Source organism: Ensifer sp. (genome assembly GCF_035999185.1).
Lineage (GTDB): Bacteria > Pseudomonadota > Alphaproteobacteria > Rhizobiales > Rhizobiaceae > Ensifer.
Genome location: NZ_DASYHB010000122.1, coordinates 1 through 57,569 on the forward strand (window position 1 = coordinate 1; position 57,569 = coordinate 57,569).

45 protein-coding genes and 1 riboswitch are annotated in these 57,569 nt (G+C 62.8%); of the genes, 27 read left to right on the top strand and 18 right to left on the bottom strand.

Translation table 11 applies throughout. The features are described from left to right. Positions 1–7: 7 nt before the first annotated feature. A riboswitch (TPP riboswitch) is annotated at positions 8–137 on the bottom strand. A 445-nt stretch (positions 138–582) separates the two neighbouring features. Next, the gene (locus VGO04_RS15720; protein WP_327496896.1) at positions 583–1,572 is read left to right on the top strand and encodes a sodium-dependent bicarbonate transport family permease; all 990 of its coding nucleotides are present in this window, start codon (positions 583–585) and stop codon (positions 1,570–1,572) included. A gap of 30 nt (positions 1,573–1,602) precedes the next feature. Here the strand turns inward: VGO04_RS15720 and VGO04_RS15725 are convergent, their stop codons facing one another. Further along, positions 1,603–2,514 (bottom strand): hydrogen peroxide-inducible genes activator, encoded by a 912-nt coding sequence (locus VGO04_RS15725; RefSeq protein ID WP_327496897.1) that lies wholly within the window; start codon positions 2,512–2,514, stop codon positions 1,603–1,605. Positions 2,515–2,610: 96 nt separating this feature from the next. Between VGO04_RS15725 and VGO04_RS15730 the strand changes: the two genes are divergently transcribed. After that, complete coding sequence (locus VGO04_RS15730; RefSeq protein ID WP_327496898.1) at positions 2,611–2,790, top strand: DUF465 domain-containing protein; 180 nt, start codon at positions 2,611–2,613, stop codon at positions 2,788–2,790. Between the two features lie 51 nt (positions 2,791–2,841). Here the strand turns inward: VGO04_RS15730 and VGO04_RS15735 are convergent, their stop codons facing one another. After that, positions 2,842–4,206 (bottom strand): sigma-54 dependent transcriptional regulator, encoded by a 1,365-nt coding sequence (locus tag VGO04_RS15735; protein ID WP_327496899.1) that lies wholly within the window; start codon positions 4,204–4,206, stop codon positions 2,842–2,844. A gap of 3 nt (positions 4,207–4,209) precedes the next feature. Continuing rightward, positions 4,210–6,078: a sensor histidine kinase gene (locus tag VGO04_RS15740; RefSeq protein WP_414650548.1), complete on the bottom strand. Its 1,869-nt coding sequence runs from the start codon at positions 6,076–6,078 to the stop codon at positions 4,210–4,212. Positions 6,079–6,306: 228 nt separating this feature from the next. Between VGO04_RS15740 and VGO04_RS15745 the strand changes: the two genes are divergently transcribed. Next, a complete protein-coding gene (locus VGO04_RS15745; protein WP_327496900.1) occupies positions 6,307–7,632 on the top strand; it encodes a dicarboxylate/amino acid:cation symporter in 1,326 nt (441 codons plus the stop codon). Between the two features lie 80 nt (positions 7,633–7,712). Here VGO04_RS15745 and VGO04_RS15750 read toward each other — a convergent pair whose 3' ends face one another. Then, positions 7,713–8,432 (bottom strand): YafY family protein, encoded by a 720-nt coding sequence (locus VGO04_RS15750; protein WP_327496901.1) that lies wholly within the window; start codon positions 8,430–8,432, stop codon positions 7,713–7,715. Between the two features lie 95 nt (positions 8,433–8,527). On the opposite strand from VGO04_RS15750, the gene VGO04_RS15755 reads away from it, so the two are divergent. Then, positions 8,528–9,139 (top strand): glutathione S-transferase family protein, encoded by a 612-nt coding sequence (locus VGO04_RS15755; protein ID WP_327496902.1) that lies wholly within the window; start codon positions 8,528–8,530, stop codon positions 9,137–9,139. A 67-nt stretch (positions 9,140–9,206) separates the two neighbouring features. Here VGO04_RS15755 and VGO04_RS15760 read toward each other — a convergent pair whose 3' ends face one another. From VGO04_RS15760 to VGO04_RS15795, 8 genes are all read right to left on the bottom strand, one after another. Then, positions 9,207–9,707, bottom strand: a complete 501-nt coding sequence (locus VGO04_RS15760) for a hypothetical protein (RefSeq protein WP_327496903.1) — start codon at positions 9,705–9,707, stop codon at positions 9,207–9,209. Positions 9,708–9,838: 131 nt separating this feature from the next. Beyond that, entirely contained in the window at positions 9,839–10,762 is a 924-nt protein-coding gene (locus VGO04_RS15765; protein WP_327496904.1) for a response regulator transcription factor, read from the bottom strand. Continuing rightward, entirely contained in the window at positions 10,755–14,141 is a 3,387-nt protein-coding gene (locus tag VGO04_RS15770; RefSeq protein ID WP_327496905.1) for a hybrid sensor histidine kinase/response regulator, read from the bottom strand. Before VGO04_RS15770 ends, VGO04_RS15765 begins: the two co-directional genes overlap by 8 nt. A 176-nt stretch (positions 14,142–14,317) precedes the next feature. Further along, on the bottom strand, positions 14,318–15,730 hold the full coding sequence (locus VGO04_RS15775) for a CehA/McbA family metallohydrolase (RefSeq protein WP_327496906.1): 1,413 nt from the start codon (positions 15,728–15,730) through the stop codon (positions 14,318–14,320). Positions 15,731–15,737: 7 nt separating this feature from the next. After that, positions 15,738–16,841 (bottom strand): ABC transporter ATP-binding protein, encoded by a 1,104-nt coding sequence (locus tag VGO04_RS15780; protein WP_327496907.1) that lies wholly within the window; start codon positions 16,839–16,841, stop codon positions 15,738–15,740. Positions 16,842–16,854: 13 nt separating this feature from the next. Beyond that, positions 16,855–17,685: a carbohydrate ABC transporter permease gene (locus tag VGO04_RS15785; protein WP_327496908.1), complete on the bottom strand. Its 831-nt coding sequence runs from the start codon at positions 17,683–17,685 to the stop codon at positions 16,855–16,857. Beyond that, positions 17,685–18,593, bottom strand: a complete 909-nt coding sequence (locus tag VGO04_RS15790; RefSeq protein WP_327496909.1) for a sugar ABC transporter permease — start codon at positions 18,591–18,593, stop codon at positions 17,685–17,687. The genes VGO04_RS15785 and VGO04_RS15790 overlap by 1 nt, the downstream gene beginning before the upstream one ends. A 119-nt stretch (positions 18,594–18,712) precedes the next feature. After that, positions 18,713–20,074: an extracellular solute-binding protein gene (locus VGO04_RS15795; RefSeq protein WP_327496910.1), complete on the bottom strand. Its 1,362-nt coding sequence runs from the start codon at positions 20,072–20,074 to the stop codon at positions 18,713–18,715. A 231-nt stretch (positions 20,075–20,305) separates the two neighbouring features. On the opposite strand from VGO04_RS15795, the gene VGO04_RS15800 reads away from it, so the two are divergent. After that, positions 20,306–21,346 (top strand): LacI family DNA-binding transcriptional regulator, encoded by a 1,041-nt coding sequence (locus VGO04_RS15800; RefSeq protein ID WP_327496911.1) that lies wholly within the window; start codon positions 20,306–20,308, stop codon positions 21,344–21,346. 11 nt (positions 21,347–21,357) lie between these two features. Beyond that, entirely contained in the window at positions 21,358–23,292 is a 1,935-nt protein-coding gene (locus VGO04_RS15805; RefSeq protein ID WP_327496912.1) for a DUF5054 domain-containing protein, read from the top strand. Between the two features lie 66 nt (positions 23,293–23,358). Here VGO04_RS15805 and VGO04_RS15810 read toward each other — a convergent pair whose 3' ends face one another. Beyond that, positions 23,359–24,684, bottom strand: a complete 1,326-nt coding sequence (locus VGO04_RS15810) for an adenylate/guanylate cyclase domain-containing protein (RefSeq protein WP_327496913.1) — start codon at positions 24,682–24,684, stop codon at positions 23,359–23,361. 246 nt (positions 24,685–24,930) lie between these two features. Then, positions 24,931–26,205, bottom strand: a complete 1,275-nt coding sequence (locus VGO04_RS15815; protein WP_327496914.1) for an MFS transporter — start codon at positions 26,203–26,205, stop codon at positions 24,931–24,933. A 100-nt stretch (positions 26,206–26,305) separates the two neighbouring features. Between VGO04_RS15815 and VGO04_RS15820 the strand changes: the two genes are divergently transcribed. The 7 genes from VGO04_RS15820 to VGO04_RS15850 all read left to right on the top strand — a co-directional run bounded on the left by VGO04_RS15820 (position 26,306) and on the right by VGO04_RS15850 (position 33,509). Continuing rightward, positions 26,306–26,755 carry a helix-turn-helix domain-containing protein gene (locus VGO04_RS15820; RefSeq protein WP_327496915.1) on the top strand — a complete coding sequence of 150 codons (450 nt, stop codon included), beginning with the start codon at positions 26,306–26,308 and terminating at the stop codon, positions 26,753–26,755. Between the two features lie 234 nt (positions 26,756–26,989). Beyond that, a complete protein-coding gene (gene urtA, locus VGO04_RS15825) occupies positions 26,990–28,282 on the top strand; it encodes an urea ABC transporter substrate-binding protein (RefSeq protein ID WP_327496916.1) in 1,293 nt (430 codons plus the stop codon). A gap of 184 nt (positions 28,283–28,466) precedes the next feature. Continuing rightward, positions 28,467–30,083 (top strand): urea ABC transporter permease subunit UrtB, encoded by a 1,617-nt coding sequence (urtB, locus tag VGO04_RS15830; RefSeq protein WP_327496917.1) that lies wholly within the window; start codon positions 28,467–28,469, stop codon positions 30,081–30,083. Then, the gene (urtC, locus tag VGO04_RS15835; RefSeq protein WP_327496918.1) at positions 30,080–31,243 is read left to right on the top strand and encodes an urea ABC transporter permease subunit UrtC; all 1,164 of its coding nucleotides are present in this window, start codon (positions 30,080–30,082) and stop codon (positions 31,241–31,243) included. The genes urtB and urtC overlap by 4 nt, the downstream gene beginning before the upstream one ends. Before the next feature lie 5 nt (positions 31,244–31,248). Next, complete coding sequence (gene urtD / locus VGO04_RS15840) at positions 31,249–32,013, top strand: urea ABC transporter ATP-binding protein UrtD (protein WP_327496919.1); 765 nt, start codon at positions 31,249–31,251, stop codon at positions 32,011–32,013. A gap of 35 nt (positions 32,014–32,048) precedes the next feature. Beyond that, positions 32,049–32,744: an urea ABC transporter ATP-binding subunit UrtE gene (urtE, locus tag VGO04_RS15845; RefSeq protein ID WP_327496920.1), complete on the top strand. Its 696-nt coding sequence runs from the start codon at positions 32,049–32,051 to the stop codon at positions 32,742–32,744. Positions 32,745–33,050: 306 nt separating this feature from the next. After that, a complete protein-coding gene (locus VGO04_RS15850; RefSeq protein WP_327496921.1) occupies positions 33,051–33,509 on the top strand; it encodes an Rrf2 family transcriptional regulator in 459 nt (152 codons plus the stop codon). Between the two features lie 59 nt (positions 33,510–33,568). On the opposite strand, the gene VGO04_RS15855 is transcribed toward VGO04_RS15850, so the two are convergent. Further along, positions 33,569–34,285: an SDR family NAD(P)-dependent oxidoreductase gene (locus tag VGO04_RS15855; protein WP_327496922.1), complete on the bottom strand. Its 717-nt coding sequence runs from the start codon at positions 34,283–34,285 to the stop codon at positions 33,569–33,571. Positions 34,286–34,335: 50 nt separating this feature from the next. Between VGO04_RS15855 and VGO04_RS15860 the strand changes: the two genes are divergently transcribed. The 3 genes from VGO04_RS15860 (at position 34,336) to VGO04_RS15870 (ending at position 36,999) form a co-directional block, all read left to right on the top strand. Then, a complete protein-coding gene (locus VGO04_RS15860) occupies positions 34,336–34,962 on the top strand; it encodes a Crp/Fnr family transcriptional regulator (RefSeq protein ID WP_327496923.1) in 627 nt (208 codons plus the stop codon). 57 nt (positions 34,963–35,019) lie between these two features. Beyond that, the gene (locus VGO04_RS15865; RefSeq protein WP_327496924.1) at positions 35,020–35,589 is read left to right on the top strand and encodes a class I SAM-dependent methyltransferase; all 570 of its coding nucleotides are present in this window, start codon (positions 35,020–35,022) and stop codon (positions 35,587–35,589) included. 183 nt (positions 35,590–35,772) lie between these two features. Then, the gene (locus VGO04_RS15870) at positions 35,773–36,999 is read left to right on the top strand and encodes an acyl-CoA dehydrogenase family protein (protein WP_327496925.1); all 1,227 of its coding nucleotides are present in this window, start codon (positions 35,773–35,775) and stop codon (positions 36,997–36,999) included. A 185-nt stretch (positions 37,000–37,184) separates the two neighbouring features. Here VGO04_RS15870 and VGO04_RS15875 read toward each other — a convergent pair whose 3' ends face one another. Both VGO04_RS15875 and VGO04_RS15880 read right to left on the bottom strand, forming a co-directional pair. Next, complete coding sequence (locus VGO04_RS15875; RefSeq protein WP_327496926.1) at positions 37,185–38,582, bottom strand: LLM class flavin-dependent oxidoreductase; 1,398 nt, start codon at positions 38,580–38,582, stop codon at positions 37,185–37,187. Between the two features lie 79 nt (positions 38,583–38,661). Then, a complete protein-coding gene (locus VGO04_RS15880; protein ID WP_327496927.1) occupies positions 38,662–39,879 on the bottom strand; it encodes an SfnB family sulfur acquisition oxidoreductase in 1,218 nt (405 codons plus the stop codon). Positions 39,880–40,540: 661 nt separating this feature from the next. Here VGO04_RS15880 and VGO04_RS15885 point away from each other — a divergent pair. Both VGO04_RS15885 and VGO04_RS15890 read left to right on the top strand, forming a co-directional pair. Next, positions 40,541–40,927 (top strand): hypothetical protein, encoded by a 387-nt coding sequence (locus tag VGO04_RS15885; RefSeq protein ID WP_327496928.1) that lies wholly within the window; start codon positions 40,541–40,543, stop codon positions 40,925–40,927. Between the two features lie 229 nt (positions 40,928–41,156). Next, on the top strand, positions 41,157–42,059 hold the full coding sequence (locus VGO04_RS15890; RefSeq protein ID WP_327496929.1) for a LysR family transcriptional regulator: 903 nt from the start codon (positions 41,157–41,159) through the stop codon (positions 42,057–42,059). 60 nt (positions 42,060–42,119) lie between these two features. On the opposite strand, the gene VGO04_RS15895 is transcribed toward VGO04_RS15890, so the two are convergent. Beyond that, on the bottom strand, positions 42,120–43,472 hold the full coding sequence (locus tag VGO04_RS15895; protein WP_327496930.1) for a cytochrome P450: 1,353 nt from the start codon (positions 43,470–43,472) through the stop codon (positions 42,120–42,122). A 216-nt stretch (positions 43,473–43,688) separates the two neighbouring features. Here VGO04_RS15895 and VGO04_RS15900 point away from each other — a divergent pair, with 216 nt between their 5' ends. From VGO04_RS15900 to repB, 9 genes are all read left to right on the top strand, one after another. After that, on the top strand, positions 43,689–47,057 hold the full coding sequence (locus VGO04_RS15900; RefSeq protein ID WP_327496931.1) for an AAA family ATPase: 3,369 nt from the start codon (positions 43,689–43,691) through the stop codon (positions 47,055–47,057). 176 nt (positions 47,058–47,233) lie between these two features. Continuing rightward, positions 47,234–48,178, top strand: a complete 945-nt coding sequence (locus tag VGO04_RS15905) for an ABC transporter permease (RefSeq protein WP_327496932.1) — start codon at positions 47,234–47,236, stop codon at positions 48,176–48,178. Further along, positions 48,175–48,993 carry an ABC transporter permease gene (locus tag VGO04_RS15910; RefSeq protein ID WP_327496933.1) on the top strand — a complete coding sequence of 273 codons (819 nt, stop codon included), beginning with the start codon at positions 48,175–48,177 and terminating at the stop codon, positions 48,991–48,993. Before VGO04_RS15905 ends, VGO04_RS15910 begins: the two co-directional genes overlap by 4 nt. Beyond that, entirely contained in the window at positions 48,990–50,618 is a 1,629-nt protein-coding gene (locus VGO04_RS15915; RefSeq protein ID WP_327496934.1) for an ABC transporter ATP-binding protein, read from the top strand. Before VGO04_RS15910 ends, VGO04_RS15915 begins: the two co-directional genes overlap by 4 nt. A gap of 4 nt (positions 50,619–50,622) precedes the next feature. After that, on the top strand, positions 50,623–51,477 hold the full coding sequence (locus VGO04_RS15920; RefSeq protein ID WP_414650550.1) for a serine hydrolase: 855 nt from the start codon (positions 50,623–50,625) through the stop codon (positions 51,475–51,477). Between the two features lie 37 nt (positions 51,478–51,514). Continuing rightward, positions 51,515–53,059 (top strand): ABC transporter substrate-binding protein, encoded by a 1,545-nt coding sequence (locus tag VGO04_RS15925; protein ID WP_327496936.1) that lies wholly within the window; start codon positions 51,515–51,517, stop codon positions 53,057–53,059. A gap of 110 nt (positions 53,060–53,169) precedes the next feature. After that, complete coding sequence (locus tag VGO04_RS15930; protein ID WP_414650549.1) at positions 53,170–54,609, top strand: M20 family metallopeptidase; 1,440 nt, start codon at positions 53,170–53,172, stop codon at positions 54,607–54,609. 253 nt (positions 54,610–54,862) lie between these two features. After that, positions 54,863–56,116, top strand: a complete 1,254-nt coding sequence (gene repA / locus VGO04_RS15935; RefSeq protein ID WP_327496940.1) for a plasmid partitioning protein RepA — start codon at positions 54,863–54,865, stop codon at positions 56,114–56,116. 5 nt (positions 56,117–56,121) lie between these two features. Next, positions 56,122–57,189, top strand: coding sequence for a plasmid partitioning protein RepB (gene repB, locus VGO04_RS15940; protein WP_327496938.1), 1,068 nt, complete (start codon positions 56,122–56,124; stop codon positions 57,187–57,189). The last annotated feature ends 380 nt before the right edge of the window (positions 57,190–57,569 follow it).

Genomic DNA, 57,569 nt, shown 5'->3' on the forward strand with positions numbered 1-57,569 from the left:
AGTCCTGGCTTCGATATCTGCACCGTCCCTACGCCAGTATGAACTGGATCAGGTTCAACGGGTCACTGCGCTACAGCCGGCAAGCCGACCATCCAGCAGTATCTCAGCCCCTTGACGGGACCCCCCTGGTGAATGCCTCAAAGATAGCCATTGATCGGTCCGCGTCGTCAAGCGCGAATTCGCCTGCCGAGCAAGATACAATTTTGACGTGTGAGATCTCGTTCATGGAAGGGCCAGCGGTCCGAACCGTTGGTTTTGAAGGTCGGCAATCAGGATGCCGCCGCAATCGTATTTCCCACGCGTTCGGAACCACCGTTGGCCGTCCCATGCGGGCGTGCCCGCGATTGGTGTCGGCGCGCCTGGTTCAATAGCTTCTGTCTATTGCGTTCATAGTGACTATGAATTTGCCCTATGCCTGGCGGTCTGACAAATACTCGTCCCAAGGGACGGAAGCAAACACGTCCCGCGGGATCCCCGCAGACAAACGACCAGAAGGCGCCGTACCTTCGCAACGCTTGAAGCGGTACGACTGAGGTCGTGCCGCTTCTCTCTTTTTGAGAGTTCCAATCAGGCGGCCTACCCATGAACCTGTATTTATCCATCGTCGAGCAGAACCTGCTCTCGGCGCCCGTCCTCTTCTTTTGCCTTGGTTTCAGTGCTTCTGTTCTGGGCGCATCGATCGCCTTGCCGAGCGGCGTTTCGAAAATGATAGCGATCTACCTGATGCTGGCGATCGGTTTCAAAGGAGGGGCTGCAGTCGGCATGGATGCGCTCTCGACCGAGGTGCTCCTGTGTCTGCTGGTCGGTGTGGCCTTATCCGGGGTGATGCCGTTCGCCGCTTTCCGTTTTCTCGGTCTCGTTTCGCCGCTGCCGGCAATGGACCGCGCAGCGATCGCCGCGCATTACGGGTCGATCTCGATTGTCACCTTCACGGCCGCCACCGACGCCCTGGTGCGATTGGGTCTCGAATTCAGTGCCACCATGGCTGCGGTCGCAGCCGCGATGGAGGCGCCCGCGATCATCAGTGCCGTCTATCTGCTGCAGAAGTTCGGAAGCCGCACCGTATCCAACGCCAGGTTGAGAAACCAGTCTGTCATGCGGGAAGTCTTCTTCAACGTGACGATCGTCGTGCTGCTCGGCGCTTTCGCCATCGGCGCGGTGACCGGCAAGGACGGCCTCTCCGATGTGTCCGGGTTCCTGGTTGATCCCTTCAGAGGTGTGCTTTGCCTTTTTCTTCTCGACCTCGGCGCTGTGGCAGGGCAGGGGCTACGCACCGGTTGGCGCTCGCTCCGCTGGCCGCTCGTGCTGTTTGCCGCCTGGATGCCGGCGCTGTCGGCGACACTCGCCTTTCTGTCAGCATTCGCGTTCGGCCTGTCGCACGGCAATGCAGCATTGTTGATGACGCTTGCCGCCAGCGCTTCCTATATCGCAGCGCCGGCTGCGATGCGCATGGCGGCGCCGGAGGCCAGACCCGAAATCTACCTGACCATGGCGCTCGGGGTGACGTTCCCGCTCAATTTGCTGGTTGGCGTGCCGCTTTACATCTCTCTCGCCAGTTTTCTCGCGCTCTAGCCCTGACGACAAGATTGATGGTTCTGCCGATCAGGCAATTCCCTTTTCGCGGGCGACGGCGTCGGCTTCACGCGCTAGGATCTCGTAATGGCGCTGTCGCCCGCTGTTTTCCCGCCAGTAGAAGCCGACTTCACGTCTAGCGGCCCAGTCTTCGATCTCAATCAACTTGACATCGTCGTCCTTGCGGAACTCTGCACGGGCGTAAAGCTCCGGGAACAGCGAACAGCCCATGCCGATCGAGACCATTTGCCTGATGGAGTCGAGACTTGTGCCTTCATAGTCGTCGATCACGTGCGCATCGGCTGCGACCGCGAGATGCCGCACATTTTCAAGCAGCCGGTGGCCGCTTCCAAGCGCCAGAAGCGTCTCCCCCTTCAGCGCACTGGTCTTGAGCGAGCGATGTGACGCCAGTCGATGTTCGGCAGGTACGCCGAGAAAGATCTTCTCATGACCGATCCGCCGGAACCGCAGGCCCGGTCGTTCCGGGGCAGGGCCCAGGCCGCAATCAACCGATCCTTCCGCGACGGCTGCTTCGATCCATGCCGGTCGATCCTCGCGTATGTAGATCTTCAGTGCCGGGAACTTCCGATGAATGCCCGGTAGAAATCCTGGAAGAAAATAGGGCCCAAACGTCGGGGCCGTCGCCATTCGCACCAGGCCGCCAAGGCTTTGCGTGTCCCTCAAGGCGCCTTCGACAAGGTCATCGACCGTCGCTAGAGCCATGCGAGCGCTGCGCGCGACATCCTGGCCCGCCGGCGTGGTGACGACACTCGTCGAGGTGCGTTCAAACAGCGTTATTCCAAGGGATTTCTCAACATGCCCAATCTGCACGGACAGGGTTGGCTGCGAAACATGGCAGCGCTTGGCGGCCTTGCCAAAATGCCGGAGTTCGTCGAGGGCCGCTATGTATTCAAGCTGGCGCAGGGTCGGTCGGTAAGTCATGGCCTATAGATAGAAACTATCGCGCGGATTTCAACAATGAATTGGAGCTATCAATTGATCTCGCCCATTGTCGCAACAGCAAAAAGGGCTTTGGCAATGGACCAGTTTCTGAAATCTCTCCGCAACCGCAAAGCGATTGTCGACGCGCGCATCGACGAAGAACAGGCTCGGGCAGCACCGGATCGATTTCGTCTGCACGCGCTGAAGAAACTCAGGCTGCAGTTTCGGGAGCAGATCGCATTCGTCGAGCGCACGAACCGGCTGTCCCCGACCTAGGGCGCCTATTAAGTCCCGCCAACGGTTGGTCCGTAGCTCGCATGCGAAATCCTAGCGGTCGGACTTGTCCTGGGTTCCCCGTTCGGCGTAATCGGCGCGGTTGATGCCGTGGCGTTGGAGCTTGTCGTAGAAAGTCTTGCGGGGAATGCCGAGGGCCTCGATGGTTGCCTTGACGTCGCCGCGTTGCGCCCTCAGCACCTCCTTGAGGATCTCCGCCTCGTAGCGCTCAAGCCGCTCCGGAAGCGCGGTGCCGACCTGCTCAACTGGCGTTTCGCGCTGCCCGAGCGAGCCCTCGACGCCGAGCGCGACCCTTTCGGCAAAGTGCGAAAGCTCGCGCACGTTGCCGGGCCAGGCATGGGTCATCAGATGCCTTTGGACCGCCGGCGAAACGGCGGGCGCGTCGCGCTTGAAGCGTTCAGCCGCACGCGTCAGGAAGTGCGAGAAAAGCAGCGGGATATCGTCGCGACGCTCACGCAGCGGCGGGATCGACAAGGTGACGACGTTCAATCGGAAGTAGAGGTCTTCGCGAAAATCGCCGCGCGCAGCCGGGTCGCCAAGGTCGATTTTGGCGGCGGCAATGACGCGGATGTCGACGGGGCGCACCTGGTTGGTGCCGAGCGGCGTGATCTCGCGGGCTTCGAGAACGCGCAGCATCTTTACCTGGGTTGCCAGTGGCATCGCTTCGATCTCGTCAAGGAACAGCGTGCCGCCGCTTGCGTGCTCGATCCGCCCGATGCGCTTCTTCAGCGCGCCGGTGAAGGCGCCCGGCTCATGGCCGAAGAGCTCGCTTTCGATCACCGTTTCCGGCAGCGCCCCGCAGTTGAGCGCGACGAAATTGCCGTTTCGGCGCCGGCTCCAGTTGTGGAGCAGGGTCGCGACGACTTCCTTGCCGCTGCCGGTCTCCCCGGCGACGAGCACATCGACGTCGGTGTCGGCGATGTGCCTGATCGTCTGGCGCAGGCGTTCCATGACAGACGTCTGGCCGATCAGCGGCAGGCTGTCGCCGGCCGTCTCGGCAGCCCGCGTCAGCGCGCGGTTTTCCATGACGAGCCGGCGCTTTTCCAGCGCGCGGTGCACGCTCTGCACCAGCCGGTCGGAGGCAAAGGGCTTGGGAATAAAGTCATAGACGCCGTCCTTCAGTGCTGTCACCGCCATCGGGATGTCGCCATGGCCGGTGACGAGAATGACCGGAAGGTCGGCATCGAAGGCGGCGATATGGCGAAAGAGCGCCAGCCCGTCGATGCCGGGCATGCGGATGTCGCTGACGACGATGCCGGCGAAACTGGCGTCGAGCGTCTGAAGGGCGTCGGCGGCGCTCGCATGCGCGGTGACGCTCAGGCCGGCAAGCTCAAGCGTCTGCTTCATTGCCTTGCGCAGGTCATTGTCGTCGTCGATGAGGTAAACGGAAGGCTGCATTGCTCAGGCTCTTTTCAGGTGAACCGTGAAGACGGTGCCCTTGTTGCTGGTTTCAACCGCGATCTCACCGCCATAATCGGCGACGATTTCCTTGGAGATTGCCAGGCCGAGGCCAAGTCCATCGTCCTTGGAGGTGTTGAATGGGGTGAAGAGGTCCTCGGCGATCTCGGCCGAGATACCTGGGCCGTTGTCGGCGACGACGAGAGAAACCCTGTCGCCGGGACCGTCCTTGCAGCTGACGCGGATCTCGGCGTCGGTGCGCTCCCCCAGTGCTTCGAGCGCGTTCTGCAGGAGGTTGATCAGCACCTGTTCGAGACGGATGCGACTGCCATAAACGCTGAGGCCGTTTTCCGGCAGATCGATCACGATCGCGTCCATGCGGCCGGCAAAGCGGCTGCGCAGCAGCATCAGGGCGCCCTCGATCACGTCGCGCATCGGTGTCGGTTCGGCAACGAACCGGCCTTTGCGCGCGAAGCTGCGCAGCTCGTCGGTGATGGTGCCGACCCTGTCGGTGAGTTCGGCGATGCTGACGAGGTTCTCAACTGCCGTTTCCTTCTGACCGCGGTCGAGGAAGGTGCGGGCATTGTCGGCATAGGCGCGGATGGTCGCGACCGGCTGGTTGATCTCGTGGGCGACGCCGGCCGCCACCTGGCCAAGGATCGCCAGCCGGTTTGCCTGGACCAGTTCCTGCTGCACGCTCTGCAGTTTCTCGCCGGTGCGCCGGTGGTCGGCGATTTCCATTTCCAGGTGGTCGCGCGCAAGGCTCAGGTCCTGGGTGCGTTCCGTTACCCGCCTCTCCAGTTCGTCGCGGGCGGCGCGGTCTCTGGCTGAAGCGAGTGCCAACGTCTGGCGCCGGCGCAGGAGAAAGGCGGCAAGGGCCAGCAGCGGCGCAATGGCGGCGAGGGCGATGAGGCGGGCCTCGCGGCTCGCTGCCGAAATCGCGCCATCGAGTGGCGCCAGTTGCTCCAGTCGCCAGCTTGTTGTTGGCACCATGGTTTCGACCCGAAGGAACCGTCGCTCGCTGTCGCCCGGAAGTAGCGCCCGCAGCTCGCTCGACCCATCTGTGGTCGGCTCGATGTCGCGGAAAGGCAGCGGCAGCAGCGAGGCGTCGCCAAACTGCAGGCTGTCGCGGATGGCGGCGACACGATCACGCGGGATCACCCGTGTCGTCATGAAGCGCCAGGACGGGAAGCTGGTGATGAGCACGATGCCACGTCGATCGGTGACGTAGACCGGCTTGCCGGAGGTCAGCCATTCGGCCTCGACGTCGTCGAATTCGAGCTTGGCGACGACGACGCCGATCGGCCCGTCGGGTCCCTGAACGCGCCGCGAAATATAGAGGCCCGGCCGCTTGCTGACCGTGCCCATGGCGAAATGCTCGGCCTTGCCGTCGCGCATCGCCATGCGGAAATATTCGCGGAAAGCATAGTCGTTACCAACGAAGCTCGTCGGTTCGCGCCAGTTGCTGGCGGCAACGGCAACGCCATCCGTGCCGATCACATAGATGACCGCGGCGTCCGTATTGGCCGCGAGTGCTTGCAGCTTCTCGTTCAGCCGCTGCAGCGCCGAGCCGTCACGCGTCGAAAGCGCTCCCTTCACCTCGACATCGTCGGCAAGCACCAACGGTGTCGCGCGCTGGCGCTCGAGCACGGCGCGCAACAGGGACGCCTTCAGATTGGTGTCGATCCGGCTCTGGGCACCGACCGTTTCAAGCGCCTGGTTGCGGCCGTATTCGCCCGCGGCCAGGAGCCCGGCGGCGAGGAGCGCAAGTGCGATGCCGGCAAAAATCAGCCAGGCGCGACGCATCGGCCGGTCGAGATCAGGCGTATGGAGCAAGGTGTTCGAAGCTTCGGGCATGGCGAAATTGTGCATTTTTCCGCCCGAAGTTCCAGAAGGGTTGTGCGGAAAACCGCTCAACTCTTCGTGCGCTCCCACCCGTTGATGTAAGAAATGCCTATTGTTTCAATAGTTTGCGGCAGGTCTCTGCAAACTGGCACGGCCATTGCAAATGACATCCTCATGACAGCCCGTGCTGTCGCGCATCGGAAATTGACCCGGGAGGCCCGGCATGACGCCGGACTGGGTTTAGTGGAGGATATCATGATCATCGACCAATCCGCGGAACCGCGCGGCAAGACACCTTTCTATCGTCATCTCTATGTCCAGGTTCTGGCGGCAATTGCAGCCGGCATCCTGCTCGGCCATTTCTATCCGGAGATCGGCACGCAGCTGAAGCCGCTCGGAGACGCCTTCATTCGTCTCGTCAAGATGATCATCGCGCCGGTCATCTTCCTGACGGTCGCGACCGGCATTGCCGGCATGACGGACCTTGCCAAGGTCGGCCGCGTCGCCGGCAAGGCGATGCTTTACTTCCTGACCTTCTCGACGCTCGCGCTCGTCATCGGCCTCATCGTCGCCAATGTCGTGCAGCCGGGCGCCGGCATGCACATCGATCCGGCCTCTCTCGACGTCAAGGCGGTGACAACCTATGCCGAAAAGGCGCATGAGCAGACGATCACCGGCTTCCTGATGAACATCATCCCGACGACGCTGGTCGGTGCGTTTGCCGATGGCGATATCCTGCAGGTGCTGTTCATTTCGGTTCTCTTCGGTCTGGCGCTCGCCATGGTCGGCAAGAAGGCCGAGCCGGTCGTCGATTTCCTGCATGCACTGACGCTGCCGGTGTTCAAGCTCGTCGGCATCCTGATGAAGGCTGCTCCGATCGGCGCCTTCGGCGCCATGGCATTCACCATCGGCAAATACGGCGTCGGCTCGATCGCCAACCTCGCCATGCTGATCGGCACCTTCTACATCACCTCGTTCCTGTTCGTGTTCATCGTTCTCGGCGCGGTCGCCCGCTACAACGGCTTCTCGATCGTCGCGCTCATCCGCTACATCAAGGAAGAACTGCTGCTGGTGCTTGGTACCTCGTCCTCGGAAGCAGCCCTTCCGGGCCTGATGAGCAAGATGGAAAAGGCCGGCTGCAAGCGCTCGGTCGTCGGTCTCGTCATTCCGACCGGCTATTCCTTCAATCTCGACGGCACCAACATCTACATGACGCTGGCGGCTCTCTTTATTGCCCAGGCCATGGACATTCCGCTGTCGCTCGGCGACCAGGTGCTGTTGCTGCTCGTCGCCATGCTGAGCTCGAAGGGTGCTGCCGGCATCACCGGCGCCGGCTTCATCACGCTCGCCGCAACGCTCTCGGTCGTGCCTGCCGTGCCGGTTGCTGGCATGGCGCTGATCCTCGGCATCGACCGGTTCATGTCGGAATGCCGTGCGCTGACCAACTTCGTCGGCAATGCGGTCGCAACCATCGTCGTTGCCAAATGGGAAGGCGAGCTGGACGAGGCGCAGATGGCGGCCGTTCTTGGCGGTCGCACGCCGGAAGCCCTGCCGCAGCCGGCTCTGCAGCCGGCCGAATAAGCTTGCCTCCCAAGGCATGACCGCGTTCGCGCGGTCCGACGCGGCTCGTGGAAACACGGGCCGCGTCGTCGTTTCGGGGTTCATTTTCCCGACATCTTCATCCGTCGCGCCTCGGGCGCCCCGCCGTTGAGGTAGTCGACGAATTCCCGCAGCATCGGCACCCGCCGGGGCCGGAAGCTCTCCTCCGTCATGCTGATGTCGACGATGCGATCGACGCGGAACTTGCGGTAGCCCTCCCGGAGGCAGCACCAGGCAAGCAGCACCAGCACCCGCTCCAGGTAGACGATGGCGAGCGGCAGCACCTGCCGGTCGGTGCGCTCGCCTGCGCCATCCACATAACCGATGACGACGGCGCGTTCCTGCCAGGAGGCTTCGCGCAGCAATGAGACGTCGATGGGCGGCGGCTCCCGGCGGTCGAAGCGATAGACCTGCGACACAGCATGAAGCGCCTGCCGTTGCAACCGATCGGGCAGTGTCGCCGTTATCTTGGAAAGGACTGCGCTTGCCGCCGCCGCAAGGTCCGGCTCGCCCATGTGATGAACTTCGGCAAGGCCGAGCACGAGCGCCTCGATTTCGAGCCGCGTGAAGGTCTGCGGCGGTAGCGCGATGTCTTCGGTAAGCCGGTAGCCGAAGCCGCGCTCGCCATCGATGACGGCGCCGGCGGCGCGCAGGCTGTCGATGTCGCGATAGAGCGAACGCAAGGATACACCGGTCTCCTCGGCAAGGCGGGCGGCCGTTACCGGGGAGGGAAGAGTGCGGAGCGCCTGGAGCAGGCGGAAGAGACGAGCGCTACGAGCCATGACCTAAAGATTAGCCGAAGCCTACTGACGAAAACTGGCAGTTGGCCGACTGTATAAGATCCCCATCTGCAAACGCAACCCGAGGACTTGAGACCATGCTGACACTCTTTCACGCCCCCCGCTCGCGCTCGTCGCGCATCATCACGCTGCTTCGCGAACTTGACGCCATGGACAAGGTGGAGATCGAGATTGTCGACATCACCCGCGGCGACGGAAGCGGTCGCAAGGATCCGAGGAACCCCCACCCGGAAGGCAAGGTGCCGCTGCTCGTGCATGACGGTGTCGTGCTCTGGGAGAGCATCGCGATCATTCAATATCTGACGGATCTTTTCCCGGAGAAGAAGCTTGCTCCGCTTGGCGGTGATCCGCAGCGTGGTCGCTATCTGAGCTGGCTTGCCTGGTATGCCGGCGTGGTCGAGCCGGTGCTGATCGCGCAAGCCGCCGGCGTTTCGCACCCCTATTTCGACGCCACCTTCCGCGGTCCGGCGGAAATGGCCGAGCGTCTGGAAAATGCGTTGAAGGACAGTCCTTATCTGATGGGCGATCGCTATTCGGCCGCCGACCTCCTGCTGCATTCGCCCTTTGCCTGGTATCCGGCTGCAACACCCGACAGCGCCGTCATCAAGGCCTGGGTCGAGCGTTGCGGTGCGCGCCCGTCGCTGCAATGGACGGCCGATTTCGACGCCCGGGCGGCTGCCATCGCCTGACGCGGCAGCGCAAAGAAGGGCGCACCGAGCGCCGCCTCGTCCCGCACCACTCGGTCCGTCGTCTTGGCTATTTGCGTCTGAGGTTGATCTCGCTGGTGACGATCCGCTTGCCTGAAGCCGGATCGACGTCGACCGTTGTCAGCTGCATCCCGTTGGCGCCGACCTTGCGCAAGGTGAGGTCGGCGCTGCGGTCGCCGTTCACTTCCTTTGCCCAGCGAATGGTGAGGTTGATGGCGTCGCCGCGTCGGCGTCCGTTCAGGCCCGCGCGGCCGCCGCGTGGACCGAGATAGGAGCCGCTATAGGTCGAGCCGGTATAGCGCAGCTTCGCATCGATGGAGCGCGAGATCAAAAGCATGCCGCGGCAGACACCCTCCATCGACAGCGCGGCGCCGCTCGCCTCGGAGCTGAAATTGCAGGAGATGTTGACCGGCGACATGTAGGTGCGGATGCGCACCGTTCCGGTGCCCGTCCAGTTGCCGCCAAGTGTTTTCAGGAATGCGCCTTCGTCCGCCCGCGAACCGTTCGCAGGCGCCAAGGCAAATGCGGCCAGCACCAACCATCGCCACATGCCGTGTGTCTCCCGTCCTTGAGCGGATGCTACAACACCCCGTCTTCCCATGCGAGCGTCAACGCAGCATGCATGATCGAAGTTCCATGCTTGGCAACAGCCAAAGGCAGGGACGGCCAGGGCATGCCAGCCTAAAGGCCGTGCAGTACCTGTGTTGCCTTGACGGCGGCGGATGCCCGGTTTTCGACGCCGAGTTTCACGTAGATCTGTTCCAGATGCTTCGTCACGGTCCGGGCGCTGAGACCCAGGATCTCGCCGATATCGCGGTTTGCCTTGCCCTTGGCGATCCAGAGCAGCACCTCAGATTCCCGTTGGGTGAGCGTGAAATGCTGCCTCAGCATCTCGTCGTCGGTCAGCCGGTTTTCGGCCGTCAGCCGGAAGAGATATTCGTTGGGGCCGATGGCGCCGAGGAACGATATCTGCAGGTTCGATTGGCCCGGCTGATCGAGCGTGAAGCTGCTCTCGCGCGATGTGGCCACCTGGTGGCGGGTCTCCATCCAGGTCGCGATGCGTTTGGTCACCGTGGTCAGCCCGTCGTCGCGGCCGGTCGCGGCGTTGACGAGGCGGGTTGCCTGCGGCGTCGACCAGCGCACGTTGCCATCGCTGCGCACGGCAAGCAGGTGGCGGCCGGCAGCATCAAGCGCGACGCGCGCGCTCTGGGCCGAACGGGCGTTGGAAAGGTGCACGCGGATGCGTGCACTGAGCTCATCGATGTTGATCGGTTTCGTCAGATAGTCGACGCCGCCGGCGTCAAGCGCATGGACCACGTGCTCGGTTTCGGTCAGGCCGGTCATGAAGAGCACGGGGGTCTGGCCGACGGCGGCATTGGCCTTCAGCCGCCGGCAGGTCTCAAAACCGTCCATGCCCGGCATGACGGCGTCGAGCAGGATGACGTCGGGCGTGATACGCTCGGCGATCGAAAGGGCGGCATTGCCCGAAGTGGCGATCAGCACCGAAAAACCCGATTGCTCCAGCGCCTCGGTCAAAAAGCCCAGGGCCTCCGGAGAATCGTCCACCAGAAGCACGATATCACGCCGGTCGTATGTTTCAGCCACGTGCCGTGTCTCCTGCTGCAGTTCGGTTTTTCAGGAAAGCGTCGTAGCCGGCGAGATCGAAGGCCTGCACATACGTGCGCGCCGCCTCGGCGAAAGGCTGGTGTTCGGGCTGCAGAGCGATCTCCGTGAGCTTGGCCTCGATGCCTCGGATGTAGCCGATCTCCCCGAGGCGGATCAGCTCTTCCACGTGGTGTGCCTCGGGGCGCGTCAGCGGGTGGGTGTTCGGCGTGTCCTGCGCCGGCCTCACGTCGCCCTCGTGCAACCAGGCCAGGCCCAGATGCACGGAGAGCTTGTCGGCGAGCTGCCCGACGGCGAAAGGTTTGGCGAGCGTGTCGCTATGGCCGCGGAATGAGCCGGTGGCTGAGCCGTCGCCGATATTGGCCGACAGCATGATGATGGGCGCCATTTGCCCAAGTTTGCGCAGCTGTTCGGCAAGTTCCCAGCCGCTCATTCCCGGCATCGAGATGTCGATCAGGAAGAGATCGGGACTCAGATCCTTGAGGAGCGACAGGCAGGCCGTGCCGGATGGCGCCGTGACGATGGCGAAGTCCATGGGCGTCAGGATCTCGCGCATCAGATCGCGGTGGTCGGCATTGTCGTCAACCACGACGATGGTGCGCCGCGGGCCGAGATAGGAGGTGATGCGCCGGACGGGGGCTGCAGGCGCCGGGCGGTCGACGGCCGACAGCATCAGCCGGACCCGGAACGTGGTGCCCTCTCCGAGCGTGCTGGTGACCGCGATTTCGCCGCCGAGCGTCTGTGTCAGAAGCCTGGTGATCGTCAGGCCGAGGCCAAGGCCCGGCATGCTGCCGAGATGCTCGGCCTCGCCGCGCTGGAACGGATCGAAGATGCGCGGCAGGTCTTTCTCGGTGATGCCGCGACCGCTGTCGGCCACGGTGAAGGTCGCGACCTGGCTGCGATAGGTGACGTCGAAGCGGATGCCACCGCGCTCGGTGAACTTCAGCGCATTGGAAAGAAGATTGACGAGGATCTGGCGCAGCCGCTTCTCGTCGGTCTTGACGTAGCGCGGCAGGCTCGCGGCGCGCTCATGCTCGAAAGCGACGCCCTTGGCCTGCGCCTGCGGCCGGAACATCTCGACGATCTGGTCGAGGAAGTCGTGAATGTTGATCTCGTTGGAATAGACCTGCAGCTTGCCGGCCTCGATCTTGGAGATGTCCAAGAGCCCGTCGATCAGCCCGGAGAGATGGTCGGCGCTGCGCTTGATCACCTTGATCGCGCCCTGTCGCGCCGGTGGAATGGTCTCGTCGCGCTCCAGCACCTGGGCATAGCCGAGCACGGCGTTGAGCGGCGTCCTCAGCTCATGGCTGAGGCCGACGACGTAGCGGCTCTTGGCGCGGTTGGCGGCTTCTGCCGTTTCCTTGGCCTGCTGCAGGGCGGCATCGGTTTTCTTGTGCGCGGCGATTTCCTTCAGCAGCAGCGTGTTCTGGCGCGACGATTCTTCCTCGGCGACGACCCGGCTGTCGTGCGCAAGCACGTAGAACCATGAGACGATGCCGGCGAGCACCGCAAAGACGAAGAAGACGACGGCGATGGTGCGTTCAACCACTCCGGCGACCTCGGGGGACGACCCGGCCGTCTGGTGGGCGATCATCGCCAGGATCAGGCCGATGCCGGCGATCGATAGAATGGCCGAGATCGCGTAGCGGCCGAGGCGGGTCGCCAGTTTCTCGGTGATGGCCTGCGGAAGCAGGGTGTTGGCAACCACTGCGACCTGGGCGTTGAAGCGGGCCTTCGGCTTGCACATGTCGTGGCAGCGGCTGTCGAGCGAGCAGCAGAGAGAACAAATCGGTGCGGCATAGGCCGGGCACCAGGCCATGTCTTCCGGCTCGAACGGGTGTTCGCAGATCGAGCAGGTGATTTCGGTCTGGTTTGCCCAGCTTCGGCGCGGTTTGCGCGCGAGGTAGTATTCTCCGTCCGTCAGCCAGGCGATCGCAGGCGAAGCGACGAAGGCAACGACGAGCGCGATATAGGGCGCAAGCGACGCGGCGATATCGCCAAACGCCCCGAAATGTGCCGTCAGCGCGACCGTCGCCGAGATCGCCATGGCGCCAAGCCCGACCGGGTTGATGTCGTAGAGATGCGCCCGCTTGAATTCGATGCCGGGCGGTGAAAGGCCGAGTGGCTTGTTGACGAAAAGGTCCGCCGAAATCGTGCAGAGCCAGGCCATGGCGATGATCGAGAAGACGCCGAGCGTTTCCTCTAGCAGCCGGTAGATGCCGAGTTCCATCAGCAGAAGCGCGATTGCCACGTTGAAGACCAGCCAGACGACGCGGCCGGGGTGGCTGTGCGTCAGCCGCGAGAAGAAGTTCGACCAGGCAAGCGATCCGGCATAGGCGTTCATGACGTTGATCTTCAACTGCGACACGACGACGAAGGCGACCATCAGCAGCAGCGCTGCCGTCTCGGATGGGATCATGTAGCCAAAGGCGGTGTAGTACATCTGCGCCGGATCGGCGGCTCTCGTGGAGGGCACGCCCGCCGAAAGCGCCAGGACGACAAGGAAGGAACCGGCCAGCAGCTTCGGCGCGCCGACGATCACCCAGCCGGAGCCGGCGAGGAAGACGGCGATGCGGTGATGCAGCTTGCGTTGGCCGTCCGGCGGCAGGAAGCGCAGGAAGTCGACCTGCTCGCCGATCTGCGCCATCAGCGCGAAGATCACGGCCGACGCTGCACCAAATTCGACGAGGTCGAACGGCGCGATCGTTCCCGGTGGTCCGGACGCGTGGTGAATGCCCGAATAGGCAAGCCAGGTGTCAACCTTCTCCCAATCGGCAAAGGCGATGAAGACGAAGGGCAAGATGTTGAGCACGATCCAGAAGGGTTGGGTCACCAGCTGGAACTTGCTGATGAGACGCACGCCGTGGGTGACGAGCGGAATGACCATGACGGCGCTGACGATGTAGCCGATCCACAAGGGGATCCCGAGCGCGAGTTCGAGCGCGCCTGACATGATCGAGGCTTCGATGGCAAAGAGAATGAAGGTGAAGCTCGCGTAGATCAGCGAGGTCAGCGTCGAGCCGATATAGCCGAAGCTGGCGCCACGGGTCAGAAGATCGATATCGACGCCGTGGCGGATGGCATAGCGGCTGATCGGCAGCCCCACCGTCAGGATCATCAGGCTCGCGACCAGGATCGCGACGATGGCGTTGGTCGTGCCATAGGACATGGTGATGGCGCCGCCGATGGCTTCCAGCGCCAAAAACGAGATCGCGCCAATGGCGGTCTGGGAAATGCGCTCCGACGAGAAGCGTCGCGCGCTCTTGGCTGTGAAGCGCAGCGCATAGTCTTCCAGCGTCTGGTTGGCGACCCAGCGATTGTATTCACGCCTGACGGGAATGATGCGCTGGCGTGCCGCCATGGGGGTCCTAACGTGCGGTCAAAAGGGTATCTGCCTTTTTTCTTAGCACGGAAGTTTTCTGCTTAAAATTGCTGCAATGGATTAATTGTGCAGGTGCAGCAAGAAAAGCACGATCACCGCGTTCGGTTATCGGAATAACTGAATGCGGCGATCCGCGCACCTATGAGGGTTGACGGTCACGGTGATAAGGCGGGGCTGCAATAGACCGGATTGCTGACGGCGCGGCGAATCGCGCGTTGTGCGAGATCGTCGTCGGAGAGTTGCCACGGCAGGCTCTTTCCGGGCAGCGCCTCGCGGAACGCATCGACGATCGCTTTCCGGCTGTCGGCAGCGACGATCTCCGTGCGCAGGAAGCGGTCGGGCGCGCCGGCATAGTCGCCGGTCCAATCGTCGGATCCGATCACCTCTTCGCCAACGATGCCGGAGGCGTCCAGCCATATGAGCTTGTCGCCTTTGGCGCCGCGAACCAACGTTTCCGCCTTCACGGAACCGGTAACCGTCGATCCCATGGGCTGGCCGTTGACGGTAAGTTCCAGATGCGGCCCCGTCGGGCTCTCCGTTACATAGCCGTGGCCGGATTTCATCGCGGCGAGCACCGCGTCCTCGGAGAGTTCATCGAGCCACAGCACCGTCGTCGGCCGTGCGAGCACCAGCGGCCCCTCGGGCATCAGCCGCGCCGGCTGGTGAAAGTCGCTGCCGCCGATGGCGGAGATCTTCAGTCCCGACGCCAGCCGTTGCTGGTAACGCTCCAGCGACACCCAGTTCCAGGCAAGCCAATGGGATTGCCAGACCTCCATGCAGTCGATCTCGGGCAGGTCGTAATCCCAGGGGATCGTCGGCTTGTCGTGGTTGATCGACAGCAGGCCGCCGCGTTCGTGCGTCAGCCGCGCCAGCGTATGGGCGTGCTCGGGCTTCGTCATGCGGAAATCGATCCAGTCGTCGACGCCGAAGACATTGGCATGGCCGACGGCTGTCGTGATCTCCATGGCGCGCACGAAGACGAGATCCGGCGAAGATTGGGGGTGGAAATAGAGCCGCTGGGTGATGGTGTTGTGGTCGGCGACCGCGAGGAAATCGAGGCCGGCCTGCCGTGCCGCCGCATGCAACAGCTCAGGCGAGCCTGCTGCGTCAGAATGGAACGTGTGGCAGTGCAGGTCGCCGCGATACCAGCCGGCCCGATTGCGGACCGGAAACTGACGTACCGGTTGAGGCGTGGCAGCGCGCGGGCTGTCGTCATAGGCAACAGTAACCGACACCTCGACGCCCTCTTCGGGGATCTTGTAGAGACCGAGTAAGACCTTCCACCGACCAGACGGCATATCGCCGTGGATGTAGCCTGGGGTCGCGTCGTCGGTGGCGATAAAGAAGCGGTCGCGGGCGCCGCCGCTCCAGCCGCGAAAGCCCTCGGTCGTCGGATAGTCCGTGGCGCGCGGGTCGAGCGCTCCGAGGTCGATGATGCACTGCTCCGACTTGGCATAGCTCAGCCTCACGTCGATCCGTGTCACGCCTTCGGGCACGTCGAACGGTACATAGAAATAGGGATCGGTGGCCTGATGCTCGCGGGTGATCCGCACGCTGAATTCCTGCATAGCGGCCTCAGCGCTCGTCGGCCGCGGGAATGCGGGCGCCGCTGTCGTCGAAGAGGGTGACGTGCCTGGTGTCGAAGGCCAGATGCACGGAGGTTCCGACCTTGATCTCGTCGTCGGTGAAAATGCGCGCCGTAACACGGCCGTTGTCGCCGCGCTCGAGCGTGACGAGGCTTTCCGGCCCCATGTTCTCGTTGGCGAAGAGCTCGCCGGAGACGATGTTCTGGTCGCCTTGACCCGCAATGCGCAGGTGCTCGGGGCGCACGCCGAGCGTCATCCTGCCTGATTTCGCCGCCTTGGCGATGGCCTCGGTGGGCGCGATGGGCGCCAGTTGCAAGCCTTCGGCGCGCAGATGCAGCGCGCCTTCGCCAACGGACGCCTCGACCGGAACCAGGTTCATCGGCGGATTGCCGACGAAGTTGGCGACGAAGGTGGTTGCCGGCCGGCGATAGATCTCGATCGGCGGGGCGAACTGCACGATCCGGCCCTTGTCCATGACGGCTATGCGGGTCGCGAGCGCCATGGCTTCGGCCTGGTCGTGGGTGACGTAGACGGCAGTCATGCCCATGTCGCGCTGCAGGTGGTTGAGGAAGCCGCGGGCTTCGAGGCGGAGCTTGGCATCGAGGTTGGAGAGCGGTTCGTCGAAGAGATAGACTTCGCTCGGATAGACCAGCGCGCGGGCCAGCGACGTGCGCTGCTGCTGGCCGCCGGAAATCTGGCTCGGCAACCGCTTCAGCAGATCTCCGATCTTCAGGACATCGGCCACTTCCTTGGCCCGGGCGTGGCGCTTGGTCTCCTGCTCGCCGCGCACTTTCAGCGGATAGGCGATGTTGTCGGCGATGTTCATGTGCGGGTAGAGCGCATAGTCCTGGAACACCATCGAGATGCCGCGGTCCTTCGGATGCAGGTAGGTGACGTCGCGCCCGCCGATCATCACCCGGCCGGAACTCGGTGTTTCGAGGCCGGCGATCATGCGGAGACTGGTCGTCTTGCCGCAACCGGAAGGCCCGAGCAGGCAGATGAACTCGCCGTCGGCAATCTGAAAACTGATGTCGGGCACGGCGACGAAGGCGCCGAAGCTCTTGGAGATGTTCTGGAATTCGACAGAGGCCATGGCGGGTTTCCGATTACGACTTGATGCCACCGAAGAACCGGAAACCGAATTTCCAATTCGCGAAGAGATAGAGGGCAATCACGGGTAGCGAGTAGATCAGCGAGTAGGCGGCAAGCAGCGTGACGATCGGCGTGCCGGCTTCCGAATAGAAGGAGTAGATCGCGACGGATGCCGGCATCAGCTTGTCGCTGCGCAACAGGATGAAGGGGATGAGGAAACTGCCCCAGATATTGACGAAGGCCCACACCACAACCACGACGATGCCCGGCCGGATGACCGGCAGCGCCACATCGAAGAAGGCCTGGAGCGGTGAGGCGCCCGCGACCATCGCGCTTTCCTCGTACGACCGTGGAATGGCGTCGATGAAATCCCTGAGGATGAACATGGCGGTCGGCAGCAGGCCGCCGGCAAAGACGAGGATGACGGCCAGATGGGTGTCGATCAGGCCCGCGGCCGAAATGATCAGGAAGATCGGCACCATTGCCGCCGAGCCTGAAACCACAGAGGAGAAGAGCAGCAGGATATAGGTGACGGCGCCCTTGCCTGGGATCGGCGAGCGCGACAGCGCGTAGGCTGCAAGCGTTGCCGCTCCCCCGACCAGCACCACGCCGCCTGCCGCCTGGATGAGGCTGTTGAGCAGCGCCTGCATCGCGAAGGTGTTCTGGAAGACGGTCGCGAAGTTGGACAGTGTGAAGGGCGAGGGGATCGCAAGCCCGAGCTCGGCGCGGGCGTTGAAGGGCGCGAAGACGAACCAGACGAGCGGCAGCGCGAACACCGTGCCGAGGAAGGTGGCGGCGGCGGAAAAGACCGTGCGCCTTACGAAGATGTTGGGAGGCTTCTTCATCATTCCGCCTCCACCGGTTTCTTGTGGGCAAGGCGAAGATAGACGAGCGCGAATGCCAGGTTGATCAGCATGATGACCACGCCGACGGCAGCACCCTTGCCGAACTCGAAATCCTTGAACGCAATGCGATAGGTGTAGATCGAGAGGATTTCGGTGCGGTAGGAAGGCCCGCCGTGGGTGAGCAGGAACGGCGTGAAGACGTTGAAGGTCCACATGGTGATGAGGATCAGATCCGTCACCACATGGCCTCGGATCAAGGGCAGCGCGATATCCCGCAGCTTCTGCCAGGAGGTGGCGCCGGCAACGTCGGCCGCCTGGAAATAGCTCGGCGGGATCGATTGGAAGGCCGAGTTGAACAGCATCATCGAGAAGGCGGCACCCCGCCAGGTGTTGAAGAAGACGATGACCCAAAACGGCTGCTGCAAAAGCCAATCGCCGGGCGGCAGGCCGAGGCCGCGCATGATCATGTTGAGCGTGCCATTGTCGTAGTCGAGAAAGGCGAACCAGGCAAAGCCGATCACCACTTCCGGCAGGATCCAGGCGGCAATGACGGCCGTCTGCAGAAAGGATTTGAGCGTCGGCGTCACCGTCTGGCTGAGCCAGGCAAGCAGCAGCCCCAAGAGCGCCTGACCGATCAGGGCCGAGAGCAGCACGAACTGGATCGTCAGGATCAGCGAGAAGCCGAACTGGCCGCGGGTAAAGAAGGTCGCGGGATTGAAGAGCGCGAAGTAGTTCTGCAGCCCGACAAAGTCAGGATCGACGGCCGTGCGCCCGAGCAGGGTGCGATTGGTGAAGGAAACGACGATCACCCAGAAGAAGGGGATGATGACGAAGACCCCGACAAGGGCCGACGCCGGTGCCAGGAAGAGCGCGCCGGCGCGCGTCGAAAGCAGAGAGAATGTCTTCATGCTGATGTTATGGCCCTTGTCCTGGATCGGGCACCCGGCAGGCAAGGCTGCCGGGTGATCTGGTCGCGGGGTCGGCTGCAGGACGGCGGCGCATTCGCGGTCGCATCCCGCCGCTTTCCTTAGAGCGTGCTGACGGTGTTTTCCTCGCCGACGATGGCGATGACGGCCGCCTTGTACTGGGCCATGGCATCCTCAGGCGAAAGTTCGCCGGAGACGACGCTTTCGGTCATGCGCTGGATCTCGGTCGAGACCTTGTTGTAGTTGGCATCGTTCGGCCGGGCCGTGGTGATCGGCAGAAGCGTCGTCGCCGTTTCCGTCAGGAACGGCGAGTTCGGGATCGCCACGTCGTCGCGGATGCGGATGGCCGGCTGGATTTGCTGGAACGCGTCGAGCTGTTCCTTGCTGTTCATGAAGGAAAGCAGCGCCCAGGATTCGGCTGGCGCGTCCGTATGCGGATTGATGACGAAGCCGGTGCCGCCGGACATCGTGACGAAATCCTGGCCCCGTAAGCCCTTTCCGGGTGCGACCGCTGGCATCTTCTTCCAGGTCATGGTGTTGTCGCGATCGGCAACCGCGAACTCGGCGCCCGGTGCCGTCACCGAGCGGTAGAACCAGTCACCCTCGACCAGCATCGCCGTCTTGCCGTCGCGGAAGTTGGCGAAGGTGCGGTTGCGGCCGTCGGCAAGCAGCTGCGCGCGCTGGTCGCCGAGCTTGTCGTCGACATAGATGGTCTTGTAGAGCTTCAGCGTGTCGAGGATGCCCTGGCTCGAAACGATGTATTTGCCGCTGTCGTCGGTGACCTGCTCGCCGGTGCCGAGCAGCGCCATCCAATAGCCCTGCATCGTCGTCGCCTCGCCCATGGAAACGCCGGCGTTCAGTTGCAGCGGGAAGCTGTCGGGTGCTGCCGCCTTGATCTTGCGGGCGGCATCGAGCAATTCGTCCCAGGACTTCGGCTGCCAGGTGTCGGCGTCGAGACCTGCCGACTTGAACAGGTCCTTGCGCACGAAGATCATGCGCGCATCGGTGCCGAGCGCGATGCCGTAGGGCTTGCCCTGGTAGCTCATCAGCGCCTTGGTGCCGTCGGAGATATGCTGCCAGCCTTCCCATTTCGGCACGTCCGCGCCGGCGACCTCTTCGAGCGACTTCAGCAGATTGCCCTGGACGAAGCTCGGGATCAGGAAGCCGTCGAAGCCGGAGACGTCCGGGCCGGCGCCGGTGGAGAAATCGAGCGCGAGCTGCTGCGTCAACTGCTCGTCCTCGCCGCCGAACTGGGTGAGCTTGACGGTGACGTCCTTGCCTTCGGCCTTCATTTTCTCGGTGAAAGCCGGAATGACCTTTTTCTCGATCCACTCGGCCATGCCGCTGTTGACGCCGCCGATGACGCAGCGGCAGGTGATGTTGAGTTCCGTGGCGCTCACCGGCGCGGCAAACGCAATGGCCGCGGCTGCGCTGAGCAATAGGGAATGAAACCTGTTACGCATGTTTTCTCCTCCCGGTCGGTCCTCTTGAGGACCTGAATGTCTGGTGCGACAGTCCGGCCTCCTCCAGGCTAGGTACCCCCGACGACGATCAAGAATGAACACGCTTTCATTTTTGTCAACATGGAGCAGGCGTTCTTTCTGCAATATTTGCTGGAATTCTTATTCCACTTGACGAAATCGATGAGTTGATTTCTTTTGTGATTGAACACGTTTTCATTTTGTGACGGATAGATGAACGATCGCGCCGACAAGAAGACCGCCCGAGCCACCGCAGACCAGGTGGCACGCGAGGCCAATGTTTCAAGGGTGGCGGTATCGCGGGCCTTCAACCCGAACGCGTCGCTGAAGCCGGAAAAGCGCGATCGCATTCTTCAGATCGCCCGCGAGCTGAACTACACGCCCGACATGGCGGCGCGCTCGCTGGTTACCGGCCGCTCGCACCTTGTCGGCATGATCGTGCCGGATGTCTGCAGCCCCTGGGAAAGCCAGGAGATCGACGCACTGACCACCGCACTGCAGGCGGAAGGTTTCGCGACGCTGCTCTTCAAGGCCAAGGCCGATTTCAGCATGGATCCGCGGCTGCTCACCTATATGCGCGGCTTCAACCCGGATTCGGTGATTGCATTTACCGAGAACATCCTGCCGGACGTGCTCTGCGGCTTTCTCGACCGCGCCGTGCCGATCTACGTGATCTACGACGACGTCGCGCAGTTTGCGGGGGCTGCCTCCGGAACGCTCTATGACCGGCTGCTCGTGCGCCAGAAGAACGGCATCGAGCAGGCGGTGGCGCTGCTGCAGGGCTATGGCGCACGCCGCATCGCCTATCTCGGCGGCAAGGCGCAGTCGCTCGCCAATGCCGAGCGCGAGCGGACGCTGAAGGAGACACTGTCCGAGCGCGGCATGGATGCGCCGATCGTGCTTTCGGGCGACTATACCTACGACACCGCCTACCAGGCGACGCTTGATCTTTTCCGGATCGGTGACGGTGCCGACGCGATCTTCGCCGCCAACGACGTCGGCGCCTTCGGCGCGATCGATGCCCTGCGCCATGAGCTCGGCCTTTCCGTGCCCGAGGACGTCAAGGTCGTCGGCTTCGACGACATCCCGCAGGCGCACTGGAAGAGCTACAACCTCACCACCGTGCGCATCGACCTTGACGAGCGCGTCCGTGCGCTCGTCCGCCTGATCCTCATGCGGCTCAGGGCACCCGATGCCGAGCCGTTCACCGAGACACTCAATACCCGCCTGATCGTGCGGGGCACCGTCGGCTGAAGGTAATGGACATGACCGAAAAACGCATCCACGTCGTCTTCAAGACCCATCTCGATATCGGCTTTACCGATCATTCGGAGAAGATCCGCCAGCAATATCACGAGCGCTTCATTCCGCAGGCGATCGAGACCGGAGCGCATTTCCACAACGAGAACCCGGATGAGCCGATGTTCATCTGGACGACCGGCGCCTGGCTGATCTGGGACCACTTGCATTCGCGTTCGAAGCAGGAGGTCGCGCGGCTGGAGCAGGCGATCGGGCGCGGCCTGATCCGCTGGCACGCGCTTCCCTTCACCACCCATACGGAGCTGATGTCGCCGGACCTCTTCCGCGCCGGACTTTCCTACGCGCAGGAACTCGATCGCCGCTTCGGCCTGAAGACCACCGCTGCGAAAATGACCGACGTGCCGGGCCATACGCTTGGCATGGTGCCGCTGCTTGCTGAGGCCGGCGTGCGCTTCCTGCATATCGGCGTCAACTCCGCCTCGCCGCCGCCGGAGATTCCAGACATTTTCTGCTGGCGGGCGCCCGGCGGCGAGGAAATCGTGGTCATGTACCAGCGCTCCTATGGCGAAACCTATTTTCCAGAAGGCCTTTCGGACGGGCTGAGCTTTGCCCATACCAGCGACAACATCGGGCCGCAGAGCGTATCGCAGACCGCCGAGGCCTACCGCGAGATCCTGAAGCACGAGCCGGGCGCCACCGTGCGCGCCGCGACGCTTGAGGATTACGGCGCATTGATATGGGAGGCGCGCGAGCGTTTTCCCGTGGTGGAGAAAGAGCTGGGAGACAGCTGGATCCACGGCAGCGGCACCGACCCGGAAAAGATCGCTCGGTATCTCGCCCTGCAGCGTCTCTATGATCGTTTCGCCGAAGAGCGCATGACGGCTAGCCGGCAGGCCTTCGGGCGCAAGCTGACGCTGGTGGCCGAGCACACCTGCGGCGTCGATATCAAATCGTTCCTGCGCGACGAAAAGGCCTGGGCGCGTCCCGCCTTCGAGGCAGCGCGTAACGCCGACCCGCGCTTTCAATATACGGAGGCGTCGTGGCGGGAGCAGCGCGCCTATCTCGACCAGGCGGTCGCGGAGCTGGATGGCGAAGATCGTGCGCGCGCTGAAGCTGCGCTTGCCGATCTTGCGATCCCCGCGCCGCCCGAATCTGCCAATGTTGCCGCGCGACTTGAAGTCGGCGGCTGGATCATCGACCTCGATCCGTCAACGGGCGACGTCGCCGCGCTGACGGCGCCCGACGGCCGTACGATCCGCGGCGCCAACGGCTCGCTGATCGCCTACCGCTACGAAAGCTATGACGCGAGCGATGTCCGCCGTCACATGGACACTTATCTGACCCAGTGGATGGATTGGGCGGTGCTCGACCATGACAAGCCCGGACTGGACAAGGTCGCGGAGGCCCGCTCGCAGGTCTATCGTCCCGAGCTTCGTGGCACGACTGCCACGTCCGTCCTTGCGGCCATGTCGGGTGAGGCGGTCAACCATCTCGGTGCGCCGGCCAAGATTGCACTGGAGTTCTCCGCCGTCGAGGGGGACCTCGATATCCGGCTGACGCTCTACGGCAAGAATGCCAACCGGATGCCGGAGGCGAGCTTCCTGTCGTTCACGCCGGAGGGACGCTCCGAATGGAGCGTGCGCAAGATGGGGCTTTGGCACGCGACCGATAATTTTGTCCGGGCCGGTGGCGCGCAATTGCAGGCGGTGACCGGTGTTCGAGGGCAAACGGTCGGCGGTGTGGAACTGACGGTCGAAAATCTCGACACGCCGCTGGTCGCGCCGCATTCATGGCCGTTCATGGCGTTCTGCAAGGAGCTGCCTGACTATTCTTCAGGCGTCCGCTTCAACATCCACAACAACAAATGGGGCACCAACTTCCCCATGTGGTGGGGCGGCGATTTCACCACGCGCTTCAAGATCGGTTTTGGCCGCAGCTGACTGAATGGTCAGCCGGGCACCGCGCTTGAGCGAAGCGACCGGCAAAAGTCTCCATCACGGCACCGATTATCCGGAGTGCGCTCCTGTCCCGGCTGATTGAAGGGGAGCGGCTTGCGCCGCGCCGCTCTCGTAAGGGGATGTCACGCCGGCGGCGTGACGGCGCAAATACCAGACATCGACGGGCAGCCTGCGTCCGGGAAGCGGGACATCGTTCTGTGTCAGCCAGTTGGCTGGTGGCACAGGCGCCCGAAGGCGTGCCATCAGCGCTGCAGACACCACCAGCGGAGCATCAAGTGCCTTTGACAGGCTCTCCAGCCGTTGGCCGACATTGACGGCGTCACCGATGACGGTGAATTCGCTGTGGCAGCCGCTGTCGAGAACGCCGCCGACCACCTTGCCATAGTGCAGGCCGATGCCGGCACAGAGCGCCGGGTGGCCATTTCTAGCGTTGTGGTTCTTCCAGTCGTTGAGGGCATCGACGAGATCGAGCGCGCAGGCCATCGCCCGATCGGCGTCGTCGTCCGTCGGCCTTGGCTGGCCGAAGACGGCCATCACGCCGTCGCCGATGAATTTGTCGACCGTGCCGCCATGCTCGAAGATCGTTTGCGAGACGAGCTGGCGATATTCGGCGAGAACGAAGGCGAGCTCCGGGGCGGGTGCGGTCTCGGCGAAAAGGGTGAAGTCGCGCAGGTCGACGAACATGATCGCCGCGTCGCGGCGCTCAAGACCAAGCGCATCGCCCTTCTCCTGCAGTGCCGAGACAACGAGTGGCGAGAAGAACCGGGAGAGGTTCTGGCGCCGTTGATCGGCCTTCAGCGCCTCCTTGCGGGTGCGGTCGTGATCGCGCGCCAGCAGATAGATGGCAAAGGCGGTGAAGCCGAAGCTGACGGTCAGGCCGAGATCCTGGTTGAAGAACGACCCGAGCAGGGAAAGGGTGCCGGCCGCCTGATGCCGCGCTGCGGTCGTTGCGAGCATCGCCACCCAGGCGACGAGCACGATGCCTGAAAAGATGAGAACGAGCCTGCGCTCAAGTTTCAGCCCGACATGGACCAGCAGGATAAAGGCGACCACCAGGCTGGTGGTCGTCAGGTTGTGGTTTTCCGTCACCGGTCCGGCGAGGATATGGGCATAAAGCAAGAGCGCAACCAGCAACGCGTCGAGGATGACAAAGCATGTCTTCAGCCGCGAGCGTCCGGGTAGATAGCGGGCTGTGGCAACGGAGGCGACGCTGATCGCCAGGTAGCTGGCGACGACAATCCAGTGCATGTGCTCGGCGCCTTCGTTGCCACCGAGCAAAAGGTTGGCGAGCAGGATCGCGAAGGCGACGAAACGAAGCAGGATCGAGCGCATTTCGCGGGCGAAGTCCCAATGCGGGTGTAGTGAAGACGTCATGCCTGTCGGCCCCGAGATTTGAAACATCCTGCCCCCGCACAAGCGCAACAGTCGCTGCCGCATGTCAGCCTCCTGACAGTCGATTCGCGTCTATTCTGTGGCGTCGCACCATGGTGCTCTTCTCCAACTGCCGGGGCGGGATTGGTTCTAGGGGTTCCAACGATGGCAAGGTCAAGGGGCTCGGGAGTTTCTCATCCGTCGCCCCTCGGGTTCGTCGGCTGGCATCCGACGCGGTCGCCTGCAACCCTATCCGTTCAACGCCGCACCCTCTTGCAAGCCAGGTGAGCCTGACGGCTTCGTCGCCAGCCAGAAGAGCAGCGAAACAAGGCTGATCGCCGCGCCCATCAGGCAGACGCCATTCCATCCCGCATGCGCGTAGGCGACCGTCGAGAAGGATGATCCAGCGGCACTGCCGAGCGAATAGAACAGCATATAGGCCGCCGTCAGCCGGTTCTGCGCTTCCGGGCGAACGCGATAGATCAGCGCCTGGTTTGCGACGTGGACTGCTTGCAGGCCGAAGTCGAGCACGAGGACACCGGCGATGAGCCACAGAAGCGAGTGGTCCAGCAACGAGATCGGCAGCCAGGCAAACAACATCAGTGCCAGCGCAATTCCCGTCGTCGCCTGGCCGAAACCCCGGTCCGTCCATCGTCCGGCGCGCGACGCGGCCAGTGCGCCGGCAACGCCGGCGAGACCGAAGAGTCCGACCTGGCTATGCGACAGGGAAAAGGGTGGTGCGCTCAGCGGCAGAACGAGCGGCGTCAGCAGCGTTGTCACATTGGCAAAGATCAACAAAGCGAGCACGCCGCGCGTGCGCAGTACCGGCTCATCGACGATCAGCTTGAAGGTGGAGGCGACAAGGCGGAGATAGCCGAGCCTTTCCGACGCCTTCGTTTGTTGCGGCAGAAGCTTGTAAAGCAGGCCCGTGATCAGAAGCGTTAAAATGCCGGACAGGAGATAGACCGATCGCCAGCCCGCAAGGTCGGTCAGGAAACCGGCCACGGCGCGGGCAGAGAGGATGCCGATCACGATGCCGCTGGTGACGAACCCGACAACCTGGCCGCGTTCGGATGGTCGAGACAGGCTGGCGGCATAGGCGACGAAGGCCTGCGTCAGCACGGCCAGCATGCCGACAGAGGCGATCGAAGCCATCAGGACAGCGGCGCTGCTGGCGAGTGACACGAGGCCGAGGGCCGCGGCCGAAAGCAGCGACTGGACGAGAATGACCTTGCGGCGATCGAAAAGGTCGCCGAGCGGAACAAGCAGGATCAGGCCGAGAGCGTAGCCGAGCTGCGTCGCGCCGACGATCAGGCCGGCACTGGTTGTCGAAAGATCGAGATCTGCCGCCATCACGTCCAGCAACGGGTGGGCAAAATAGGCGTTGGCGACGGCAAGCCCGGCCGCAAAGGCAAACAGGGTCAACATCGGGCGCGTCGGTTGCGCTGCCGTGAGAGCGCTGGCGTCAGGACGCACGTCATCGTTTGCGGGGCCGCGCGGCGCCGCAGGAACTCTGCCATCCATTGGACTTCTTCCTCAGGTTAGTTTTATAATGAAACCAAATTGAGAATTGCCGATTTGGTTTCATTATGCAACCAAATTATTGGAAGGTGGGGTGAGTGCCATGGTGGCGCGCAGACGGCTCAAGGGAGACTATTGCCCGAGCGCCCGGTCACTGGACGCGATCGGCGACTGGTGGTCGCTGCTGATCGTGCGCGATGCGTTCGACGATGTCAGGCGCTTCAGCGATTTTCAAAAGAGCCTTGGCATCGCCAAGAACATCCTGACGGATCGCCTGCGCACGCTCGTTGAGCGTGGCATTCTCGAAACGGTTCCCGTCGGAGAAGCAAAGGCAAGGGTCGAATACCAGCTGACGCCCATGGGGCGCGACCTTTTTCCGGTCATGGTCGCGTTGCGTCAGTTCGGCGAAAGGCATCTTTTCATGCCTGGCGAAGAGCGTTCGCTGTTGGTCGAACGGGAAACGGGACAGCCCGTGAGGCTTGACATCCGCACGCAGGACGGCCGGCCGATCGATGCTGCGGAGACGGTACTGATCAAGGTGCCCGAAGACTGAAGGCGGGGCGATACGGACACGCGCCATCGCAAAGGTCCTGATGGCATCGGTTGTGCCAGATGCCGCCTTGCATCAAGGCCGTTGTGACGACTGCTGCCGGCCTTCCTCTTTGCCCCCGGCATCTACGTAGAATGACGTATGTGCAGTGCAGCGAGACTGCCTGATGATCCCTCGAAGCAACGGCTCAAAAGCACGAAGGCCGCACTGCTTTTAGAACGAGAGGGGTTCAATCAGATGACTATCAGGGCAAGCATCACCGGCGCATTCCTCGCAGCCGTCCTGTCTACGACGGCATTCAACGGCGCATTTGCGGCCGACGACACGATCAAGGTCGGCATCCTGCATTCGCTCTCCGGCACCATGGCGATCTCCGAGACGACGCTCAAGGACGCCATGCTGATGCTGATCGACGAGCAGAACAAGAAGGGCGGCCTGCTCGGCAAGAAGCTCGAAGCCGTCGTCGTCGATCCGGCGTCCGACTGGCCGCTCTTTGCCGAAAAGGCGCGCGAACTGATCTCGGTCGACAAGGTCTCGGCGGTCTTCGGCTGCTGGACATCGGTGTCGCGCAAGTCGGTGCTGCCGGTTTTTGAAGAACTGAACTCGATCCTCTTCTACCCCGTCCAGTACGAAGGCGAAGAAAGCCAGCGCAACGTCTTCTACACCGGCGCTGCCCCGAACCAGCAGGCGATCCCGGCCGTCGACTACCTGATGGAAAACGAAAGCGTCGAGCGCTGGGTTCTTGCCGGTACCGACTATGTCTATCCGCGCACGACCAACAAGATCCTCGAAGCCTATCTGATCTCCAAGGGCGTGAAGCCCGAGGACATCATGATCAACTACACGCCGTTCGGCCATTCGGACTGGCAGACGATCGTGTCCGACATCAAGAAGTTCGGTTCGGCCGGCAAGAAGACCGCCGTCGTCTCGACCATCAATGGCGACGCCAACGTGCCGTTCTACAAGGAACTGGCAAACCAGGGCGTCAAGGCGGAGGACATTCCGGTCGTCGCCTTCTCCGTCGGCGAAGAGGAACTTGCCGGCCTCGATACCACGCCGCTCGTCGGGCATCTTGCCGCCTGGAACTACTTTCAGTCGGTCGACACACCGGCCAATGCCGAGTTCATCAAGACCTGGAAGGCCTATACCAAGAACGACAAGCGCGTGACCAACGACCCGATGGAAGCGCATTACATCGGCTTCAACATGTGGCTGAAGGCGGTCGAAAAGGCCGGCACGACCGAGACGGACAAGGTTCTCGACGCGATGATCGGCGTGTCCGTGCCGAACCTTTCGGGCGGCTATTCGACGATGATGCCGAACCACCACATCACCAAGCCGGTGCTCATCGGCGAAATCCAGGGCGATGGCCAGTTCGAGACCGTGTGGGAAACGCCCGGCCTCGTCGTCGGCGACGAATGGTCCGACTATCTTCCGGACTCCAAGGACCTGATCTCCGATTGGCGCGCGCCGATGTCCTGCGGCAACTTCAACGTCGCCACCGGCAAGTGCGGCGGCAAGGGCTCCTGATTTCATCACCTAGTCTTAAGCCGGGCGGGCTCCCCGCCCGGACAATGCTTGCATGACGAAACCCTAGGCAAGCATGCCCTTCGTTCGGCGGCGCGCACGAACGAAGGGAGCCTGTCTTTTGCCACGCGAGATTCCTTTCGCGTGGAAGGCCGAACCCGTGCCCAAGACCCGATTGAGAGGGGCGATGTACCGAATTCTGCAGACCTTGCTTGTTGCGCTCAGCCTGGTGATCTCAGCCTATGTGGTCGGGGTCCGTGCGGCGGACGACCTTGGTGCGCTGGTCGATCAGCTCGGTGCGGCGAAACTCTCGGAAATGGACGACCGTATCTCGGCGCTTGCAAGGACCGGCGACGCAAAGGTCGTGCCGGTGCTCGAGGCACTCGGCGAGGGCGAACTCTACCAGCGGAAATCCGATAGCAAGGTCTTCCTGGTCAAATCGACGGGTGCGGACCTCCAGCTCGTCGACCCGGTCACCGGGGCGGACGCCGGCACTGTGCCGAAGGCGGCCATGCAGAAGGTGAAGGTCAACAACGCCGTCCGGCGCGCGGTTCGAAGCGCGCTTGGCGGCCTGACGCTGTTCAGCGAAGACACAGGCGCAAGGCTGAAGGCGGCGCAATCCATGCTGCAGACGCCGACCGCCGAGGCACTGGCGCCGATCGAGACGGCGCTTGCCGCGGAGAAGGATGCGACTGTTCGCCAGGTTCTGGACGAAGCCCGCGCCGTTACGCTTCTGATCTCGCAGCGGGGAGACGACGAAAAGCGCGCGGCAATCGCGCTGCTTTCGCAGACCAACGGACGCACCGGTCTTGCCGTGCTCACCTCGGCACTCGCCGGCGCCGATGCTTCGCTGAAACCCGATATCGAAGCGGCGATCGATCAGATCGAACAGAGGCAGGCTCTTTGGAGTGCCGGCCAGAACGTCTGGTACGGCCTGTCGCTCGGCTCTGTCCTCTTGCTGGCCGCGATCGGCCTTGCCATCACCTTCGGGGTCATGGGCATTATCAACATGGCCCATGGCGAGATGGTCATGCTCGGCGCCTATACGACCTTTCTGGTGCAGGAGGTCATACGCAGCTCCTATCCTGAGCTTTTCGACTGGTCGCTGGCAATTGCCCTGCCGCTTGCCTTCCTTGCGACCGGTGCTGTTGGTCTCGCGATCGAGCGCGGCGTCATCCGCTTTCTCTATGGCCGTCCGCTCGAAACGCTGCTTGCCACATGGGGCAGCTCGCTGATCCTGCAACAGGCAGTGCGCTCAATCTTCGGGCCAACCAACCGCGAGGTCGGCAATCCCTCCTGGATGTCCGGCGCCTTCGAGCTTGGCGGGCTGACGATCACCTGGAACCGGTTGTGGATCATCGTCTTTGCCCTGGCCGTGTTTGCAGCCCTCTTGTTCCTGCTCAAAAGGACGTCGATGGGGCTGAGAATGCGCGCCGTCACCCAGAACCGGCGCATGGCGTCCTCAATGGGCATCCGCACGCCATGGGTCGATGCGCTCACCTTCGCGCTCGGTTCCGGCATCGCCGGCATGGCCGGCGTCGCGCTCTCGCAGATCGACAATGTCTCGCCCAATCTCGGCCAGGGCTACATCATCGACAGCTTCATGGTCGTGGTCTTCGGTGGCGTCGGCAATCTCTGGGGAACGCTCGTCGGCGCCTTCTCGCTCGGCATCCTCAACAAGTTCCTCGAACCCTATGCCGGCGCCGTGCTCGGCAAGATCCTCGTGCTGGTGCTGATCATCCTGTTCATCCAGAAGAAACCGCGCGGGCTCTTTGCACTCAAGGGAAGGGCGGTAGAGGCATGATCACCTCGTTTCTGATGAAATCGATGGATCGCAGCATCGTCGTCGTCGTGGCGATCCTTCTTGGCCTGGCGGTTCTCGTTCCGGCGCTCAACCTCCTGACGCCTCCCGACCATCCGCTCCACGTGCCGACCTATCTGGTCTCGCTGTTCGGCAAGTACCTCACCTATGCTCTGCTGGCGCTGGCGCTCGATCTCGTCTGGGGCTTCTGCGGCATCCTTTCGCTTGGGCATGCGGCCTTCTTCGCGCTCGGCGGCTATGCCATGGGCATGTACCTGATGCGCCAGATCGGTGCGCGCGGTTCCTACGGCAATCCGCTGCTGCCCGATTTCATGGTCTTCCTCAACTGGAAGGAACTGCCCTGGTTCTGGCATGGCTTCGACATGTTCTGGTTTGCCGCCCTCATGGTGGTGCTGGTCCCGGGGCTGCTTGCCTTCGTCTTCGGCTGGTTTGCCTTCCGCTCGCGCGTCAACGGCGTCTATCTGTCGATCATCACCCAGGCGATGACCTATGCGCTGCTGCTTGCCTTCTTCCGCAACGACATGGGTTTTGGTGGCAACAACGGGCTCACCGACTTCAAGGACATCCTCGGCTTCAATATCCAGGCGGATGGAACGCGCGCGACGCTGTTTGCCGCCTCGGCCCTGATGCTGGCGCTCTGCCTGATCCTGACCGCGGCAATCGTGCGCTCCAAATACGGCAAGGTTCTCATTGCCGTCCGTGATGCCGAAAGCCGGACGCGTTTCCTCGGCTACCGCGTCGAGCACATCAAGCTCTTCGCCTTCACCGTCTCGGCGATGATGGCGGGCATTGCCGGCGCGCTCTACGTGCCGCAGGTGGGCATCATCAATCCCGGCGAGTTTGAGCCCGGAAACTCGATCGAGGTGGTGATCTGGACGGCCGTCGGCGGCCGCGGCACGCTGATCGGCCCGATCGTCGGCGCCATCCTCGTCAACGGTGGCAAGAGCATCTTCACGGCGGCGTTCCCGGAGTTCTGGCTCTTCGCACTCGGCGGCCTGTTCGTGCTCGTCACCTTGTTCCTGCCGAAGGGCGTCGTCGGCACGGCCGGCGCCTATCTGGCCCGCCGGCGTCAGGAACGCCAGGCGCGGGCGGCGGAAACTCCGGCAACCGATCTTGCCGGCGAACCCATGGCGGCGGAGTAAACGAAATGAACCAGACCATCGGCCAGAGCAAGCCCACAAGCCTTCTCTACCTCGACGGCGTCTCTGTCTCCTTCGACGGCTTCAAGGCGCTGAACGCGCTCTCCTTCGTCGTCGAGCCGGGCGAGCTTCGCGCGATCATCGGCCCGAACGGCGCCGGCAAGACGACGATGATGGACATCATCACCGGAAAGACGCGGCCTGACGAAGGGCAGGTGTTCTTCAAGGGGCAGATCGATCTGACCAAAAAGGACGAAGCCGAGATCGCATCGCTCGGGATCGGCCGCAAGTTCCAGAAGCCGACCGTCTTTGAAAGCCACACGGTGTGGGACAATCTCGAACTCGCCCTGAACCGCAAGCGCGGGGTATTTCCGACGCTCTTCTACCGCCTGACTCACGAGGACAAGGCGCGCATCGAGGAGATCCTTGCGACCATCCGCATGGCGTCGCGCCGAGACGATCTCGCGGCCAATCTTTCGCACGGCCAGAAGCAATGGCTGGAGATAGGCATGCTGCTCGCCCAGGAGCCCGAGTTGCTGCTCGTCGACGAGCCGGTCGCCGGCATGACGGATGCGGAAACCGCCGAGACCGCCGTTTTGCTCAAGGAGATCGCCAAGACCCGTTCCGTCGTCGTCGTCGAGCACGACATGGGCTTCATCCGCGAGCTGGGCGTCAAGGTGACCTGCCTTGCCGAAGGCTCGGTGCTGGCGGAAGGGTCGATCGATTTCGTCAGCAACGACCAAAAAGTAATCGAGAACTATCTTGGCCGGTGATGTCTCGTCCCGGAAATCGTTGAGGAGGGCGCGTCATGCTCAGCGTCGAAAACGTCAATCTTCACTACGGTGCCGCGCAAGCGTTGCGCAATGTGTCGATCACGGCCGAAATGGGCCGGATCACCTGCGTGCTCGGTCGCAACGGCGTCGGCAAGTCGAGTCTGCTTCGGGCGATCACCGGCCAGCATCCGGTCAGCGCCGGCGCAATCGGCTTCAACGGCGTCGCGCTCGGCGGTATGGCGCCCTATCGTCGGGCAAAAGAAGGCATCGGCTACGTTCCGCAAGGGCGTGAAATCTTCCCGCTGCTTTCGGTCAGGGAAAACTTGGAGACCGGTTATGCGCCGCTGAAGCGTGGCGACCGCTCGATACCGGAAGACGTCTTCAACCTGTTTCCGGTTTTGCGTTCTATGTTGGGCCGCCGCGGCGGTGATCTCTCCGGTGGCCAGCAGCAGCAGCTGGCGATCGGCCGGGCGTTGGTCACACGGCCGAAAATCCTCGTGCTCGACGAACCGACGGAAGGCATCCAGCCCTCGATCATCAAGGATATCGGCCGGGCGATCCGCTATCTCAGGGACTCGACCGGCATGGCCATCCTTCTGGTCGAGCAATATCTCGACTTCTGCCGGGAACTCGCCGACCACGTCTACATCATGGACCGCGGCGCCGTGGTTCACGAAGGCCCACCGGAAACGCTGGATACGATCGAGGCGCGACGTCACCTCACGGTGTGACGGCGCTTTTGTCCGGGGAAAAGCGTCGCCAAAGTGACCGCTGCTTGCGTTCGCCTGTTCGAAACAGACGTCATCGCACCCGACGTTTACGACACCTGTGAGCGGCGAAAACGCCGCTCTGCCATAAAAGCGCCAACTAAAATCACTAAATCTATGCAGTAACTGACGTAATTTGTTGAGAATGGTGCAGTTTGGGTGTAGGACATCCTAAGCGAAAGTGTGCGGCCGCCACAACCCGTTGTCTCCGGTGAACGCCGCGAGCATCGGACTTGTGGCGGCCTTCCTTGTTCAGGAAAGCGAAGTGACATGTTGACCAAAAAAGGAAAATACGGGCTCAAGGCCCTTGTCGACCTGGCTCAACTGGAGCCCGGAGAGACCGCCTTCATCACCGAGATCGCCACGCGGAACAATATTCCGAAGAAGTTCCTGGACGCGATCCTGCTTGAATTGCGCAATGCCGGCATCCTGCGATCGAAGAAGGGCCCGGGCGGCGGCTATTCCCTGTCCCGACCGGCATCAGACATCCGCATCGGCCAGGTCATCCGCACGCTGGATGGCCCGCTCGCGCCGATCCGCTGTGCCAGCCGCACCGCGTTCGAGGCATGCGACGACTGCGCCGACCCGGTCAACTGTCATGTGCGCAAGTCGATGAGCGACGTGCGCGACGCCATCGCCTCGATCCTCGACAACATGACGCTTGCCCAGTTTGCGGCCAACGACAACGGCTCGCAGATCGTGGCGTTGCGAGACGTGGAAGCCGGCTGATCCGCTTGACTGAGTTGGGCCGCACCGCTCGCGCGTCGGCGAGCGCTGCCGCGGCGTCTTCACAGCTTTCGGATGATCGCGGCTGCGGCGGGTGGCGCGATCAGTTGCAGCAGCCGCAACAGTTTTGTCTTTCCGACATGAATACGGCCCTTGCCGGGCGCAAGTGCGCTGACGATAGCGCTTGCCGCATCCGTCGCACGGATCTTGCCCCGTCCACGCCCCGCGGTCATCGCCGTATCGACAAGAGGCAGGACGACGTCGACTGATCTGACCGGCGTCGCGTGATTTTGGACCGCAAGCGCGTCCGAAAACATCCGCAACCCTGCCTTTGTGGCACTGTAGACGGCTGACGTCGTCTTCGGGTAGCTGGCAAGGGCCGAGCCGACATTGACGATGACGAACGGCTGCCCGGACCTCCCCGAAAGAAGCAATCGTGACAGCAAAATCGGCGCGAGAAGGTTTGTCTCAACCTCTGCCACGATCTCGTCGATGCCGTAGCGCGGGTCGTCGAAACGGATGTTATGCTGGATCGCCGCGTTGTTGATGAGACCGTCGATCGCTTCGCTCTTTGCCAGTTCTGATGTCCAGGCGATCAACCCGTCTCGGTCGCGAACATCAAGCGCATGCGTTTCGATCCGCCGGTTTTGGAGCGCCAACTCTTCCAGCCGGTGCCTGTCGCGGCCAAGCGCTATGACGCTGTGTCCCCCAAATGCCAGTTGCAGAGCGATTTCCCGGCCTATACCGGAGCTTGCCCCCGTGACGACGTAGCGTGCCATGTGATTTAATCCTGCGGTTGCACATTCGAGCCTGCACCAGGAGGACATTGATGGCATTAACCGAGGTTAATCGCCGACAAGGAGCCGCGATTTCTCTGTTCGAACACATCGCCGGACATGGGCTTGCGCAGGCAGAGCGCCTGTCCGAGACGATCCATGTTCGCAGCGTCAAGCCGGGTGAGACGGTCTTCCATCAGGACGAGCCGCATCCCTATGTCTACGTCATCGAAAGCGGCCTGGTGAAGCTGACCTACCTTCGCGCCGACGGCGAGGAATGGATCAAGTCGTTCGCGGTGGAAGGGCGGTTCTTCGCAAGTCTCTCGGCTCTCGTTCCGGGGGGGCGTGCAACCTTCTCGGCGATCGCCGTCGAGAGCAGCCGTCTCGAAAGGATCCCGTTCACGACGCTTGAGGCGCTGGCAGACAACGATCTCGGCTGGTCGCGCATGATCCGCAGCGCCCTGATGATGCTTGCCGAGCGCAAGGAGCGCCGCGAGCGTCAGTTCCTGACGCTCGCTCCCGAGGAACGATACCGAACGCTGCTTGTCGAGGATCCGGCTGTGGTTTCGCGCGTCCCGCAGAAGGACCTTGCGGCCTATCTCGGCATCACGCCGGTTGGTCTCAGCCGGATCGCGAGCCGCGTTCGGGCGGACGCCGCTGCCAGGCTTAACCCGGGTTAATGCGCGACCACCGACAAAGGGCGATACCGGCCGCCGTTGAACAACGGAGGCTCTACCTTGACCGCACAAACAACGGCATCTGATTTCACGCTCTTCCTGCGATCCTGGGTGACGCGGCCGCTCGAAGTTGCGGCGATCGCGCCCTCGAGCAAGCGGCTCGCCGCCGCCATGACCACCGAGATTAGCCATGCCAGCGGCTCTGTCCTGGAGCTCGGGCCCGGCACGGGGGCCTTCACGCGGGCCCTGCTGCGAAACGGTGTCGAAGAGCGCAATCTGATACTGGTGGAGCGCAATCCATCCTTCGCGGTTCTTTTGCGCAAGCGGTATCCCGCAGCGACCCTGATCGAGGGCGATGCACAGCACTTGAGCCTCCCGGTGGAAAGGTCGGTCGGCGCCGCGATCAGCGGTCTGCCTTTGCTGTCGATGCCGGCGCAGACCGTGCGGGGGATCCTGTCGGCGGTCTTTTACCACCTTGCCGAAGGTGCCAGCCTGTTCCAGTTCACCTATGGGCCGCGATGCCCGGTTCGTCCGAAGCTTCTTGCCGAGCTGAGTCTGGAGGCCTCGTTCCTGCGCTGGGTGCCGCTCAACCTGCCACCGGCCAGCGTCTATCGCATCGCGCGGCGGTAGGATTGAAGTCCTCGCTCTATGTGAGCCTAGCGCTTGCCAAGGCCGAGCCTTCGACCGCGGGGCGTGGGTTGCGGCAGAGGCGGGGTAGGACTTTCCCCAAAGGTGAAGCGAGTCGAAAATCAATTGCTGTTATTATCCATAGAATAAATGCACTATTGCGCATCGATCCATGGAGGGCGGCGGATGAGCAACGTGCATTTCCTGAGGGAGCCGGTACCGGCCGATAATGAGCATGACCTAAGACGGGGACATGTGTTTGCGCGCGCCAAGGCGCTGTCTGCCGATCTCGCCCGGCGCGGCGCGGAACTCGACCGCGCCGGCGCGCCGCCGCGCGAAGAGATAGAAGCGTTACGCCAGGCAGGCCTTCTGACCGCGCTGCATTCGCCGGAGGTCGGCGGCACCGGATTGAGCTGGGTCGACGGGCTGCGCCTGGTGCGGATCATCTCGCGCGGCGAAAGCTCGATCGGGCAGTTGCTCGGCTACCACTATGTCAACAGCCAGTATGTCTATTGGGCGGCCGCAGACCCGAAGCAGGCCTGGGTTCTGGGCGCCGAAACGGTCGAGCGGCAACTCTATTGGGGCGCTGCCGTCAATCCGCGCGATCTGGGGCTGACGCTGGAACGGCGCGGCGCTCACTATGTGCTGAACGGTCGCAAGACGTTTTCCACGGGCGCCCATGTGTCCGACCGCATCAACGTCAATGCCGCGATCGACGGCAAGATTGCCAATTTCGTGGTGCCGACCGACCGGCCAGGTTATGTCGCCCACGACGACTGGGACAATATCGGCCAGCGCCTGTCGGACAGCGGCAGCGTCGAGTTCCGCGATTTCCCCGTCTACGAGCGCGATTTCATCCTGCCGCTCGCCGACCCCTCGGAACCGCCGGCGGTGCAGGCAACATTCAACACCCCACTGATCCAGCTCGTCTTCGTCAATTTCTACCTCGGCACGGCGGAAGGTGCGCTCGCGGCAGCACTCGACTACGTACGGACGACCACGCGCCCGTGGGTGACGTCGGGCGTGACGAGCGCCAGCGAGGATCCCTATATTCTCGAGCGGATCGGCGATTTGCAGGCATCGCTGAAGGCTTCGGTGGCGCTTGCCGATGTCGCGGCCGCCTCCGTCGAGGCAGCGTTGTTGCAAGGCCGGTCGGTGACGGCCGCAACGCGGGGAGAAGTGGCGATCGAGGCCTATGCCGCGAAGGTTCATGCGACCCAGGTCGCGCTCGACGTAACGACGAAGGTCTTCGAACTGATGGGCGCCCGTGCCACCGCCTCGCATCATGGCTTCGACCGTTACTGGCGCAACGTGCGCACCCACACCCTTCACGATCCAGTCGCCTACAAGGCGCGCGAGGTGGGGGATTTCGCATTGAACGGGCGGATTCCTCCGGTCAGCCTTTATAGCTGAGACTTACTGCGCAGACGTTTTCGACGTCTCCTCCCAAGGAAGCGCCGCCTGGACCTGGTCCCGGCGGCGTTTCTTTTGCGTCCTTGCGCCGGAGTAATAAATGTGCCGCGGTTTTCCGCCCGGAATCGTGTGATATCAGAGAGGTAGATCGCTTTCGTTTCGAACGGAACGATGAAGCGAGCGATCTAGGCCGATGCAGCGACCGACGGCCGTTGTCCAACGCGGACGCGATAGCTGGCGCCCGGATGGGGTGCGGCAAGCCTCGGCCCTGCGCCAAAGAGTTTTTCCCTGAGCGTACCCTGGCGATAGTCTGTCTTGTAGACGCCGCGTTTCTGCAGTTCCGGTACCAGCAGATCGACGGCGTCCTCGAAGGTTCCGGGCGTGACCGCATAGGCGAGGTTGAAGCCGTCGACATCGGTATCCTCGACCCATTCCTGCATAAGGTCGGCAACGGTCGATGGTGAGCCGACGAACACCGGGCCGAAACCGCCGATCCCCACCCAGTCGGCCATCTCGCGCACCGTCCACACCCGATCCGGATCGATGGTCGTGAAGGTTTCGACGGCCGACTGCACCGCGTTGGTGTAGCGGTGCCGCAGCGGCTCGTCAGGTGCGAACTGGCCGAAGTCGATGCCGGTCCATCCGGAGATCAGCGTCAGCGCACCCTCGTAGGAGACATGCTTGCGGTACTCGTCGAACTTCCGTTTCGCCTCGGCATCCGTCTCGCCGAGGATCACCGTCTGCAGATTGAAGGCGAGGATTTCGTGCGGGTTACGGCCGGCGCGCGCTGCGGCTTCCCGGACATTGGCGACGTAACGCTTCAGCACCGTCTTCGACGGGGCGGCGACGAAGATGCATTCCGCGTGCTGGCCTGCAAATTCCTTGCCGCGGCTTGAGGCGCCCGCCTGGTAGAGCACGGGGCTGCGTTGCGGCGACGGTTCGCTCAAATGGATACCCGGCACGGTAAAATGCCGACCTTGGTGGTTGATCGGGTACACCTTTTCCGGATGGGTGAAAATGCCGGTTGCGCGATCACGAACGACCGCACCGTCTTCCCAGCTGGCCTCCCAGAGCTTGTAGCAGACCTCAAGATACTCCTCGGCGAGATCGTAGCGATCGTCATGGCGCGTCTGCTGCGCCTGGCCGACGTTGAGCGCGCCGCTGTTCAGGTAGGAGGTGACGATGTTCCAGCCGATCCGGCCCTTGGTCAGGTGGTCGAGGGTCGAGATCCGGCGGGCGAAGGTGTAGGGATGCTCGAAGGAGAGCGATGCCGTCAGGCCGAAACCGAGATGTTCGGTCTCATAGGCCATGGTCGGCACCAGTTGCAGCGGATCGTTGACCGGAACCTGGGCGGAATGCCTGAGTGCCGCCTCGGTGTTGCCGTTCAGCACGTCGTAGACCCCGAGCACATCGGCGATGAACAGGCCGTCGAACTTGCCGCGCTCCAGCGTCTTGGCCAGATGCACCCAGTAATCGAGATCCTTGTAACGCCAGGACTGGTCTTCAGGGTGGGTCCAGAGCCCCGGCGACTGGTGGCCGACGCAGTTCATGTCAAAGGCATTCAGCCGGATTTCGCGGCTCATGAGGCTCTCCTTCGGGCACGGTCCGGCCCTGCCCGAAGCGCCGTTCACGCTTCCGGCTGCCGGCATAAGGTCGATGGGATCAAAGCGCGCCGTTCTTCGGCGGCGCGATGCCGTTGAGATGATAGTTGCCGACGACGTGATGCTTCCATCGCACCGGATCGTGCAGCGTATGGGTACGGGCGTTGCGCCAGTGCCGGTCAAGGTTGAGCCCGATGCGCGTCGAAGCGGTGCCTGCCAGCTCGAACAGGGTGTTGCTCGCGTCGAGAGCGATCTCCGTCGTCAGCACCTTGGCGGCCGCGACCGCGAGCGTCGCTTCGATCACACTTTGCTCGGTGCCGTTGACCTGGGCGATATCGACCTTCTTGCCGGCCCGCTCGACAATGGCGGTCGCCGCTTCGAGACGGATCGCAAGCTGGCCGATGCGCGCGATCGTCAACGGATCGTCGCCCGCTTTTTCGACAGCGCTGTCCGTCCACGGGCGGGCATGGTTGCGCACGAAATCGATCGTCTCGGCAAAGGCCGCCCTGGCGATGCCGAGGTCGATGCCGGCGTGGATGATCTGGCCGACGGAGCCGATCGTGGTCGGCCTTTCGAAGCCCCGGTGATGGCGCACGACGGCGTCGGAGGCCACATAGACATTCTGCAGCACCGTCGTGCCACTGCCGGTCGTGCGCTGGCCGAAACCGTCCCAGTCGTCGATGATCTGCAAGCCTTCCGCGCCCCGCGCGACGAAGGCCATGGTCAGCTTGTCGTTCGGATCAAGCGCGAAGACGACGACCCATTCGGCGAAGAGCACCCCGGTTGAGTAGTACTTGCGTCCGTTTAGCCGGAAGCCGGGTCCATCTGGCGTCAGCCGTGTTTCATAGTCGCCCACGGTCTTCGTGCCGCGCTCGGAGAGCGCATTGCCGAAGCGGTCGCCCGCAAGCGCCCGGCCGAAAAAGAACTGCTTCTGCTCTTCCGTCCCGTCGGTGCGCAGCGCTTCGAGAATGTAGAAATGGTTCTGCGGGATTTGGCCGATCGAAGAATCGGCTTCCGAGAGGATGGCCGTGACCTCGGCGAGCACGGCGTTCGATACGTCAATCCCGTCATATTCCGGCGGAACGGTGATGGCGAGCAGGCCGGACTGGGCAAGAGCATCCATTTCGTCGAAGGGCAGGATGCGATCGGTGTCACGTTCGTTGGCGTTCCTCGCAAATGCGGCTGCCAGTTCGCGCGCGATCGACAGCGCTTCCTCCTCGCTCTCGATCCGATGTGCGGGGGCTCGCGTTTTCTCTGAAAGCCGCGAAATCGTTCCCATGTGACTGCTCCCTGTCCATTGAGGTGCATATCAGTGAAGTATCTGGCGCGAGCGAGTAAGATAGTATATTCTATAGAAATTATCGATTTGAGTATTTCGTACCCGTCGCACGGATGTGGCCATTCTTGTACGACACTCGAAGGCGCGAAGGCTGCGCATCTAAGCCTTCGAATTCTGGTATCGCCCCCGCGGGAGGGCGGGCTAAAGCAACGGCCTCAAGGCGTTGATGTGAAACTGGATATCGATCAGGCTTCGCCTCCTCAGGTTCGTCCGGGCCGAAACGATTGGATAGTGCTGGAATAGTGGATCTCTTTCAACCGCGCATGGTGGAACCAAGGACGGGGACCTCTGCGCAAGAGGCGCGACAGCCAAACATGTCCTTCGTGGGTTTACCTTCGGAGTTGGATGGTTAAGATCGGGGCAGGGGGGACGGCCTTGGATGAGGACCTTGGCCGAGGCGTGCGGCGTAGATGCGCGTCAAAATCCTGCCAGATTTGACTGCGGCTCCGGGAACCATCGCCCGACTTGCGCATTGCGTCATCGCCTGCAGTTTAACCCGTCGCGTGGCCGAGAGAGTAGCGGCCACCCGGCATGACACAGATACATGCTGACAGAATTGGCCATTCGCGTTTCCCGGCCTTAACCACTGAAGGAGACACAAATGACGAATTTGCTGCCTGCTCTGCACGAAGGGCACGCCCCCATCACGCTGCAGCAACTGTTTCGTGATGCACTCGAAGCCTATGATGACTGGGGCGCCAACATGCCCGAACCGGTCGTCGCGTTCGAAGGCAAGCTGGTACCCATCAGCACGGTTTTCGATCGGATGAAACCTTGCACCGACATCATGCCGGCGAATTTCATCGGCATCGTCACCGACCGGCTCAACAAACCTTGGAGCGGCGAGGGGCCGCTCGATGAAATGACCGTGTCGACTGCGGCGCGCGTCATGTCTGTCCTGACCAGGCGCCAGCTTCGCGATTACGGTCGCGGCTCGATCGAGGCCTTTGCCGATCGCTTCAATCATCCGCTGCGCGCGGGTGCTTGACCGATGATCCCTGGGGAGCGCGTACGCGCGCTCTCCGTCCGGGACCTTCGACGCAAATCACACTTAAGGAAGCAATTCCCTCTCCTTGTGCGGGCATGTACCGCCAGGGGGCCGGGTACGACGTTCAGCCACTAACCAAACCTCTCCTTCTCGCCCCTTCCGTGCCGGAGCAGCTTCCCGTAAACAAGGCGGGAAGGCTGTGGTTCGGGCGGAGCGGGGCGAGGACGGCGTGAATTTTCGACAACTGGAAGTACTGCGTACGCTGCTGGCGACCGGATCGACGATTGCGGCGGCCAAGACGATGGGGCTCAGCCAGTCCGGCGTCAGCCGGCTCCTGCAGCAACTCGAAGAAGATCTGTCGCTGACACTTTTTGCCCGTGACAAGGGGCGGCTGATTGCAACGCCCGAGGCGATGAAGCTCGCCGAGGATGCCGAGCATATTCTTCTCGGCATAGACCGTTTCACCAATCTGGCGCAGGACCTGCGCAGCGGCGCCATCGGACCCGACGTCGTGCGCATCGGATTGCCGAACAGCATGTCCGAGACCTTCGCACCGGCGATGCTGGCGGACTTTGTCAAGGATTTCCCAGGCGTGCGCGTCGAGACGTTTTTCGACACGACGATCGCGATCGCGCGCCTCGTGGAGCAGCGCATCATCGATTTCGGTTTCCTGCGCTATGAGGGGCAACTGAGCGCCGGTATCGAGATGCAGCCGGTGGCAACGGGCGTCAGCGTCTGCGTGATGGAAAGGGGACATGCGCTTTCGGGGCTCGATACCGTCACGCCCAAGGAACTGCGCGGCGTGCCGCTGATTCTGGTCGGCCGGCACCGGCCGACGCGGGTCATGCTCGACGAGATCTTCCGCAAGGCGGGCGTGCCGCAAAAGGTCAAGATCGAGACGCACAGCAACAGTTCCGCCTGCGCCTATGCCGCCCACGGCCTCGGCGTTGCTATCATCAGCAGTTTCTTCGCCAACCTGCATCGCCACCTGCCGCTCGAGATCCGGCCGTTCTCGCCGCATCTCACGCAGGATTTCGGCGTGGCCACGGCGGCCGGCGTTCCGCTGTCGCTTGCGGCCCAGGCGATGATTGGCTGCCTCAAGCGACAGATCGCTGCTGTCCACGAGCCTTAGGCGGTTGCTCGCTCCAGCTTGCCTGCGGCACCACATGCTATGCCTGATCAAAGTGCACGGTCAGGCCTGCGCGACCCGGGCGTGGCGGGCTTGCTCATCCCGAACTGCGAAGCCAGCCACATTCAATTCGCCCATCGGCGCCGCCACGTTAAGGCTGTAGCGGCGATTGTCCCATTTTATCGGCTGCACGGCCGTCCACTGATAACGCGTCACAAGCGTCGTGCAGAATGCGTGCGCGATCAGAAGCGCGACATCCTTTCCCGGGCAGGTCCGATCTTCGATGGCTGCCGGCCTGTCGTGGATCCCTCTCGGCCAGATGAGCCTCATTCGCGCTTCAGGGTCTTGGAAACGCTCGGGCTTGAACGAAGTGGGATCCGGGAAGGCTTCCGGGTCGCTGTGTGCGAACGGAATGACACCGAGCAGACGCTCGCCTTTGGCTATCGAAAACGAACCGCTCGCAGATTGCAGCTCCACCTCGTCAATCGCGCGCCCAAAGATGAAAAAGACCGGCGGGTGCTGACGCAGGACCTCCATGATGAACGCGTCAACCGCGGGCAGTCTTGTTGAAAAGACGGGCCCCGGAGACCATCCGGCAAGCTGTTGCTCAAGGGCAGCGCGAACGTCGGCTCTGGAACTGAGTTCACCCACGATGGACTTGAACAGGTTCTGAAGCCCCAGATAGGAGTTCATTCCGGTGAGAAACGCTATCTGCTTTGCCACATAGGTGCGGTCGGACAGCCCAAACACGCGCGCGATCTGCATGATCGCTTCGAAACCGTCGGCGCCCTCGATGGCGCGCAAAAGTTCCTCATAATAGCGGAGCGATTTCGAGTAGCGCGTCCATGGAAAGAATTGCGCGACGCGCCAGGTACGATCGGTGAGAATGTTGTTGTAGATCAACCTTGCCTTGGCGGTATCGAACCTCACTTCGAGTATCCATCTCAGCACGAAGTCCATTGTGAAGGTTTCGATTTCGTCGCGCCAACTGAAGCGACCGAGCTTAGCCCAGCGCATCTCGTATTCGCCCAGGACTTCCTCGAAGACCGCGGGCAGGCTGGTGGCTCGGCGTCTCAATAGAGCAAAATAGAACGCTTTCGGGTTGTCATGCAGCACGCCTGTCTCAAAGACACTCGGGGCGACGTGGCCAACGAGCGGCCTTGGAGGCACGGCCGAGCCAAAGCCATAGTCCTGTATAAAAGGTGTGGTGTCGAAGAGCGCCGAAATGGCCATGTGATCCATCACGACAACGGTGTTTTGAAACATCGGCGTTCGGAACACAGTGCTGTCATATTGCTGCAGTCGACGTTCGAAAAATTTATGCCAACCGCTCACGAAGAAAAAGTCGGCCATGTCAATCCATTTGCCCAACTGCGGAAACCCGTAAGTCCCGGGAGGCCTGCGGTATCTAGTCATGGCCAGCCTCCATGATCTCACGGAAGCAGACCGTGCGGACGGGCGAAAAGCCGCCCACGAAGTGCGAAAGCATTGGAGAATTGCGCAATGCGCAAGAAATCAGCCCGGCGCGCATTTTAGTGCCCCCCTTAGACTACCTTCCTGATTGCATGACAATTAAACTATATCACGCTAAATTAGACAATTCTGCATTGCAGTGCGACGGAGGAGGCTACGATGAACGTCGCGGACTGGCTTCGCGCGATTGGCATGGTGGACTACGTCGATGCCTTCGAGGCAAACCATATCGATGTCTCGCAGCTTGCCGAGCTGACGGATGCAGATCTCAAAGAAATTGGCGTCTCAGCCTTGGGAGACCGGCGCGCTATCCTGAAGGCGGCGGCTTGCGGCGGCTCGCCGGCGACAGGTTCGAACGCGCAGCCGGATTTCGAAGCCTACATGGCGGCCGAACGCCGACATCTCACGATCCTGTTTCTCGACATCGTCGATAGCACGGCTCTCTCCACCGCCACCGATCCCGAGACGCTCAGTCTTACCATTGCGCAGTTTCATCGCGTTGCCGCGTCCAAAATCCGATGGTTGGAAGGCTATGTCGCGCAGTCCTTCGGCGACGGGCTGATGGCCTATTTCGGGTGGCCGCAGGCCCACGAGGATGATGCGCAACGGGCTGTGGTCGCCGCCGAAGCGGTCCATGAAGCGCTGCGCGAGCTGCGAGACCCGATCGGCAAGAACCTGCGGGCGCGGGCAGGCATCGCCACGGGATGGGTCGTGCTCGGCAACATCAGCGGCGTATCACAAATCGAGGTCGTCGGAGAAGCGCCGAACCTCGCGGCGCGTCTGCAAACCGTGGCGTCTCCAGGACACACCGTCGTGTCGTCTGCCGCGGCAGAACTGCTTGGAGACGACTTCGTCCTCCTCGACCTGGGGCCGCAGACGCTCAAGGGGTTTTCTTCACCGCCCCGCGCCTACCAGGTTTTAGAGATCCAGCAGAAAGCACGGTTTCAACCGCGCACTTCCGGACATATGAGCCCTTTTGTCGGGCGCGAAGAGGAGACAGCGCTTCTGTGGTCTGCGTGGCATAAGGCACGAAACGGCCAGGGACAGGTGGTGGTTCTCGACGGAGAAGCCGGGATCGGAAAAACCAGGATCATCCGGGAACTGACCGACCGGATCCATGCGGATCCCCATATCGGGATGCGGTATCAATGCTCGCCCTATTATCAGACGAGTGCACTGAGGCCGCTGATCGAGCAATTGTCGGAAGCGGCCGGTTTCCACGCGTCTGACGACGACGAGAAGAAGGCGCTAAAGCTCGGCTCGCTCCTGAAAGTGACGGACGCCAGCAGCGAAGCCGTCGCGCTGCTGGCGGAGTTGCTCGCAGTTCCGTTGTCCGGCGACGTCGGGATGGTGCCAACCACGCCTGCCGAGAAACGAGATCGGCTGTTTTCGGCTCTGCTGGAGCAGTTTACGCAACTGGCGAGACGGATCCCGGTTTTCGCAATCGTCGAGGATGCGCATTGGATTGATCCGACGACCGCAGACTATCTTGATCTGATTGCCCACTCGGTCGAGCGCGAATCCGTGCTTCTCGTGATCACGGGCCGACCCGACTATGTGTTTCCGCAAGCCTGGCTACAGCTGCCGAATGTGCATCACTGCACCATACGGGGGCTGGAGGAGGATGATGCCAGGGACCTCGCCGATCGTGTCGCCGGCGGAGCCTTGCCTGCAATGGTCTCTGACGAGATCGTCTCGCGAACGGACGGTGTACCGCTTTTCGTCGAGGAGCTTGCCAAGACGTTGGTCGAGAGCGGTTGCGTTCGGCTTGTTGGAACGGCCTATGAGGCCGTCGGGGCCCTCCCTGAGTCAGAAATTCCAGCCAGCCTTCAAGACAGTCTGACAGCCCGGTTGGATCGGTTGCCCAATGCGAAGGCAATTGCGCAAACTGCGGCAGCGCTCGGACGGGAATTCCGGCTGGATCACTTGTCCCTGGTGTCGATGCTGCCTCCGCGTTTGGTGCGCCAGGCGCTCTATCAGCTTGAGGCCGCCGGGTTGGTTTTTGAACGCAGCACGAACGAAGACCAACGCTATGTCTTCAAGCACTCCCTTATTCAGAAAGCCGCATATGAGAGCATGCTTCTTGCGGCAAGGCGGCAACTGCATGGCAGGATAGCCGACATCGTGATCTCGAAATTTCCCGACCAGGCTGAGAGCGAACCCGAAGTCGTGGCTGCGCACCTTGCCATGTCGGACGAGCCGCAGAAATCCGCGCCGTACTGGCTGGCGGCCGGCCGAAGCTCGCTGCGAAGATCGGCCTATCCCGAAGCGGTCAGCCAGTTGCGGGAAGGCAAGAAGCGGATCGCCTCGAGCAAGAATGATCCTGAAACGCTGCGGCTCGAATTCGAGCTTTGCCTCTGTCTCGGCCAGGCATCCTACGTGGCAAGCGGGCCTGCGGCGGCCGACACGATCAGCGCCTATTCGCGTGCGCTGGAATTGATCGACACCGTCGGCGCCAGCCAACAGCGGTTCGACCTGACCTACGGCATCTTCTCCGGTTACCACTTTGCCTCGAAGTTCGGGCTTGCGCGGGAACCGGCGATAAAAATGATGGAGATGGCGGTCAAGGACGACGATGCCGGCCAGATGTGCCAGGCCCACCGTATGCTCGGATATCTCAGCTTCTTTGACGGGAATCTGGCGGACGCCTTGAAGCATTTCGAGGCCTTGGACCGCATGTACGACCCGGATCAGCACGCGCAGATGGCGACGCGGTACGGGGCGGATTGCCTCGTCGCATCGCGCGCGTTTCGGGCGGTTGCGGTTGGGGCGAGGGGCGAGGTCAAATTTGCGACCAGCCTCACCGACAAGAACCTCGCTTACGGTCGGCATCTCAACCATCCCCCTACGCTCGGTTGGGCCTACGCTGCGGCATGCTTCCTGAACTATTTTCTCGGTGATCCGGAGCGGGTTCTCGATCTTGCGCGAGATGGAAGGGAATATTGCACCGAGCATGCCGTTCCTGTCTGGGGACTTCACTGCAAGATTTTCGAAACATGGGCGACCGCCGTGCTCAAAGGTGCGGCCCTCGTCAATGTCGAAGACCTTCGCGAGACCGTTGCAAACGCGCGTTCGCGTACGTCTCTTGGCCTGCCCCTGTTCCGATCGGTCCTGGCGGAAGTCTCCGCGCTCAACGGAGAGGTTGAGGCTGCGCGGGAGGAAAGCGGTGCGGCGCTGAGAGATCTGGAAACCACTGCGCAGCACTTTTTCGCGCCCTCGGTTCACCTCGTTCGCGCGACGTGCCTTCGCCAGCTTGGCCAGCGCTATCTGCTTGAGTGTGAAGCGCAAATCGGCCTCTCGGTCGAAACAGCCAGGAAGATGGGCGCACGCCTTCTCGAACTTCGGGCGCATGCCGCCTCGGCGGCTGCAGGATGCTCCAGCTCGGCCCCGGCGGCAAAAGTGAGAGAGCTGTGCTGCGAAATGCCGGACAGGAATGAACTCGATCGCCTGAGGGCCGCCTGGAGCCTCCTCCTGGAAGCGCAAGGAAAAACGCGCCCCCGATCGTCGGCCGCGAGCCACCCGGATTGAAGCTTCTCGTCGCCTCGTCTTGCGTCCGCCCGACCCGTCATGCCCTTGTCATAGAGGTATGACGTTTACTCATAATATTGCGTGATTTTTTCCAATCGATCATAGTTTCCTCAACAATAGCCGACGGGCGGGAGAATCGCGGTAACGCGTGCGGCCTGCCTCAGTACGGGGAACCCATGATCAAATTCATTCTCAATCGCCTCGTGATGGCGATACCGACGATCGTCATCGTCTCGGTTGCCGTCTTCACGCTCATCCGTCTCATTCCCGGCGATCCCGCAGCGCTGATGCTCGGCGATATGGCCGAGCCGCATCAGATCGCCGAGATGCGCAACCTCCTCGGTCTCGACCGCAGCATCCCGGAGCAGTTCGTCGTCTGGGCCGGCAACATCCTTTCCGGCGATTTCGGTACGTCGATCGTGACCGGCGAGCCGGTGCTGCACCTGGTCACAAGCCGCTTCATGGTCAGTGCCGAAATCGTCGTCATCGCCGTGTTTCTCGCAAGCCTGATTGCGGTGCCGGCCGGGGTCATCGCCGCCTGGCGACAGAACAGCCTCACCGACCTTGCCCTTGTCGGCACGGCGACCGTACTTCTGTCGATCCCGACCTTCTGGCTCGGCCTACTCCTGTTGCTTGCCTTTGGCCTCAAGCTTGGCTGGCTGCCGGTGCTCGGCTATGTGCCGATCACCGAGAACTGGAAGGCCGGCCTTCTCTATCTGGTGTTGCCGGTCATGACGCTGGTCATCCACGAGATGGGCGTGATCATCCGCATGGCGCGCGCCTCGACGCTCGAGGTGCTCAGGCTCGATTACATCACCCACGCCCGCGCCAAGGGGCTTTCGGAAAGTGCGGTTCTCTGGCGGCATGCCTTCAAGAACGCCTTCGGCCCGACCTGGACGATGATCGGCCTGATCCTCGGAAACCTGCTCGGCGGCATCGCCGTCATCGAGACCGTCTTCACCATTCCTGGCCTCGGGCGGCTGATGGTCGATGCCATCTTCCAGCGCGATTATCCGGTCATCCAGGGCTGCCTGCTGCTCGTCGCCTTCTCCTATGTCGTCGTCAACCTCGTGGTCGACCTTCTCTATCCTCTCTTTGATCCGCGGGTGGTGGCAGAATGAGAAAGCTCACGTTCAACGGCGTCATCGGCGGCGGCCTGATCGGCCTGCTCGTTCTCGTTGCCCTCATCGGCCTCCTCTGGACGCCCTATGATCCGATGGCGCTCGGCTTTACGGCACGCCTCGTAGCCCCCGGTGCGGCGCACTGGCTCGGCACCGACGAATTCGGCCGCGACGTTGCAAGCCGTCTGATGGTCGGTGCGCGCGCCAGCGTCTGGATCGGTTGCCTCACCGTCACCTTCGCCGTCGTCTGCGGCACCTTCATCGGCATCGTCAGCGGCTATGCCCGCGGCTGGGTCGACGGCGTGATCATGGCGATCAACAATGCGCTGCTCGCCTTCCCGGGCATCCTCTTGGCGCTCGGCCTGCTCGCCGTCTTCGGCGCCAACCAATATGGCATCATCTTTGCGCTCGGCATCGCCTATACGCCGTCGATGGCGCGCGTCGTGCGCGGCGCCGTGCTGTCGCTGCGCGAGCGCGAGTTCATCGAGGCCTCGCGCGTCATGGGCAATGGCGAGATCTATACGATGCTGCGCCATATCCTGCCGAACTGCGTCGCGCCGATCACCGTGCTTGCGACCTCGATGTTCGGCTGGGCGATCCTGTCGGAAAGCGCGCTGTCCTTCCTCGGTCTCGGCGTGCCGCCACCGGCACCGACCTGGGGCAACATGCTTGCCGCCGGTCGCCCGTTCATCGAACAGGCCGTCTGGCTCGGCTTCTTCCCCGGTCTCTGCATCGCGCTCACCCTGCTCGGCATCAACCTGCTTGGCGATGCGCTGCGCGACCGTCTCGACCCCCGCATGCGAGGCTTGAAATGACCGGCACCCCTCTTCTCAGCGTTCAGGGCCTTTCGCTCGCCGTCACCCATTCCGGCAATCAGGTGGTGAAGAACGTCAGCTTTAACGTCGCGCCCGGCGAGATCGTCGGCATCGTCGGCGAGAGCGGTTCGGGCAAGACGCTCGCCACACGGGCGATCATCGGCCTCATTCCGCCGGCCGTCCGCCATACCGGCGGCACCATCCTCTACCGAGGTCGCGACGTGCTCGCCATGAGGGACCGCGACCTGCGGCAGCTTCGCGGCGGTGAGATCGGCGTCGTCTTCCAGGAGCCGATGACCTCGCTCAACCCGTCGATGACCATCGGCCGGCAGCTCGAAGAGGGCCTGATCCTCCACACCAAGATGACCGCCGAGGAGCGCCGCACAGCGATCCTGTCGATGCTGAAGCGCGTCGGAATTCGTGAGCCCGAACGGGCGCTGACGGCCTATCCGCACGAGTTCTCCGGCGGCATGCGCCAGCGCATCATGCTCGCCTCTGTCATGCTCTTGAAACCGGCCTTGCTGATTGCCGACGAGCCGACGACGGCGCTCGATGCCGTCGTGCAGCGCGACGTCATGGAGCTGATGGTCGAAATGACGCAGGCCGAGGGCACGGCGGTGCTCTTGATCAGCCACGACCTGCCGATGGTCGCCCGCTACACCAACCGCTTCGTCGTCATGGAAAAGGGCGTCGTCGTCGAACAGGGCCTCACCGAAGAGATCCTGCAGGCGCCGCAGCATGCCTATACCCGCAAGCTGCTGTCGTCGTTGCCCTACCGAGGTGCGGCGCGCGAGCTCGACACCACCCGCACGCCGATGGTTTCTGCCCGCAACATCATCGTCGACTATCCCGGCCGCAAGGGGCTGTTCCGCAAGCACGAGCCGAAGCGGGCGCTGCACGGCGTCAGCGTCGACATTCATGTCGGCGAGGTTGTCGCACTGGTCGGCGGCTCCGGTTCCGGCAAGACGACGCTCGGCCGCACCATCGCCGGCCTCGTTCAGCAGAGCCAGGGCGAGATCCTGTTTCAGGGGCGCGAGCGCAGCGCCGACTGGCGCGACTATCGGCTGAACTGCCAGATGGTGTTTCAGGATCCCTATTCGTCGCTCGATCCGCGCATGACCATCCAGGCGCTGGTCGAGGAAGCGCTGCGACTGGTGCCGGATCTCGATACGCCCGCCAAGCGCCTCCGTGCGCTCGAGACGCTGGAGGAGGTCGGCCTCAGCGCCGATTTCGCCAGCCGCTATCCGCACGAGCTTTCGGGTGGCCAGCGCCAGCGCGTCGCGATCGCGCGCGCCATTGCCCGGCGTCCGAAGTTCCTGATCGCCGACGAGCCGGTTTCGGCCCTCGACGTGACCGTTCGCGCGCAGGTGCTGGAGCTCTTCTCCAGCCTGCAGAAGCGCTACGGCTTCTCGTGCCTGTTCATCAGCCACGATCTCGGGGTCGTCGAGCAGGTGGCCGACCGCGTCATCGTCATGCAGGACGGCCGCATCGTCGAGGAGGGCGACCGCGACCGGATCTTCGACGCGCCGAAGGAAGCCTATACCCGCAAGCTGCTGTCGGCGATCCCAGCGCTCGATCTCAACCAGACCGGCGGCGTGATCCTCAAATGGCGGCTGGAGGCCTGAGATGATGAACGACCTAAAGTCCGGCGTTCTCGCTGCCGAACTCAACGCGATCGCGGATGCTCAACCCTTCATCACGCGCTTCCTCGTGCGCAACCTCGTGACCGGCGAAACCATCGGTCTCGGCGAGCGCGAGGAAACCCCGTCGGCCAGCACCCGCAAGACCTCGATCATGATGGCGGCGCTGAAGGCGGTGGCCGAGGGGCGGCTTAGTCTCGACGAGCGCATCACCTATGAGGCGCGTTTCGCGGAGGAAGTGGCGAGCGGCATGTTCCGCTACCTGACGCCTGGCATCGTCATTTCGCTGCGCGATGCGATCGTCGGCATGATGGTGCTGAGCGACAATGTCTGCACCAAGATGGTGTTCGAGCGGCTGACGCTCGCAGAGGTCGACGGATACTGCAAGGCGCTCGGCATGGTGGGAACGCACCACCGTTTCCTCATTCCGCCGCTGGCGCTGAAACCCGATCATTCGCTCGCCGACGTGACTACGACGACCGCTGCCGACCAGGTGATGCTGCTGGAACTCATCCTGGCGGCGCAGGACGACGCCGCTGCGGCCGCGAGGCTCGGCATCTCCTTTGAGCTGGCCGCCTTCGCGCTCAAGACGCTCAAGAACCAGGTGCTGCGCTACGGCATTCGCGCGCGGCTGCCCTTCGATACGGTCGTCGCCTGCAAGGGCGGCCGCGGCAAGCGCGGCCGCATGGATGCCGGCGTCGTCTATCGCGACGGCAAGCCGCTCTACACCATCGCCGCCTTTACCGACGGCGTGCCGGCGCTGATGCCCGACGGCACGCCCGGCTACACCATTGCGCTCGAAACCATCGGCAAGCTGTCGCAGGCCTGCTGGCGCGCCTTTTGAACCGACAAGACCAACAACGAGAAAAGAGAGAGGAACCATGAAAACCATACTGCTCGCCGGAACCATGCTGATGAGCGCGATCGCGCTCGGCCACGCCCGCGACCTGACGGTGGCGCAAAGCTCGGACATCCGCAGCAACGAGCCCGGCGTCAACCGCGACGGCAACACTGACTCGGTGATTTTCCACCTCGTCGAAGGCCTCGTCGGCTATGCCGAAAACGGTGAGGTAAAGCCGCTGCTGGCCAAGAGCTTCGAGGTTTCGCCTGATGCCCTGACCTATACCTTCAAGCTGCGCGACGACGTGAAGTTCCACAACGGCAAGGCGCTGACTGCCGAGGACGTGGTCTGGAACTGGAACCGCTACATGAAGCCGGAGACCAAGTGGACCTGCGCCGGCGACTTCGACGGCAGCAAGTCGATCAAGGTGACGAACGTCGCTGCCTCCGACGCCGCAACCGTCACCATGAGCATCGAGAAGCCGTCGGCCGTCTTCCTTGGCCTGATGGCGCGCCCCGAATGCGGCTACACCGGCATCGTGTCGAAGGATTCTTTCGGCGCCGACGGCGCGTTCGTCTCTCCCATCGGTACCGGCCCGTTCAAGTGGGCAGAGTGGAAGAAGGGCGAATATGTTCGGCTGGAAAAGAACGCCAACTACGTTTCGCCCGCCAATGACGGCAAGCCCGATGGCATGGTCGGCTCGAAGCGACCACTCGTCGACGGCATCAAGTTCATGGTGATCCCGGACGCATCGACGGTGAAGACGGGCCTGCTTTCAGGCGCGCTCGACACGGCCGAAGTGTCGGCCGATCTTATCGCCGAGTTTAAGGACAGCGACACGATGCAGCTCATCGTCAAGCGCAACAACGGCAAGAACCTGCTCTACTTCCAGACCCGCGACAAGATTTTGAGCAACGTCGCGGTTCGCCGTGCGATGGCGGAAGCGCTCGACCTCGACCAGCTGGTTGCCGCCGCATCCAACGGCACCGGTGAAGCCAATGCCTCGATGGTTTCAGCCGACTCGATCTTCTATTCGGACGTCCAGAAAAAGAAGATCCCGATGGATCTCGAAAAGGCGAAGAAGGATCTCGCGGAAGCCGGCTACAACGGCGAGCCGATCACCATCATCGCCAACAAGCGCGGCAACGTACCGAGCTTCCCGGCCGCTGTCATCGCCCAGGCGATGATGCAGCAGGTCGGCCTCAACGTGCAGATCGAAGTGCTCGACTACGCGACCCAGGTCGATCGCCGCCGCTCCGGCAACTATCAGGTGATCTCGCAGTCGGTCTCGCCGCGCCTCGACCCGGCGCTGATGTACAGCTTCTACGTCGGCAACAAGGACAAGAACGCCTCGCTGATGTGGGACAACCCCAAGGCGATCGAACTGATGAAGGCGGCCTATGTCGAGGCCGATCCGGCCAAGCGCCAGGCGATCTTCGACGAGTTCCACCAGCTGATGCTCGACGAGGTCCCCGGCATCTTCATGTACGACATGGTCGATATCTGGGGTGCAACCAAGAAGCTGCATGGTGAGCCGGTCTGGCAGTCCAACACCCGCCTCTGGGAAGTGACCCTCGACGACTGATCCGGCCTCACGCCCTTTGAAAAACGATGGCGGCGGATCAGCCGCCATCTTCCATCCAGAAACCAGAAATGCCGATGCGGTCGCGCCCGCGCGCCGCAAAAGGAAGATTCATGCCCAAGCCATCCGCCCTGTCCGCCCTTGTCGATACCATCGAGCTGTTGAAGCCCGAATTCGCCGCGATGAGCGACGCGATCTGGACGCATGCCGAGCTGAGTTTTCACGAGGAAAGGTCCGCGGCGGCCCAGATCGCCGTGCTGGAAAAGTACGGGTTCCGCGTGTCGCGCGGGCTCGCCGACATCGACACGGCCTTTGTCGGTGAGGCGGGCGCGGGCGGCCCCGTGATCGCCTTCCTCGGCGAATTCGATGCGCTCGCAGGCTTGAGCCAGGTGGCTGGCATTGCCGAAGCACGGCCCGAAGTCGACGGTGGTACGGGCCATGGCTGCGGTCATAATCTGCTCGGAACAGGTTCCATGCTCGCCGCCGTGGCGCTTGCTCGGCACCTGAAGGACAACAAGCTGCCCGGCACGGTGCGCTACTATGGTTGCCCCGGGGAGGAGGGTGGCTCCGGCAAGACCTTCATGGCGCGCGCCGGCATCTTTGCCGATGTCGACACGGCGCTGACCTGGCACCCCGCGCCCTTCAACGGCGTGCGCTCGACCAACAATCTCGCCGTTCTCGAAATCTATTACCGCTTCAAGGGGATCGCTGCCCATGCCTCGAACGGCGCGCACCTCGGCCGCAGCGCGCTGGATGCGCTGGAGCTGATGAATGTCGGCGTCAACTTTCTGCGGGAGCACATGCCGCAGGATTGTCGGGTGCACTATGCGATCACCGACGCCGGCGGCAAGGCGGCAAATGTCGTGCAGGCCCGTGCTGAAGCGCTTTATCTGGTCCGGGCGCCGCAGATGCCGGAAGCACTGGCGCTCGCCGCCCGCATCGACAAGATCGCCAAGGGGGCGGCGATGATGACCGAGACCGAGGTCGAGATCGTCTTCGACCGTGCGGCGACCAACCTTTTGCCGAATATCGCATTGGAAACGGCGATCCACGAGAACATGGTAGCGCTCGGCCCCGTGCCCTTTGACGGAGCGGACATCGCATTTGCCAAGGAAATCCAGAAGACGCTGACGGCTGAGGCGATTTCGAGCAGCATCCGACTCTACCAGTTCAAGGGCGACACCTTTGCCAACAGCCGTATGGACGGCTCCACCGGCTTGCATCTCGGCCTGCGTGACTTCGAAGGCCAGTCGCATTTCCGCGCCGGATCGACCGATGTCGGCGATGTCAGCTGGATCACGCCGACGGCGCAATGCTGGGCGCCCGCCTGGGCGATCGGCACTGCACCGCACACCTGGCAGGTGGTGGCGCAGGGCAAGAGCCCGGCGGCCCACAAGGCTTTCGCCCATGCGGCAAAATCGCTGGCCGCGACTGGCCTCGATCTGATTCTGAACCCAGATCTGCTGAAACGGGCAAAGGCTGAATGGCGCGAAAAGACCGAAGGCAAGCCGTATCAATGCCCGATCCCTGAGCATATCGGCCCCAAGCTCTGAGCGCTTTTGTTCGACTTTGCCAAACGCCCGCGCCACCCTCGCGGGCGTTTTTGCTTGCGTCGAAAGGAGCGCTTCTTGGCGGGCGAATGCCGCCGATCGCCCGTGCGACTCTTGACGCGAATCGCAACGTCCGGCATCTCTGTTACGGAGTTTTTCGAATAAGTGCTGATTGGCCGTATTTGGATTAAATCTCTGTTAATGCATCGCCGCAACGTTTCGCCGCGATGCATGCAAGGAGTATGGCGGAATGACGATGACGGCAACCCAGGCAAGGCAGGACGCGGATCACTCGCAGGCTCGCCGCCCGGCCGACGAAGCGATTGCAGCGGATGCGCGCGCGCTTTCCGAGCAGCTGAAGGCGATGCGCGAGCGGCTTTTCCCGCCGACGGCGATGAAGACGCTGCGCAGCTTCACCTCGGGCGAAGCGGCCAAGCTGATTGGCGTTTCCGACGGGTATCTCAGGCAGCTCTCGCTTGCCGGAGAAGGACCGCAGCCGGATACCGGGCTCGGCGGTCGCCGCTCCTACTCGCTCTCCGACATCAACGCGCTCCGCCGGCACCTCGCCGAGCAGGCGCTCGCCAAGGGCAATGCCGCCAAGGCGCGCAGCTATCTCAAATGGCGCGACGCGCAAGCGGGCGAGCACTTGCAGGTCATCTCCGTCACCAACTTCAAGGGCGGTTCCGGCAAGACCACGTCGTCGGTGCATATCGCGCAGTATCTCGCCATGACCGGCCACCGGGTGCTCGCCGTCGACCTCGACCCTCAGGCCTCGCTCTCGGCGCTCTTCGGCTACCAGCCGGAGCTAGACCTCACCGGCAATGACACGCTCTATGGCGCGATCCGCTATGACGCCGAAGCGCGGCCGCTGAAGGACATCATCCGCAAGACCTACTTCGACGGTCTCGACCTGGTGCCCGGCAATCTCGAACTGCAGGAGTTCGAGCACACGACGCCGCAGGCGCTGGGCGCGCGCCAGAACGGCACCGATGCCGGACCGCTGTTCTTCGCCCGCGTCCAGGCGGCCCTGGCGAGCGTTGCCGACGACTATGACGTGGTCATCATCGACTGCCCGCCGCAGCTCGGCTACCTGACGCTGTCGGCGCTCTGCGCCTCCACCTCGGTCGTCGTCACCGTGCATCCGCAGATGCTTGACGTCGCCTCGATGAACCAGTTCCTCTACATGACGTCGGATCTCTTGAGCGTCGTGCGCGAGGCTGGCGGCGAGCTCAACTTCGACTTCCTGCGCTACCTCGTCACCCGTTTCGAGCCGAACGACGGCCCGCAGGCGCAGATCGTCGGGTTCATGCGTTCGCTCTTCGGGGACCGCGTCCTGACCTCGGCCATGGTGAAATCGACAGCGGTTTCCGATGCCGGCCTGACGAAACAGACGCTCTATGAGGTCGGTCGAGAGAACTTCACCCGGGCCACCTATGACCGGGCGATCGAATCGCTGAATGCGGTCAACGGCGAGATCGAAACGCTCATTCATGCCGCGTGGGGGCGCTGATCGATATGGCTGGCAACCGCAAGAATGAACTGCGCGCCCTCTTTTCAGGCAATGTTGCGCCTGGTGTTCCCGTCGCCGATGCCGGTGAGACCGCACCTCCCGCTGCCGCCCCTCAGTCCGTAAAGCCGGTGGCGGCCAATACGGCCGAAGTGCCGCGGGCGGCGTCCGGCGCGATCAAGGCCATGGGCCTTTCGCTCGGCAGCATCACCCGCGAGGCAGAAGAGGCGCGCGCGTTGCGCGAGGCCTTGCACCAGGGCGAGCGTGTCGTCGAACTCGATCCCGACCTGATCGACGCCTCCTTCGTCGGCGACCGACTGACGGACGGTGAAATTGACGATCCGGAATTCCTCGCGCTCGCCGACAGCATCCGTGACAGCGGCCAGCAGTCGCCGATCCTGGTGCGTCCGCACCCTGAGGTGAAGGGCCGCTACCAGACGGCCTACGGTCACCGCCGCCTCAACGCCGTGCGCAGCCTCGGCATCAAGGTCAAGGCGATCGTCAGGCCGCTTTCCGATGACGAGCTGGTGCTCGCCCAGGGCAAGGAGAACGCTGAGCGCCGCAACCTCTCGTTCATCGAACGGGCGATGTTTGCCTCGGCCCTGGCCGACCGCGGCTTCGACCGCAAGGTCATCTGCGAGGCGCTGGCCGTGCAGAAGAGCGAGCTTTCGCGTCTGCTTCAGGTCGCCGAAGGCGTGCCGCCAACGATCGCCCGGGCCATCGGTCCCGCGCCGAAGGTCGGCCGCGAGCGTTGGATGGCCTTTGGCGCGCTGCTTGAGGATATGGCTGCCGTGGAACAGGCACAGGAGGAGTGCCGTACGCGCCGGTTCCTCGAAGCCGAAAGCGATCACCGCTTCCAGATCGTCTTTGCCCGCCTGTCGCGCAAGCCGAAGACGGAAAGCGCCAAGCCGGACGTGCTTGTCGATGCCGGTGGCCGGACCTTTGCGAAGGTCAAGCGCGACGGCAAGACCGTGCGAATCGAATTTGCAGCCGACGTCGATCCGGCCTTCATCGATGAGGCGATTGATCTTCTCGCCAAGCATCATGCGGTGTTCGCGTCGGGTCGCGAAGGCTGAGCGAAGCCCGCTTTCTAAACGTTCCAATCATGCCCGCGTGATGCTCTCACGCGGGCATGATTCGTTTTCCTGAAGGCGCCGGCGGCGCCACCCATTCCGGGCTTGGATATCACCTCCATCCAAGAAATATTTTCGGCCGCGTGAGGCCGGCGACCGGATGTCGCGGCGCCCTTGAGGCGTCGGGCATTGCCGTTGCATGAAGCCCACAGAAAGACGGCAATCGACCACGAGCCCCGGCTCGAAACGGGGCGTTGGAAGGGACTTGTTAACCTTCATTTCCTATCGCTTAGAAGGCCCCGCGGCGATGTCTCTAGCTCTTCCAGGACCCATGCGTATTCCCAGGACAAACTTCTCACAGGCTGCTTTGCATGATGCAAACC

What these genes read in the sequence shown, in the direction of transcription:
- VGO04_RS15900 (WP_327496931.1), top strand. Translation starts at nt 43,689, where the DNA reads ATGAACGTCGCGGACTGGCTTCGCGCGATTGGCATGGTGGACTACGTC.
- VGO04_RS15745 (WP_327496900.1), top strand. Translation starts at nt 6,307, where the DNA reads ATGATCATCGACCAATCCGCGGAACCGCGCGGCAAGACACCTTTCTAT.
- VGO04_RS15725 (WP_327496897.1), bottom strand. Translation starts at nt 2,514, where the DNA reads ATGACTTACCGACCGACCCTGCGCCAGCTTGAATACATAGCGGCCCTC.
- urtB (WP_327496917.1), top strand. Translation starts at nt 28,467, where the DNA reads ATGTACCGAATTCTGCAGACCTTGCTTGTTGCGCTCAGCCTGGTGATC.
- VGO04_RS15755 (WP_327496902.1), top strand. Translation starts at nt 8,528, where the DNA reads ATGCTGACACTCTTTCACGCCCCCCGCTCGCGCTCGTCGCGCATCATC.
- VGO04_RS15785 (WP_327496908.1), bottom strand. Translation starts at nt 17,685, where the DNA reads ATGAAGAAGCCTCCCAACATCTTCGTAAGGCGCACGGTCTTTTCCGCC.
- urtD (WP_327496919.1), top strand. Translation starts at nt 31,249, where the DNA reads ATGAACCAGACCATCGGCCAGAGCAAGCCCACAAGCCTTCTCTACCTC.
- VGO04_RS15775 (WP_327496906.1), bottom strand. Translation starts at nt 15,730, where the DNA reads ATGCAGGAATTCAGCGTGCGGATCACCCGCGAGCATCAGGCCACCGAT.
- VGO04_RS15800 (WP_327496911.1), top strand. Translation starts at nt 20,306, where the DNA reads ATGAACGATCGCGCCGACAAGAAGACCGCCCGAGCCACCGCAGACCAG.
- VGO04_RS15915 (WP_327496934.1), top strand. Translation starts at nt 48,990, where the DNA reads ATGACCGGCACCCCTCTTCTCAGCGTTCAGGGCCTTTCGCTCGCCGTC.
- repA (WP_327496940.1), top strand. Translation starts at nt 54,863, where the DNA reads ATGACGGCAACCCAGGCAAGGCAGGACGCGGATCACTCGCAGGCTCGC.
- VGO04_RS15820 (WP_327496915.1), top strand. Translation starts at nt 26,306, where the DNA reads ATGGTGGCGCGCAGACGGCTCAAGGGAGACTATTGCCCGAGCGCCCGG.
- VGO04_RS15855 (WP_327496922.1), bottom strand. Translation starts at nt 34,285, where the DNA reads ATGGCACGCTACGTCGTCACGGGGGCAAGCTCCGGTATAGGCCGGGAA.
- VGO04_RS15750 (WP_327496901.1), bottom strand. Translation starts at nt 8,432, where the DNA reads ATGGCTCGTAGCGCTCGTCTCTTCCGCCTGCTCCAGGCGCTCCGCACT.
- VGO04_RS15875 (WP_327496926.1), bottom strand. Translation starts at nt 38,582, where the DNA reads ATGAGCCGCGAAATCCGGCTGAATGCCTTTGACATGAACTGCGTCGGC.
- VGO04_RS15770 (WP_327496905.1), bottom strand. Translation starts at nt 14,141, where the DNA reads ATGGCGGCACGCCAGCGCATCATTCCCGTCAGGCGTGAATACAATCGC.
- VGO04_RS15880 (WP_327496927.1), bottom strand. Translation starts at nt 39,879, where the DNA reads ATGGGAACGATTTCGCGGCTTTCAGAGAAAACGCGAGCCCCCGCACAT.
- VGO04_RS15930 (WP_414650549.1), top strand. Translation starts at nt 53,170, where the DNA reads ATGCCCAAGCCATCCGCCCTGTCCGCCCTTGTCGATACCATCGAGCTG.
- VGO04_RS15780 (WP_327496907.1), bottom strand. Translation starts at nt 16,841, where the DNA reads ATGGCCTCTGTCGAATTCCAGAACATCTCCAAGAGCTTCGGCGCCTTC.
- VGO04_RS15790 (WP_327496909.1), bottom strand. Translation starts at nt 18,593, where the DNA reads ATGAAGACATTCTCTCTGCTTTCGACGCGCGCCGGCGCGCTCTTCCTG.
- VGO04_RS15735 (WP_327496899.1), bottom strand. Translation starts at nt 4,206, where the DNA reads ATGCAGCCTTCCGTTTACCTCATCGACGACGACAATGACCTGCGCAAG.
- VGO04_RS15730 (WP_327496898.1), top strand. Translation starts at nt 2,611, where the DNA reads ATGGACCAGTTTCTGAAATCTCTCCGCAACCGCAAAGCGATTGTCGAC.
- VGO04_RS15885 (WP_327496928.1), top strand. Translation starts at nt 40,541, where the DNA reads ATGACGAATTTGCTGCCTGCTCTGCACGAAGGGCACGCCCCCATCACG.
- VGO04_RS15815 (WP_327496914.1), bottom strand. Translation starts at nt 26,205, where the DNA reads ATGGATGGCAGAGTTCCTGCGGCGCCGCGCGGCCCCGCAAACGATGAC.
- VGO04_RS15920 (WP_414650550.1), top strand. Translation starts at nt 50,623, where the DNA reads ATGAACGACCTAAAGTCCGGCGTTCTCGCTGCCGAACTCAACGCGATC.
- VGO04_RS15795 (WP_327496910.1), bottom strand. Translation starts at nt 20,074, where the DNA reads ATGCGTAACAGGTTTCATTCCCTATTGCTCAGCGCAGCCGCGGCCATT.
- repB (WP_327496938.1), top strand. Translation starts at nt 56,122, where the DNA reads ATGGCTGGCAACCGCAAGAATGAACTGCGCGCCCTCTTTTCAGGCAAT.
- VGO04_RS15740 (WP_414650548.1), bottom strand. Translation starts at nt 6,078, where the DNA reads ATGCACAATTTCGCCATGCCCGAAGCTTCGAACACCTTGCTCCATACG.
- VGO04_RS15895 (WP_327496930.1), bottom strand. Translation starts at nt 43,472, where the DNA reads ATGACTAGATACCGCAGGCCTCCCGGGACTTACGGGTTTCCGCAGTTG.
- VGO04_RS15720 (WP_327496896.1), top strand. Translation starts at nt 583, where the DNA reads ATGAACCTGTATTTATCCATCGTCGAGCAGAACCTGCTCTCGGCGCCC.
- VGO04_RS15910 (WP_327496933.1), top strand. Translation starts at nt 48,175, where the DNA reads ATGAGAAAGCTCACGTTCAACGGCGTCATCGGCGGCGGCCTGATCGGC.
- VGO04_RS15805 (WP_327496912.1), top strand. Translation starts at nt 21,358, where the DNA reads ATGACCGAAAAACGCATCCACGTCGTCTTCAAGACCCATCTCGATATC.
- VGO04_RS15925 (WP_327496936.1), top strand. Translation starts at nt 51,515, where the DNA reads ATGAAAACCATACTGCTCGCCGGAACCATGCTGATGAGCGCGATCGCG.
- VGO04_RS15760 (WP_327496903.1), bottom strand. Translation starts at nt 9,707, where the DNA reads ATGTGGCGATGGTTGGTGCTGGCCGCATTTGCCTTGGCGCCTGCGAAC.
- urtC (WP_327496918.1), top strand. Translation starts at nt 30,080, where the DNA reads ATGATCACCTCGTTTCTGATGAAATCGATGGATCGCAGCATCGTCGTC.
- VGO04_RS15905 (WP_327496932.1), top strand. Translation starts at nt 47,234, where the DNA reads ATGATCAAATTCATTCTCAATCGCCTCGTGATGGCGATACCGACGATC.
- urtA (WP_327496916.1), top strand. Translation starts at nt 26,990, where the DNA reads ATGACTATCAGGGCAAGCATCACCGGCGCATTCCTCGCAGCCGTCCTG.
- VGO04_RS15810 (WP_327496913.1), bottom strand. Translation starts at nt 24,684, where the DNA reads ATGACGTCTTCACTACACCCGCATTGGGACTTCGCCCGCGAAATGCGC.
- VGO04_RS15870 (WP_327496925.1), top strand. Translation starts at nt 35,773, where the DNA reads ATGAGCAACGTGCATTTCCTGAGGGAGCCGGTACCGGCCGATAATGAG.
- VGO04_RS15860 (WP_327496923.1), top strand. Translation starts at nt 34,336, where the DNA reads ATGGCATTAACCGAGGTTAATCGCCGACAAGGAGCCGCGATTTCTCTG.
- urtE (WP_327496920.1), top strand. Translation starts at nt 32,049, where the DNA reads ATGCTCAGCGTCGAAAACGTCAATCTTCACTACGGTGCCGCGCAAGCG.
- VGO04_RS15850 (WP_327496921.1), top strand. Translation starts at nt 33,051, where the DNA reads ATGTTGACCAAAAAAGGAAAATACGGGCTCAAGGCCCTTGTCGACCTG.